The sequence below is a fragment of the Glycomyces sp. L485 genome (assembly GCF_022548875.1).
GTDB lineage: Bacteria > Actinomycetota > Actinomycetes > Mycobacteriales > Micromonosporaceae > Glycomyces.
In genome coordinates this window covers 470-56,754 of the sequence record NZ_JAKZEW010000019.1, presented here as the reverse complement: position 1 = coordinate 56,754, position 56,285 = coordinate 470, and the positions used below count along the sequence as shown (strand labels likewise).

Here is a 56,285-nt window from a genome sequence, read left to right as displayed (position 1 = left end):
GCCAGGCCGGCGGTGTCGGCCTCGCGGGCGCGCGTGGCGCGCTCCTTGCTCTGGGCGAGGCGGGCTACCTCGGCCTCGGCGCCGCGGGCCGCGGCGCCGAGTTCGGCGAGGCGGCGGTGGACGGCGTTGTGGGCGGCTTCGGCCTGGCGCCTGGCGGCGCGGACCTCGTCGGCGGCGGTCTCGGCCTCGCCGAGCGCGTCACGGGCTTCGTCGAGCTGTTCGCGCAGGTCCGAGGCGAGCGACTCGGCGGCGATCTTGCGGTCGCGGGCCTCGTCGACGGCGGCCTGGATCTCGATGTAGGACTGGGCCTTCGCCGAGCCGCCGTGGGCGGTGGAGGCGCCGAGGACGTCGCCGTCGCGGGTGACGGCGGTCAGCTCGGGGTGGGCGGCGACGATGGCGCGGGCGGCGTCGAGGTCGTCGGCGACGACCATGCCGGCGAGGACCGATCGGACGGTTCCGGCGAGGTCGGCGGGGGCCGAGACGGTGTCGGCGACGGCCTTGAAGCTCGGCGGGACCTGGACGTGCGAGGCGGCGCCGGCGATGAGGAATCCGGTCTGGCCCCCGTCCTCGTCGCGGAGGATCTGGAGGGCGGCGGCGGCGCTGGCGGCGTCGGTGACGGCGATGGCGTCGGCCAGGCGGCCGAGCGCGGCGGCGAGGACCGCCTCATAGCCGGGTTCTACGGTGAGCAGGGCGGCGACGGAACCGAGCAGACCGGGGAGGGTCTGGTCGCGGGAGAGGAGGGCGGCGGCGCCGTCCTTGCGGCGCAGGCCGACGGCGAGGGCCTCCTCGCGGGCGGTCCACTGGGAGGCCTCGCGGTCGGCGGTGCGCTCGGCCTCGGCGAGCCGGTCGACCTCGGCCTTGGCGGCGGCGACGCGGGTCTTCGCGGCGGCCGTCCGCTCGTCGAGGTCGGCGTCCGCCTCGACCGCTTCGCCTTCGGCCTCGGCCTCGGCGACCGCTTCGGCGGCGGCTTCGGCGCGTTCCCTGGCTTCGGCGAGGGCGACGGAGGCGCGTTCGAGCTCTTCGTCGGCGGCCGCGGTGCGGGTGTGCAGGGAGTCGACGCGGCCGCGGAGCTTGGCGAGGTTCTCGCGGCGTTCTGCGGCGGCCTTGACGGCGCCGACGATGCGCTGCTCGGCTTCGGCGAGCGACTCCTCGGTCTGCTCGCGGGCCTCGACGGCGCTCGCGAGGCGTTCGGAGTCCTCGGCGATGCCCTCGCGCAGCTCGATCTCCTGTTCGCGGATGCGCTGGGCCTCGGTCTCCAGGACGTCGGGGTCCCGTCCGGCGCGGTCGTCGCTCGAGTCCTCTGAGAGGTAGCGGCGGCGCTCGGCGGCGAGTTGGGCGGTGGATCGCAGGCGCTCGGCGACGGCCTGGAGGCGGTACCAGGTCTCCTGGAGGCGGGCGAGGCGCGGCTTGTCGGCGGCGTGGGCGGTCTCGAGCTCGCCGATCTGGGCCGCGAGGCGCTCGTGCTCTTCGCCGAGGACGGCCTTGCGCTCCTTGAGGGCCTCTTCGTCGGCGAGGTCCTTGGCGATGTTCGTGCGGAGACTGTGGAGGTCGTCGGCGAGCAGGCGCAGGCGGGCCTCGCGCAGGTCCATCTGGATGGTCTGTGCGCGGCGGGCGAGTTCGGCCTGGCGTCCGAGGGGTTTGAGCTGGCGGCGCAGCTCGGAGGTGAGGTCTCCCAGGCGGTCGAGGTTGCCCTGCATGCCTTCGAGTTTGCGCAGGGCCTTCTCTTTGCGCTTGCGGTGTTTGAGGACGCCGGCGGCCTCTTCGATGAAGGAGCGGCGGTCCTCGGGGCGGGCGTGGAGGTAGGAGTCGAGTTTTCCCTGGCCTACCAGGACGTGCATCTCGCGGCCGATGCCGGCGTCGGAGAGGAGGTCCTGGACGTCGAGGAGGCGGCAGCGGTCGCCGTTGATCTCGTATTCGCCCTCGCCGGAGCGGAACATGCGGCGGGTGATCGAGACTTCGGTGTAGTCGATGGGGATGGCGCCGTCGGAGTTGTCGATGGTGAGGGTGACCTCGGCGCGGCCGAGGGCGGGGCGGCCGGTGGTGCCGGCGAAGATGACGTCTTCCATCTTGCCGCCGCGCAGTGACTTCGCGCCCTGCTCGCCGAGGACCCAGGCGATGGCGTCGACGACATTGGACTTGCCGGAACCGTTGGGGCCGACGACGCAGGTGATGCCGGGTTCGAACCGCAGGGTCGTGGCCGAGGCGAAGGACTTGAAGCCCTTCAGCGTCAGGCTCTTGAGGTACAACGGTCAACTCCGAGGCGCGGGTCTGCGTGGCTGGGTCGGTCCTAGACTACAAGGCCGTCCCGACGGGAACGGGCATATCGAACCGCCCCGGACACGACAATGCGCGCCGGCTGTCGTGCAGCTGGCGCGCTGGTGTTTCCGTGGTGCGAGTGACGCTAAGTCAACGCGGGCTCTGACAGCCGCATCAACTCCTCGGCTTCGTCGTGTTGAACCTCGTTCTCGCGAGCGCGCAGCTCGGCGAGTTCGGTCTCGAGGTTGCGTACTCGCGCGCGTAGCTGGACCACTTCTTCCATCAGTCGCTTGCTCGGCGCCTGACCGATGTGGCCGTAGAGGGCTTTCGCCATAGTTTCTCCTTGCGATCGCGTCGTTTGGTGACGGTGGTGTACGCACCATAAATAACGTCGCATCTACCTGAGTGTATTTTTGGGACTTGAGCCGATTGCCCAAGCCTGACCATGAAGTACGGCTCATGAACGCTGGCCGTCACTGAACATCATCCGCCTCTTCGGCGGTTCTCGTCAAGCTTTACACAGGCTTTGCCCCTTGGATTGGACGGGGGTCACACCTCGGGGCCCGGCAGCGCCCTCGCGCCTGATAGGGTCCTGACAAAACGGAAGATACCTCATGTAACTCCCCGTAACGAGGCTGCTGCACCCCCATGAGTCGAGTCAGGGGCGGGCGTCATCGCAACCCCGCCGAGAACCGCCGCCGGATGTTCCTCGCGATCCTCCTGGCCTTCGGATTCAGCACGATCGCCACTTCACTGTGGGCGCTCGGGTCGCCACTCGAACAGACCGCCGCCCCCGACGGGGACTCCCAGACCGCCCGGACCGTCCAGGCACCCGCCGACACCCCTCGGCCCGACCTGCAGATAGGCGACACCTCGATCCAGCCCCAAGAGGCCGAGGAGCAGGAGACCCCCACGACCGAGGCCCCGTCGGAACAGGAGGCGGAGGAAGAGGAACCTCAGCCCGATCCGGAGCCGGACGACGGCCCCGACGAGCCTGAACCCGAGCCGGACCGCACCCGCGATCAGGCGCTGGTCGACGCCGTCAACGACGAGCGCTCAGCGGCCGGCTGCGGCGCGCTGGAGCGCAACTCGCTCCTCGACACCGCCTCGCGCCTCCACGCCGAGGACATGGCCGTCAACGACTACTTCGACCACATCTCCCTCGACGGGCGCAACCCTTCCGAACGCGCCGCCGAGCAGGGCTTCAACGGCGGAGTCGGCGAGAACATCGCCGCCGGCTACCCCGACGTCGCCTCCGTCATGGAGGGCTGGATGAACTCCGAGGGCCACCGCGCCAACATCCTCAACTGCGACTACGACGTCATCGGCATCGGCATCGCCGACCGCGACGGAACCCCGTACTGGGTGCAGAACTTCGGCTAGCGCGCCCCTTACCGCCAGTACCGGACCGGCCCCGCATTATCGCAGCTGGGAGACGCAGATACCCGCTTGTGTCGGCCATCTGACTCAAGCCTGGACTCGGCGATTACAACCGGTCATTCTGATATAGCCGCCTGAACGGGCGCGCGACTGGGGAGGCGACCAAAAACCTGAAGGACGAGGTGCCAACCGTGCGTGTAATGCTGTACGACCCCAATCAGGTGTTCTCAGCCAGCATCCGACCGCTGCTCCACCGCCGAGGCGACATCGTGATCGAGGCCAAGAGCGCCAAGGCGCTCACCGCGGAAGGGCAGGCCGACTGCTGCTTGGTCGCCTTGGAGGCGGTCTCCAGGAACAGGGTCCTCACCGACTGCGAACGGCCGGTGTTCCTCATCACCGACCGCGACGACGGTTCGGTCCTGCGCAAGGCCGTCTCGGTCTCGGCGGCGGGCATCGCGAGCACCCACATCCTGCCGAAGGACCTGCTCAACGCTATCGACCAGGGGCTCGCCAGTCCCCCGTACTACGATCCGCAGCTCCTGCGGGCCGCCCTCCAGCCCGCGCCGCTGCTCGGCGACCAGGACGCCCACGAGCTCGCCCACCACCTCACGCCGCGCGAGGACGACGTGCTGCGGCGCATCGTCCGCGGCGAGGCCACCAGCCACATGGCCGACGCCATGGGCGTGTCGGTCTCGACGGTCCGCTCACATGTCCAGAACGTGCTCGGCAAGCTCGGCGTGAACTCCCGGCTCGCCGCGATCGCCTTCGCGATCAACTACGGCCTGGATCCGGTGCGCGAGAAGCACCCGCAGATGAGCTAGTAACGCACGGCACCCATACTGGGGCGGTGCCGGAGCTTCCCGAAGTCGAGACGATCCGCCGCGGGGTCGACGCGGCCTTCCGAGGCGGGCGCATCAGCGCGGTCGCGGTCTACAACCCCAGGACGGTGCGGCGGCACCCGGCGGGCGCGGAGGACTTCGCCGCGAGCCTGGAAGGTCAGGTCATCACCGGCAGCGGCCGGCGCGGGAAGTTCATGTGGCTCACCCTCGATGACGGCCGGGCCCTGGTGTGCCACTTGGGCATGAGCGGCCAGTTCCTCGTCAGAGCACCTGGAGTCACGCCGCACAAGCACCTGCGGGCGCTGCTGCGTTTCGAGGACGAGCGCGAGCTGTGGTTCGTCGACCAGCGCACGTTCGGCTTCCTGGAGATCGCCGAGTTCGACGGGCATGTCCCGACGACGCTCAGCCACATCGCACCGGACGTGTTCGAGCCCGAGTTCGACGCGGCGCAGTGCGCGGCACGCCTGCGGTCGCGGCGCATCGAAGTGAAGAAGGCGCTGCTCGACCAGGGCTGGATCAGCGGTGTCGGGAACATCTACGCCGACGAGGCACTCTGGCGCGCGGGTATTCGCGGTCGGCGTCTCGGCGAGCGGATCTCCCAGCGCAAGGCCCTCGAACTGCTCGGCCACGTCCGAGTCGTGCTGGAGGACGCCCTCGATTCCGGCGGGACGTCGTTCGACGCGCTGTACGTGCGGGTCAACGGCGAGTCGGGATACTTCTCACGGAAACTGGCCGTCTACGGCAGGGCCGGGCAGCCGTGCCGACACTGCGGCACGGCGATCCGCCGCGAGGTCATCGGGGACCGCTCGGCGCACTACTGCCCGAACTGCCAGCGGTGAGGTCACCGCTCTCGGCGAAGCCCGCGAGCCGCAGATTAGCGCTGCTTGACGCCGAGGCGTTCGGAAAGCACCCGCCAGGCCAGTTCGGCGGCGATCTGCTCGGCGTCCTTCTTCGAGCCGCCGGTGCCCTCGCCGAACTCCTCGCCGGCCACGACGGCCCAGGCGGTGAACTCCTTGGCGTGGTCGGGGCCGGACTCGGTGATCCGGTACTCGGGGACGCCGAGTCCGGAGTCGGCGGTGAGCTCCTGGAGGCTGGTCTTCCAGTCCAGGGCGGCGCCCTGCCCGGCGGCGCGCTCCATGAGCGGGTCGAAGAACCGGTGGACGACGCCCTTGGCGATCTCGATGCCGTACTGAAGGTAGACCGCTCCGAGGAGCGCCTCGACGGCGTCGGCCAGAATCGAGTTCTTGTTCCGCCCGCCCGAGGACTCCTCGCCTTTGCCGAGGTACAGGTGCGGGCCGATCCCACCGTCGCCCATGCGGCGCGCGACCGTGGCCAGCGCCTTCATGTTCACGACCGACGCCCGCAGCCTCGCGAGCTGGCCTTCGGGCAGCTCGGGATGGGTCTGGTAGAGCGCGGTGGTCACCACCAGGCTGAGCACCGAGTCCCCGAGGAACTCGAGGCGCTCGTTGGTGGGAATGCCGCCGTGCTCGTAGGCGTAGGAACGGTGGGTCAGGGCGAGGCGAAGCAGTTCGGGGTCGATGTCATCAACCCCGAACACCGCTTCGAAATGTTGTACTGCCTTGTCGCCCATAGACAGGAGGTCTTAGGCCTCGAGGACCTGGCGGCCCTTGTACGTGCCGCAGACTTCGCAGACCTGGTGGCCGCGCTTCTGGGCGTGGCACTGCGGGCACTCGACCAGACGCACCGGCGCAGCCTTCCACTGCGACCGGCGGTGCCGGGTGTTGCTGCGCGACATACGACGCTTCGGGACAGCCACTTTAGATCTCCATACTGTTGCGCTGTGCTACTTCCGGCCGTCGTCGCCATCGGCGTCGACGATCCGCAACTTGTCCAAGGCCGCCCAACGCGGGTCCACCGTCTCGTGACGGTGGTCGTCGGGCAGCTCGTCCCAGGGGACGCCGCATTCGGCGCACAGCCCCGGGCAGTCGGGCCGGCACAGCGGGGTGACCGGCATTGCCAGCACCAGCGCGTCCCGAACCGCGGGCTCCAGATCGAGAAGATCCCCCTGGAGCCGCAAAATCTCGTCGGCGTCAGTGGTCTCTTCGGTGGCGGAGCCTTCATAAGCGTACAGCTCCTGCACCTGCACCCTGAGGGTGTCCTCGATCGGTGCGAGGCACCTCGCACACTCCCCCTCGGCCGAGGCCTCGACCTCGCCGTTAGCCAGGACGCCTTCACTGACGGCGGTGAGGGTGAGGTCGATGGACAGCGGGGACGACTCCGGGACCTTGAACACGTCGAGCCCGAGCGCCTCAGGGGCGCCGACCTCGCGCGCGACCTGCATGGTCGCGCCGGCACTGCGCCCGAGCTCCATGGTGTCGACCACCATGGGAGAAGCGGGATTCAGAGCGCTGCTGGTCATGGGTGAACGGCAGTCCTTCGGTAGGGAGGTGCGCCTCGATCGAGGCCGACCGACAATGCTACCTCAGCTCTGAAGACCGCTCCAACCAGGCCGTGCTAGAACTGCGGGAGCGGCTTCTCCTCTTCGACGTCCTCCTGCTGCTGTGGCGCGAACGAGCCGATCTCGCGCAGGGTGTGCATCTTGTCGCGGCCCCGTTCGACGCCGGACAGGGCGCGGTGCAGGAACTGCTCGAAGTTCGCGAGCGTCGTGTCGACGTACTCGTCGACCTCGTCGCGCAGCCGCTGCGCTTCCCCTCGGGCTTCGCCGATGATCCGGTTGCCCTCGTGCTCGGCCGAGACCGTCACCTCGTGCCGCGAGACGAGCCTGGCGTGCTCGGCCTCGCCCTCGGAGATGATCCGTTCGGCCTCGCGTTCGCCGGCCTCGATGATCTTGTCGCGTTCCTGGAGCATGGCCTCGGCGCGGCGCATGTCGGTCGGCAGATCCGCTTGGAGCTCTTCCAGCATCGCGATGAGCTCGGCGCGATCGATCTTGCAGCTTCGGGACATCGGGACGGCCTTGGCCGCCTCCACATAGGCGATGATCTCTTCGATCCTGTCGAGCGAACCCACCGATTTGCTCCCGTCAATATCCGTCATGGGGCTATTGTCCCGTATCAGAAGGTGGAATTGGGGTCAATCCTGACGCATGCGTTCCACCAGTCGCCTTTGGACGACTTCCGGAACATGAGGGGAGATGTCCCCGCCCCACTTCGCCGCGTCTTTGACCATGGAGGACGAAAGGAAAGAGTACAGCGGATTGGTGGGCATCATCACCGTCTCAACGCCCCCCAGTCCGTAGTTCATTTGGGCCATTTGAAGTTCGTAGTCGAAGTCCGACACGGCGCGAACTCCCTTGACGATGACGCCGACCCCGTGCTCGGAGCAGAAGTCGACGACGAGGCCCTTGAAGGACGCCACCCGGACGTTCGGCATGTCCGACGTGGTCTCGCGAAGAAGTTCCAGACGCTCCTCGACCGAGAACACCGCGTTCTTGGAGGCGTTGTGGAAGACCGCGACCCACACTTCATCGTACAGCTGTGAGGTGCGGCTGATGATATCGAGATGTCCGTAGGTCACCGGATCGAAGGACCCAGGGCAGACGGCGTGCCGAGCTTCAGGTTTCACAGGGCGTGACCGTAGCAAAGAGCGGTGGTCCCGTAGCGACGGACGCGGTCTTGTGCGATCTTCGCGGGCCAGGGCACGCTCGCGTCGCGCCCGCCCCGTTCGACCACGACGTCGGCGTCCTCGGCGAGCCATCGGTTGTCCACCAGCGCATTGAGGATCGCGGCGATCGCGGTGTCGGTGACGGCGTAAGGGGGATCGGCGAAGACGACGTCGTAGGGTTCGTCGGGCTCGTCGGCCAGTGCCTTCTCGACCGGGGCGCAGATCACGTGCGCGTCGGCGACGCCGAGCTCGGCGATGTTGCGGCGCAACACTTTCGCAGTGAGCGCATGGGACTCGACGAACAGGGCGTGCTCGGCGCCGCGCGAGACCGCCTCGATGCCGACCGCGCCGGACCCGGCGTAGAGGTCGGCGAAGCGGAGTCCTTCGAGGTCGCCTCCCGGAGCGAGCGAGTTGAACAGCGCCTCACGGACGCGGTCCGAGGTCGGCCTGGTTCGGTCCCCCGAAGGCGTTGCGAGGCGGCGGCCTTTGAGGGCGCCGGCGATGATCCTAGTCATGGGATGTCTACTCTAACGCAGAAGTGCCGCTCAGCCCTTCTCCAAATACTCGCCCCGGTCGGCGGCGAGGTCTTCCACGAGGGCTGCCAAGCCCGGCTCCGAGCGCATCCGCGGGTCGGCGGCGACCAGGTCGACCGCGTCGCGCCTGGCCGCCTCGATGATGTCGACGTCGCGCAGCAGCGACAGGAGTTTGACGTGCGACTTCGTACCGGACTGGACCGCACCGAGGACGTCGCCCTCACGGCGCTGCTCCAAGTCGAGCTCCGCCAGAGCGAAACCGTCGGTGGTGGAGGCGACCGCGTCGAGGCGATCACGGGAGCGCGTGCCCTCGGCGGCCTCGCTGACCAGCAGGCACAGGCCCGGGTGGTGGCCGCGGCCGACCCGGCCGCGCAGCTGGTGGAGCTGGGACATGCCGAAGCGCTCGGCGTCGAGGATGACCATGGCGGTGGCGTTCGGGACGTTGACGCCGACCTCGATGACGGTGGTGGCCACGAGGACGTCGATGTCGCCGGCGGCGTAGGCGCGCATGACGCGGTCCTTCTCGTCGGCGTCGAGGCGGCCGTGGAGGAGGCCGAGGCGCAGGCCGTAGAGCCGGCCGCCCCGGAGAGCCTCGATCATTTCGGTGACCGCGAGCGGGGGCCGCCGATCGTCGTCGCCCTTGTCGTCGGCCTCGTCGCCGCCGACCCTCGGGCACACGACATAGGCCTGGCGTCCGGACGCGACCTCTTCGCGGACGCGCGCCCAGGCGCGGGACATCCAGCGCTGGTCGGTGTAGGGGACGACGTGCGTGGCGATGGGGCTGCGCCCGGCGGGGAGCTCGGTGAGGCGGCTGGTCTCCAGATCGCCGTAGACGGTCATCGCGACGGTCCTGGGGATGGGCGTGGCCGTCATGACCAGAGTGTGGGGTGGGCGTTCGGCCTTGGCGCGCAAGACGTCGCGCTGCTCGACGCCGAAGCGGTGCTGCTCGTCGACGACGACCAGGCCGAGGTCGGCGAAGTCGACGCCCTCGTAGAGGAGCGCGTGGGTGCCGATGACGATCCCGGCTTCGCCGGAGCCGACGGCCTCGAGGGTGGCGCGCCGCTGCGCGGCGGTGGCCGAGCCGGTCAAGAGCACGACACGGGTGGCCTCCGGAGGCGAGCCCAGTTCGCCGCCGCGGGCGAGGTCGCCGAGCATCTCGACGATCGAGCGGTGGTGCTGCCCGGCGAGGACCTCGGTGGGGGCGAGCAGTGCGGCCTGGCCGCCGTGGGCGACGACCTGGAGCATGGCTCGCAGCGCCACGAGGGTCTTGCCGGAGCCGACGTCGCCTTGGAGGAGCCGGTGCATGGGGTGCTCCCCGGCGAGCTCGGCGGCGATCTCCTCCCCCACCAGGCGCTGACCTGCGGTGAGTTCGAACGGCAGCGCCGCGTCGAAGGCCTCCAGGACGGCCCCGCCCCTCGGGCGCGGCGTGGCTGGCTCGACGGCGGCCTCGACCTTGCGGCGTACCAGGGCGGCCTGCATGACCAGTGCCTCCTGCCATTTCAGGCGCTTCTTGGCCGCGCCGAGAGACTCGAACGACTCGGGCCGGTGGATCTGGTGGAGCGCGGCGGCGTAGGCCATGAGCTTCTGGCGTGAGCGGATCGCGGCCGGGAGCGGGTCGGGGGGATCGGCGACGACCTTCAGGGCGTTCTGCACGCATTTGCCGACCTTCCAGGTGGGCAGTTCGGCGGTCGCCGGGTAGACGGGCACCAGTGCGCCGGCGAACTCTTCGACGACGTCGGTGCTCTCGGGGTCCTCGCTTTCGAACAGCTGGTACTGCGGCGAGGTGAGCTGGAGTCGGCCGCGGAACTGCCCGACCTTCCCGGCGAACAGGCCCCAGCGGCCGGGGCTGAGGGTCTTGTCCTGCCAGGGCTGGTTGAAATAGGTCAGCGTGAGGGTGCGCCCGGACTCGTCTGCGACGACGACCTCGGTGAGCCGGCGCTTCGGCCCGAGCTTGCCGCCCTTCAGTCGCTTGCGCGGCAGCTCCCGGGTGGTGGAGGCGCGGACCTGGGCGACGACGGTGACCTCGTCTCCGATCTGGAGGGAGCCCAGGTCGGTCTGCTCGCCGCGCTGGGCGTACCGGAACGGGTAGTGGCCCAGGAGGTCTCCGACTGTCTCGAGTCCCAGTCCCTTGTCGAGCGCGGCGGCGGCGGCCTTGCCGACCACGTCCCGCAGGCGGGTTCCCAAATCGACGGTCATTCGGCCCCTATCAGCATCAGCGGTTGCTCTTGGCCGGCGGGCAGCTGCTGGAGCTCTACCAGTGGCCACGCCTGCCCCACATGATCGCCCAAGGCTGCGACAGTTTCCGGATCCGACTCGGCGCCGGGTATCAGCGTGATGAGTTCGGCGCCCGCCGAGCAGAGCCGGTCGACCAGGTCGACGGCCGCGAGGGCGGGGTCGGTTCCGGTGTGGACGACGTCGCCGTCGACCAGGCCGAAGACCTTGCCGCCGTCGAATCGGATCTCGCCGGTACGGCAGGAGGCGGCGGCCTCGGCCATGGCGATGACGTCGTCGTCGAAGCGCCGCTCGGGGTCGTGGACTGCGAACGCGGCCAGGCTCTGCATGATCGAGCCGGTTGGGATGACCGCTACGCGGTAGCCGTCGCCGCGGGCCTCGTGCGCGGCCTCGCGGACCGCGTCGATCGCGGCCGGATCGTCGGTGAGCACCACCGCGTTCGGGCCGCCGCCCGCGCGGACGGCCAGCAGCACATCGGCGACGGCGCCGGAGGCCGCCACCCGGCAGCCCTCCGTCTCCAGAAGGCTCCGCAGCTGCGGCAGCGCGGTGACGGCGACGACGGCGCGTTGGAGAGCGAAATAGTGTTCGCCCGAGTCCGCGTGGCGGGGGGCGACGGAACCGCCCGCGGGGTGGTGTCGTGAATAGGCGTCGTCGAAGCGGGTGACCGAGATCCGGTGGACCCGGCCGTGCTCGATCCCGGCCTCGATGGCCGCGCCGACGTCGTTGACGTGGACGTGGACGTTGAACGTGGTGACGGCCCTGGCCGCGCGCGAGCCGATGATGACGACCGAGTCGCCCAGCTCGGTGAGGCGCTGCCGCAGGCCGGCCGCGGCCTCGGCCTCGGATTCGAGCAGATACTGGACCTCGTAGTCGTAGGCCTCCGAACCGGTCTCGCGCGGCACCTCCTCGACCGGGCCGGCCGGACGGGTGCGGTGGCGCTCCAACAGGTCGACGGCACCGGTCGAGGTCGAGCCGGTGAGCGTCTCCACCAGGGCCTCCAGCAGAAGAGCCAGGCCGAGCCCGCCTGCGTCGACGACGCCCGCACGGGCGAGTGCGGGCAGTTGAGTCGGGGTCGCGGCGACCGCCTCGGCGGCGGCCTCGGCGGCGGCCCGGGCGGCCGAGACCAGTCCGAACGGGGCGGCCTTGGCGGCGGCCGAGGACGCGGCCTCGGCGACGGTCAGAATCGTGCCGGCGGTCGGGACGGCGACGGCGGCGGTCGCGGCGTCGGTCGCCGAGCGCAGCCCGGTGGCGAGGCCCTTCGCGTCGACCGATTCGACGGTCCACGCATCGGCCAGGCCACGCAGCATCTGAGCGAGGATCACCCCGGAGTTCCCCCGTGCCGACAGCAGCGCACGTCCGGCGGCCTCCTCGAGCAGCGCGGGCAGCGGCAGGTCCGGCGTGGCCCCCTGGAAGGCGGCCTGGAGTGTCGCGACCATGTTCGTCGCCGTGTCCGAGTCGGCGACCGGGAACACGTTGAGTTCGTCGACGGCGCGCCGGTGGCGCGTCAGCGTGTCGACGCCACGCGCCGCCCACTGTCGCATCGCGTCGGCGTCGAGGGACTGAGGGCCGTGCTCACGGATGTCTTCCACGGGCCATGAGGATACGCCCTCGCGGGAGCGACCGGTACCGCTCCTGTCGTGCCACCTAGAGCGCGGGCTCGCCGAACTGGAGCGTGCGGGCCAGTGCCTCGATCGTCTCGACCTGGTCGCCGGTGGCGAAGCCGGCGAATCCCGCATACCCCTCTTCGAGCTCGATGATCGCGGCGATCACGGTGGTCTCGCCGACGGTGAAGGTCCGGAACTTCGCCGGGTGGGCGTCGACCCAGTAGGTCTGGGCGTCGGCCTCGGAGGGCTCGCCGCCGAGGTGCCCCGCGAGCGCCGCGTCGAGCGCGGGCCCGAGGTCGTCCAGAGTCGACTCGCCTGTGGCGCCGAGTGCCGCGGGGTCGAGCGAACCGACGAACGCCGAGGCGCTGCCGTCATCGAGCGCGATCCCGGAGGCGCCGGTGAAGACGTTCGGGAACTGCGGTTCCTCGGCCCAGTTCCCGCCGTCGGTGACGAAGGTGAGCCCGGCGGTGGACTCGCCCACCGCCATCGGCTCGGCGGGCGCGTTGCTCTCGATCGTGGCGGTCGGCTCCTCGTCGGGGCCGCCCGGGTCGGGGTTGAACAGGATGAAGCCGCCGACCCCGAGCGCGGCGGCGATGACCACGATGCCCGCCAGCAGGATCCACAACGGCGTCTTGCCGCCGCTCTTCTTCTTGCGCTGGATCTGGCCCGGCTGGGCGCCGCCCCAGGCGGGGCCGGTGGCGCCGGAGACCGGAACGAGCTGGCCTCCCTGGGGGCCGAACTGCCCTTGACCGGGCGAGACCGGGATCCCCGAGGCCGGAGGCATGCCCGATACCGGGACGCCGGAGGCGGGCACGCTGGAGACCGGCGGCATGCCGCCGTGCGGGTGGGGCGGGGCGTCGAAGGGCGAGACGGGAACCCCGGGAGGCGGCCCGAACGGCGCCTGCGGCCGGCTGCCGGGCCCGCCGGCGTACTTCACGGTGCCGTCGACGTCCTCCACCGGCGTCTGCGGCCGAGGCGGGGACACGCGCTGACTCTCAGGCGACCACGGCGGCGGCTCCTCGGTGGGAGGCTGCTCGTTGGGCCGGTACACCGGAGGCTCCGGCGGGGACTGCGGCGGCTGCCAGCCGTCGGCCGGGGGCTGCGGGGTGTTGCTCATGATCGACTCACCAAAGAAAATATGGGCATCGGCACATCACTGTATGTGGGTAGCCTACGGGATCTGCACCAAGCCTAGAGTGACCGAAGACAGCGACCGGCGGCAGCCACCACAGTGCATCGTCTCGGTCGCACGGCCGGATTCGCGGCCCTCCGGGGCTGTGACGCGGGCCCTCGGCCCTGGATGGGGCGCCGGTTCGCAGGTCCGCTAGAATTACCGGGTTGCCCGCCGTGGGGGTGGGTTGCTGAAACGTCAACGCAGGAGTTTGGATTATGTCGAGCGTGTGTGAAGTCTGCGGCAAGCGCCCGGGCTTCGGCAACAACGTGCCGTGGTCCCACAAGAAGACCAAGCGTCGTTGGAACCCGAACCTGCAGACCGTTCGCATCGCGACTGGCTCCGGTGACAACAAGCGCCGCGCCAAGGTCTGCACCTCGTGCCTCAAGGCCAACAAGGTGACCCGCTAAGGCCACAGGCAATCAGGCTTCACGCCGCCGGGGAGTCCCCGGCGGCGTTTTGTCGTGCCCGATCACTGGGTCTCCCGAAAGTGGTCCCAGCCGATCGGGCCGCTCCAGCGGCGGCCGTCCACGGTGACGCCCGAGCCTTCGGCGACGGCGCCGATGCGACGCCAGCCCTCGGGCAGGATCACGTCGGGCGGGAACGCCGCGGCGAGTGCGTGATCCTCGCCTCCGGACAGCAGCCACGTGAGCGAGTCGGCGCCGAGCGCCTCGGCGGCGTTGGCCATCGTCTCGGGGACGTCGAGCGCGCCGGTGTCCACGTCGATCGACGCCCCGGACGCGGACGCCATGTGCCCGAGGTCCGCGAGGAGACCGTCGGAGATGTCGATCATGGCGTCGGCGCCCATGAGCGCCGCGTCGCGCCCGGCCGCGTACGGCGGCTGCGGCCTGCGGTAGGCGCCGACGAGCGCCCCGGGCGAACGGAAGCCACGCGAGAGGACCAGCAGCCCGGCGGCGGACCAGCCGACCTTCCCGGCCAGCGCGATCACGTCTCCCGGCCGTGCCCCGGCCCTGGTGACCGGCGCACGGCCTTCGAGGTCGCCGAGGGCGGTGACGGTGACGGTGAGCTGATCGCCGCGGGTGGTGTCGCCGCCGATGACTGCCGCGCCGACGCTCGCGGCCTCGGCGGCCAGGCCCGAGGCGAGGCCTTCGAGCCATTCGGCGGGGGTGTCCTGCGGGGCCGAGACGGCGGCGAGGAGCGCGGTCGGCTTGGCGCCCATGGCGGCGATGTCGGCGAAGTTGGCGGCGGCGGCGCGGTGGCCGACGTCGGCCGAGGAGCACCAGTCGCGGCGGAAGTGGCGGCCGTCGACGAGCATGTCGGTGCAGGCGACGACCCGGCCGTCGGGGGCGGTGACGACGGCGGCGTCGTCGCCGGGGCCGAGCTCGACCGCGTCGGTGGCGGTGAAGTGCCTGGTGAAGCGCTCGATCAGTCTGAACTCGCCGACCTCGGCGACGGTTTCGCTCACGGTTTCTTCCAGTCTCGGGCAGTTGACGGTGCACAGATCACTGCGTAATCTTCGCTCAACGGCGATCGGGAGCCGGTCAGGCCCGCCGGTGTCGCTTTCCGGCCGCCGGGCCGGGTGGCCCGTGAGCGTTGGGAGACCTGTCGATGGTGCAGGCGTACATTCTCGTCCAGACTGAGGTCGGGATGGCCCACGAGGTGTCCGGCGCCGTGTCGAAGATCGACGGCGTGGTGCGGGTGGACACCGTGACCGGCCCCTATGACGTGGTGATCCTCACCGAGGCCGCCACCGTGGATCTGCTGGGGGCGGCCGTGGTGAGTAGAGTCCAGCGGGTGTCGGGCATTACCCGCACGCTGACCTGTTCGATTCTGCACTTGTGAGGGATCCCGTGGGGAAGTCGAAGCTTCCGGCCCTGGTGGCCACGGCGGTGGCGGTTCCGGTCGCGGTCTTTGCGGGCATCGCGGTGTTCGACCTCATCGCGCCCTCGGCGGACGACTCGCGGTTCGACGAGGACCTGTCGCCGGTGAGCGTCGCGGTGCCGCAGTTGTCTGGCGATGACGCGGTGGTGTGCCTGGCGTTGACGGCGACGGCGCCCGAGAGCGCCGCCGGTCTCCCGGCGCGGCCGGTCGAGGGCGGCGAGCACGCCTCGGAGTTCGTGCTGGCGTACGGCGATCCGGCCGTGGTGGTGACGTGCGGGGTCGAGTCGGTGGAGGTCGCGCCGACCGCTCCGATCTATCTGATGAACGGCGTGTGCTGGTACACCGAGGAGGACGGGGACGGCACCGAGTGGGTGACCGTGGACCGCCGGGTGCCGGTGGGTGTGACCGTGCCGGCCGAGCACGAGCAGCCGGCGGACGTTCTCAACGGGCTGTCGCCGACGATCGCCGACAAGGTGCCGGCGACCGGTGAAGCCCCTGCCAACTGCTCATGACCGAGCGGTCGTTCTTCGCACGCGATCCGGTACTGGTGGCGCCGGAGCTGCTGGGCCGCCTGATCACCGCGAACGGGGTCACGCTGCGGCTGACCGAGGTCGAGGCATATCGGGAGGACGACCCGGCGTCGCATTCGTTCCGGGGGCGCACCGCCCGCACGGCGGTCATGTTCGGCCCGGCCGGGCACCTCTACGTCTACTTCACCTACGGGATGCACTTCTGCGCCAACCTGACCTGCGGCGCCGACGGCGCGGGGGCGGCGGTGCTGCTGCGTGCAGGGGAAGTCGTCGACGGCGTCGAGGCGGCGCGGGCGAGACGCGGGGCGCGGGTTCCGTTCCGGGATCTGGCGCGGGGTCCGGCGCGGCTGGCGCAGGCGATGGGTTGGGACCGCGGCGACGACGGCGCCGACATGGTCGGCGCGGTCGAGCCCGGTGAGCGGGAGTTCGCGGTGCAGGTGGGGCCGCGGACGGGGATCTCGAGGGCCGCTGAGGTGCCGTGGCGGTTCTGGATCGCCGGGGACGGCTTCGTCTCGCCGTACAGGCGCCATCCGAAGGCTCCCGCGGCCTTATTCGAGGGCGACGTCGAAGTGGTGTGAGGCCATGAGCTCGCGGTAGGCAGCATGGGCGTCGGCGTCGGTGCTGATCTCGGAGTCGCGGCCCTCGGCGTCCGGCGAGGAGAAGTAGACGATCGCCTTCAGCCGCGGGTAGTGCGCGAGCTGCTCGGCGGCGGCTTTGAACACGGTCTCCTGGTGGTGCGGGTAGGCCTGCTGGCGGAAGACGCCCCATTCGGCGAGCATCATCGGCTTGTCCGGGTGGTGCCGGCCCACCCAGTGGTAGAAGCCGGGCCAGGAGCCGTCATTGGTCTGGTCGACGATCTCGGTGAAGTCGGAGTGGCCGTCGTCCGAGAGGGACTGGCCGTAGCCGGACAGGCCGATCCAGTCGACGACGTCCTCGCCGGGATAGAGCTGGTCGTGCCAGGGCATGTCGACCCATTTGAGGTAGCCCATGTAGTTCATGACGGTGACGAGGTTGTCGACGCCCTGGTCGCGCAGGAAGGTCACGACGTAGCGGTACATGTCGGCGTAGTCGCCGGGCTCCATGCCCGAGCCGGGCCGGTCGATGACATCGTTCTCGGGCTCGTGGTGGACGGTGAAGAAGAACGGCTTGTCGAAGTTGGCCTTGATGTGGTCGGCCAGGCGGGTGAGGTAGGCGTCGACCTCGGGGTCGCCTGCGGCGATCGCGGCCCAGTCGGCCATGCGGGGCTTCCAGTTGATGAACAGGGTCCTGGGGTGGTCCGGGTCGTTCGCGAGCGCGATCTGCTCGCGGGTGGGGAAGAGTTTCCCGTCGGCGCGTTCGTAGGCGTGGTAGATGTGCTGGGTGCGCCCGGCGTCCTGCTCGAATTCGAGGAAGGCCTGCTCTTTGGGGCGGTTGGTGTGGGCGCCGGCCGCGGCGCCGACGAGCGCTCCGCAGGTGGGGATGAGCTTGTCGCCGGCGGAGCAGGTCCCGAGGGTGTCCTCGGCCTGCCCGGCCTCGGGGGTGAGGGGGCCGGGTTCGGCGCTGCTCGGGTCGTCGGCCGGGGTCGGCTCGCCGGTGTGGCTCGGCGGCGCCCCCGGTGCCGAGACGGTGCGCAGCTTCGGCCCTTCGCCGTCGATCCGGCCGCCTTCGAATTCGAGGTAGGCGTCGCGGTCGGGCGTGGTGACCGCGAAGCCGTAGCGCCCGGGGGCGTCGATCGCTCCGGTGACGTCGAAGACGACTTCAGTGGTGGCGGAGTCGACGACGGCGGTGTCCCATACGCGTCCGTAGGGCGGGGCGGAGGAGGCGGTGAGCCCGCACAGGCACGAGACGGGTTGGACCGAGGAGACCTCGATCATCATCGCCTCGCTGTCGGGCGGGAGGAGGACCGGCAGGCGCAGCTCGGCCGTGTGGTCGGGATTCACTGTGGACTCGTCGAGGGCGAACTGGAGGTGGGTGACGGCGATGCCGAGTCCGGTGCTGTTGCCGACGGGCAGCGCGGCCGGGTCGGCCGGGGCGGGACCGTCGACGTCGGTGGCGGTGAAGGAGGCGGCGACCGGCTCGTGGTCGGCGGCCCCGTGCTGCTCCTGTTCCCAGGCCGGCACGGTACGGGTGGTGCGCTCGTGGTCGACGCCGACTCCGTAGCCGATGATGAAGCCCGCCAGCACCAGCGGGACGCCGGCCAGGAGCGTGACGAGACCTCGCCCCGTCCTCAGCGGCAGCCCGGGCCGCGCGTTCCACTTGCTCATCTTCAGTCCTTTGTGATTCTTGCTCGAACTGCCGCGAATCCACATGATAACGAATGAGATGGTCATTACCGGCGCGTTGACACAACAATCCCCTCGTACCGGTGATACTTTCCGGACGGATGCCGCAGCCCGTCACCTTCCGGCGCGTTGACTCGTTACTTGAGCGAGAGCCCAAGAACGAGAAAGGCATTCGCGTTGAGGACCCCCGCCGCCCGCACGCTCGCCGACTACGGCACCATCGCCCGCCGCTCCTGGTGGCTCATCGTCGGCACGGTCGCCGCCGCGATCACCGCCGGAATCGGCTACACCGTCGCCACCGACAAGGTCTACGAGTCCACGGCCTCGGTCCTGGTGATGCCCACCGCCACCGACGCGGACGTCGCCGGAGCCAGGACGCCCGGGCAGGTCAACCTCGATACCGAAGCGCAACTCGTCCTGTCCACCGAGGTCGCCCAGGCGGCCGCGGAACGGCTGTCGGCCCCGGCCACCTCCGAACTGGCGAAGCAGGTCTCGGTCTCGGTGCCGCCCAACACTTCGGTGCTGGAGATCAGTTTCCGCGCCGACGACCCCGGCCGGGCCAAGGCCGGCACGATCGCCTTCAGCGACGCCTACCTCGACCACCGGCTCGGCGGCGCCACCGCCTCGATCGAGAACGCGATCACCGCAACGCAGACGGGACTCGACACCGTCAACTCCGAGATCGACCGCCTGGAGGGAGAACTGGCCTCACTCGGCCCGTATGAGGACGGCAATGCCATCGAGTCCAGTCTCGACACCCTGACCGGCCGGGCAGGCGAGATGGAGTCCGAGATCGCTGCACTCGAGGCCGAGCGGGGAACGATCACGCCCGGGCGCATCATCAACCAGCCCACCACCCCCGACTCCCCGGTCTCCCCGAACGCGATCCTCAACATCGCCGCCGCCCTCGGCGCGGGCCTGCCGCTCGGCCTCATGCTCGCCTGGGCGCGGCACCGCCTCGCCCGGCGCGTCTCCTACCCGGTCGACCTGGTCGAGCGGTGCGAACTCGACGTCCTCGGCTCGATGCCCGCCTCGGCGAAGATCCAACACCGCGAGGTCTTCGGCGCCTACAGCCCCGGCGGGCGGGTCTTCTCGCAGATGCGCAACGTCATCTCCTCCCAGCTCACCGGCGCCCAACGCATCGTGGTCGTGGCCGGCGTCGCGCCCGGCCCGGCCGCCAGCGTCGTCGCCGCCAACCTCGCGACCGCGATGGCCCGAGCCGGCGACCGCGTCACCGCCGTCGCCGCCAACCCGAGCACCACCGTGGGCCTGCCGGAGCTGTTCGGCACCGAATCGGTTCCCGGCCTGGCCGACGTGTGGTCGGGGCGGATCGACCTGCCCGAGACCATGCAGTCCGCGCCGAGACAGCCGACCCTGACGATCGTCGGCCCCGGTGCGGCCGCACGGGCCACCGGGCCCACCAGCGAGGCAGCCGCCGAGACGTTCACCAAGCTCGCCGAGGCCGGGCGCTTCGTCGTCGTCGACGCCCCGCCGCTGTCGTGCTCCGCCGACGCACAGTTGCTCGCCGCCCACGCCGACGCCGTCATCCTCGCCGTCCAGGCCCGCCGCGACACGATCGCGGAGACCGCGGCCGCCGCCACGGCGATGCGCCAGATCGACACCCCGCTGCTCGGCGCGGCCCTGCTGCCGAGCGTCCTGGGGCCCATGAACAACGTGCCGATGCCGGGCCCGCGCGGCGAGGCCCCCCCGCGAGCGCGGAAGCCCTCGGCCGACGAGACTCCCACCGAGACGCTGGACGCCGTTGCCGAATCGGCCGACCACTCGCAGCCGGCAGAGACGCGATGACCCTCACCGAAGCGGCGCGGGCCGCCCGCGCCTCCAGACGGTCCCCCGCCGAAACCGCGCCCGAGGGAGCGGCCCTGACATGGCTGCTCGCCGCCTATCCACTGTGGTGGGCCCTGGGCATGGGAATCCTGGCCATCCCGTTCGTAGCCTCCGTGGGCGCGGTGCGCCTGCTACGGCGCAGGTCGATCGCCGTGCCGCCCGCCTTCGGATGGTGGCTGCTGTTCCTGCTGACCGTCACGCTCAGCGTCGCCAACCTCGGGGTCGACCCGCCCGGCACCGTCGCGGGCTCCTGGTTCTCCAACCTGCCCGGTGCGACGTTCCGGCTCGGCTTCTACTGCTGCCTCACGCTCATCGCGCTGTGGGCCTACAACCTCGTCGCCGAGGGCCGCTATCCGCGGGAGCGGCTCATCCGGCTGCTGGCGTGGCTGTTCACCGTCACGGTGGCCGGGGGTCTGCTCGGCACCTTCGCCGGCGGCTTCGAATACACCTCGCCGGTCGAGGCGCTGCTTCCGAAGTCGGTGGCCGCCGACGGCTTCGTCCAGTCGCTGGTCCACCCCGCGGCCGCGCAGACCATGGACTTCCTCGGGTACGAGACGCCGCGCCCGGCCGCGCCCTGGGGCTACACCAACACCTGGGGCAACAACTTCGCCATCACCTTGGTGTGGCTCGCCGTCGCCGCGTTCTGCCTGCCGCTGCGCAAGCGCTGGCGCGTCGCGGCCACGGTGCTGCTCGCCGTCTCGCTGGTCCCGGCCGTGTACTCGATGAACCGGGGCCTGTGGCTGGGCCTGGCCGCCATCGCGGTCTTCGCGGCACTGCGGCTGCTCATATCGGGGCGACCGGCGGGGATGGCCTCGCTCGCCGGAGCCGGCTGCGCCGCGCTCCTGCTCGTGGCGCTCACACCGCTGGGTACGGTCGCACAGACGCGGCTCGACAACGGCCACTCCGACGACGGCCGCGCCTTCTCCTCCGAGCGGGCCGCCGAGCTCGTCCTCAGCCACTCGCCGGTCCTCGGCTTCGGCTCGACCCGCAAGACCCTCGGCTCGGGGGAGTCCATCGCCGTGGGCCCCACGCCCGAATGCCCGCGCTGCGGGGGCCGCACCCTCGGCGGCAACGGCCAACTGTGGCAGGTCCTGTTCGCCCACGGCGTCGCCGGGACCATCGCCTACCTCGGCTTCACCCTGGCCGTGCTGTGGCGTTTCCGGTCGGACCACTCGGCGGTCGGGATCGCCGGGTCGGCGGTCATAGGCCTGTCGATGCTCTCGATGTTCTACTACAACGCCCTGGTCACCCCCCTGCTGTTCACGCTCCTCAGTTACGTGCTCCTCGCCGCCAACCGAATACCAGTGCCCTTGCGAACGAGTACGGAGTAGCCATGAGCAGAGCCCTGCAGACCGCCGACGACCTGCGTCGGCGCGCCACCTACCTGGCCGAGGTGGTCGGCCAGCTCTACCCGGAGTCCGGAGAGGAGACGCGCCCGTACATCGTGGTGCCCAACCGGCGCAAGCCCCGCGTGCTCATCCCGGCCGCCACCAGGAAGGTCGCCGCCGGGGCCCTCGCCAGGTACTCCCGGCCCGCCGCCAGGGCCGCCCGCGCCAAGCGCGACGCCGCGGTGTGGGCGCTGCGCCTGGGCCTCGACCGGCTCCTGCTGCCCCACCGCATCGAGGTCTCGGCCGCCGAGGGCATCGACGACCATCTCAGCGCGGTCCTCGGCCACGATGTGCATATCAGCATCCACATCGGACCTGCGAGGGCGAACCGCAAACCGGTGCTCCAGATCCTCGACGGCGACGCCCGCACCGTCGCGTTCGCCAAGCTCGGCGTCAACCAGCTCACCAGGGAGCTCGTGGAGGCCGAGACGGCCGCGACCCGCCGGCTCAGCGAGTACTGGGACCTGCGGCGCCTGCGCGTCCCTCGCCTACTGCACTCGGGCACCTGGCGCGGCCACAACCTCATGGTCACCTCGGCGCTCCCCGCCTGGACCCAGCCGATCGAGTGCGGCGAGACGCGCCGCATCGAGGCCATGAGCGAACTGGCCGCGGTGGCAGGCACCGTGCGCTCACCGCTCGGCGAGTCGGACTACGCGCACCGACTGCGCACCCGCCTCAAGCTGCTCGCGCAGCGCGGCGACACCGAGGCCGACACGCTCGTGGCCGCCGGAACGACGCTGCTCGACCGGTACGCGACGATCGAGCTGACCTTCGGAGCCTGGCACGGCGACTGGTCGCCGTGGAACACCTGCGAGGCGGCCGACGTGATCTACCTGTGGGACCTGGAGCGGTTCGAGACCGGCGTGCCGTTCGGCTTCGACGCCGTCCACTACCGGCTCCAGGACGACATCGTCACCCACCAGGTCGACCCGACCACGGCGGTGCTGCTGCTCGCCGCGAACTCCTCGGCCGTGCTGTCCCCCATGGGCGTCACTCCCTCTGAGTCGGAGCCGACGACACTGCTGTACCTGGTCGACCTCGCGGTCCGCTACATGGGCGACCAGGCCGAGCAGGCCGGAGCCTCGCTCGGGGCGCTGGGCCGGTGGCTGCTGCCGACACTACTGCGACACATAGCACGGCAGCGCGATGTCTGACTACTGCGGACTGTTAGGAGCAACGATTGAGCGAGCGATCGCTGCGGGAGCGCGTGCCGACTCCCGTCAAGGCCGTCGTCGGCCACTCCACCAGGACCTTCGGGCTCCTGACGTCGTCGTCGCGGATCCTGCCGGGCCTGCTGGTCTGCGGCGGCCAGCGCTGCGGCACCACCTCGCTGTACCGCGCGCTCGCGCAGCACCCGGCGATCCTCAAGCCCGTGTGCCACAAGGGCGTCCACTACTTCGACACCGCGTATGAGCGGGGCCTGGCCTGGTACCGGGCGCATTTCCCCACCAAGGCCGTCGCGCGCAGGATCGCCGACCACACCGGCCTCGCGCCCGTCGGGTTCGAGTCGAGCCCGTACTACCTGTACCACCCTCTGGCGGCACGGCGCTTCGCCCGCGACCTGCCCGGTGTCAAGGTCATCGTGCTCGTCCGCGACCCGGTCGAGCGGGCCTGGTCGCACCACGCGCACGAGGTGGCGCGCGACTTCGACGACATCGCCGACTTCGAGGCGGCCGTCGAGGCCGAGCCCGGGCGGCTGCTCGGCGCCGAGCAGCGTCTGCGGATCGACCCGGCCCACTACAGCTTCGACCACCAGCACCACGCCTATGTCGCGCGCGGGCGCTACACGGACTACCTGGAGCCGCTCGCGCAAGCGGTGGGCCGCGACCGGGTCCTCGTGCTCGACTCCGGGGAGTTCTTCACCAGGCCCGAGGACGTCTTCGAGCGTGTCCTGCGCTTCCTGGGACTGCCGTGGCTCGGCGAGTTCGCGTTCGCCCGGCACAACGCCCGCGGACGGCCCTCGCCGATGTCGCCGGCGCTGCGTCGGCGCCTGACCGACCACTATGAGCCTTACGACGCGCGGCTCGCCGAGTGGCTGGGCAGGACGCCGAGTTGGCGGCGCTGACAACGGCGAAGACCCAGCCGGACGGATCCGAGCTGCGCGGCACCGCGCGCGGCGGACTGGTGAACCTCGTCGGCGCGGCCGTCGCCGGAGGCGGCGGTCTCGCGGTCACCTGGCTGGTGGCCGTGGCGCTCTCGCCGGCCGAGGCCGGTGCGTTCTTCGCGGTGACCTCAGTGTTCCTCCTCGTCGTCGCTCTGGCGCGCTTGGGGACGCCGACGGGGCTGGTGTACTGGGTGGCCCGGCTGCGCAGGGCCGGCCGGGAAGCGGCGATCGGATCGGTGCTGCGGACGAGCCTGTGGCCTGCGGCGATCGCCTCGGCTGCCGCGGCCGCCGGGCTGTTCGCCGCGGCGCCGATGTTCGCGCGCCCGGAGCTGGTGCGGCTCGTAGCATGCTTCATTCCCGCATCGGTGGCCCTGGAGGCGCTGCTGGCGGCCACGCGCGGGTACCGGCGCATGGGTCCGACGGTCCTCATCGACAAGCTCGGCCGCACGCTGGCGCAGCTCGCGGCGCTCGGGGTGATCGCGGCGACCGGTTCGGCCTCGGTCCTGGCGGTGACGGCCGCGTGGGCGCTGCCGTACCTGCCGGCCGCGGTGGCCGCCGGGTGGTACCTGTGGCGGCACCACTCCTCCGGCGACCCGGGGTTCCCGGACCGGGTGGACGCGCGCGCGTTCTGGGGCTTCACAGCGCCGAGGGCCGTCGCGGGGGTCGCCCAGATCGGGCTCCAGCGGCTCGACATCATCCTGGTCGCCGCGCTCGCCGGGCTCGGCCCGGCGGCGGTGTACACCGTGGCGACCAGGTTCGTCATCGTCGGGCAGCTGGCCTCCGGGGCGGTCGGGCAGGCGGTGCAGCCGCGTGCCGCCGCCGCCATGGCGGCCGGGGAGGCGCTGTCGGCCCGGCGGCTCTACCAGGAGTCGACGGCGTGGATCGTGGCGCTCACCTGGCCGGTGTACCTCGCGGTGGGGCTCGGCGCCGAGTGGTATCTGCGGCTGTTCGGCGGCGAGTACGCCACCGAGGATGCGCGTACGGTCGTGTGGATCCTGGTGCCCGCCATGATGGTCAGCGCGGCGTGCGGGGTGGTCGACTCGATGCTGGCGATGGCCGGCAGGACCGCCTGGCAATTGGCCGACGTGACGATCTCTCTGGCGTTCAACGTGGCGTTGAACCTGGTGCTGATTCCTTCCCTCGGCGTCGTCGGCGCGGCGATCGCGTGGTCGGCGGCCGTTCTGGTGAATAATCTGATTCCACTCACGCAGCTGTGGCGGACCTACGGACTCCATCCGTTCGGCGCGTTGACAAGGCGGGCGCTGGCGGCGACCGGGCTCGGTTTCGGGGCGCTGCCGCTCGCGTTCAGCGGGCTCGGCGGGGCGTGGGCGCTGGTAGCGCTCGCGGCGGCGGGCGTCGCGTGGGCGGTGGCGCTGATGCGCCACCGGCACAGGATCTAACACCTTCCGATTTGGGGGATATTCGTGGCTGCCAACTACACCGAGGTCTTCCAGGACCCGAACGCGGTCGAGAAGTACGCCGAGGACACTTATGCGCCCGGGACGTTCTCGTCGATCGTGAGTTCACGCCAGACGGGCTGGCTCCGCGGCTTCGTGCCGACCGCGTTCGGGGTGCCGCCGGTGCACCACGACTTCGCCTGCGGCACCGGGCGGGTGGCGCGGATGCTGTCGGGCCTGGTGGAGGTCTCGCACGGCTATGACACGTCGGAGGCGATGCTGGCGAAGGGCCGCGAGCTGGGCACGCCGGGGTACGCGCACCTGGTCGGACCGGGCGGCGCGGCACCCGCCGCGTCGCCGGGCCGCCCGGCGCTGGTGACCGCGTTCCGCTTCGTGCTCAATGTGGACGAGGCCCTGCGGGACCAACTGATGGAGTTCGCCTCGGCGGCTCTGCCCGATGCCGACGCGGGGCTGCTGCTGGTCGAGAACCACGGCAATGCCGCTTCGCTGCGCCACCTGCGCAAGACGTTCGGCCGGCTGGACGCCTCGACGTGGTTCCAGGAGCTGTCGCACGCCGAGATGCGGGCACTGTTCGACCGGCACCGGTACGAGCTGGTCGGCGTGCAGGGCTTCACGCTGTTCACGCGAGGCTGCTATCGCGCGCCGGTCGCGTGGTTCGCGAAGGCGACCGACGGCCTTCTGGCCTCGCCGATGTCGAAGCGGTGCACGGACGTCGTCTACGTCGCCCGCCGGCGCTGAATCAGTGATGCCGCCGTCGCGCCGCGACGGCGGACGCGAGGAGCCTGAGCGCCTCGGGGACGTCGTCGAGGAGGTAGCGCCGGGCGAGCCTGCGCGGTTCGGAGGCGAGCCGGAACAGCCATTCGGTGCCGGTTCGCCGCATCCACTCGGGGGCGCGGCGCCGGAATCCGGCGATGAAGTCGATGCTCGCCCCGCAGCCGAGGAACCAGGCTCGCGGGGCGACCGTCCGCAGGCGCGCTATGACGTGCTCCTGCTTGGGGAAGCCGAGGCCGACATAGACCAGGTCCGGTGCGGCGGCTTCGAAGCGGTCGACCAGGGCCCGCCAGTGCGTCTCGTCGCGGTCGAAGCCCATCGGCGGGCACCACGCCCCGACGACCTTGAGGCCCGGGTATCGGGTTTCGAGGATCTCGGCGGCGCGCTCGGTGGGCCGGGCGGTCCCGTCGGGGGTGCCGCCGAGCAGCGCGATCCGCAGACCGCGCGTCGCGGCCGCCTCCGAGAGGCTCCACACCAGGTCCGAGCCGGCGACGCGCTCGGGCAGCGGCGTTGCGGCCACTCTGGAGGCCCACACGAGCGGGGCTCCGTCGGCGACGACGAGGTCGGAGTCCTCGATGATGGTCCGCAGCTCGCGGCTGCGCCTGGCGGCGGCCAGGATGTCCACGTTCGGAGTCACGACCTGCCCGCCGCATCCGATTTCGATCGCCGCGAGCACCCGCTCGACCGCCTGCCGTTCACTCACCGGGTCGATGCCGATGCCGCCCAGCCGGATCCGAGTCACGACCGCATTGTCGGACTCACCGCGCCGCGAAGGGTCAAACCGCTCCATGCCATCAGACGGTAAGCGCCCCGGCGGCTTTTTCCGGGTTTTTTCACTTCAGGGCGTGTCCTCGACCCCACCCAGAGTCGTTATACCGACACACAGGGAATCGCGATCGAGCAGAAGTGGGAGTGGCATCAGTGAGCGTCAAGATCGCCGATACGGCCGAGCAGTCCGATAACCCCGTCAAGGTGGTGTTCATCGGAGGCCTGGGCCGCAGCGGCACGACGCTCCTAGAGCGGCTGCTGGGGCAGCTGCCCGGCGTGATGCCGCTAGGCGAGATCACTCACCTGTGGGAGCGGGACCTGCTCGGCAACGAGATGTGCGCCTGCGGGGCCACGTTCTCCTACTGCGAGTTCTGGCAGCGGATCGGCGCGGCCGCCTTCGGGTCCTGGGATTCGGTGGACGTGGAGCGCCTCGGCGCCTTGAAGGCCACCATAGACAGAACCCGGCACATTCCGGCGCTCGCGGCGAAGAGGATCGCACCCGCCCAGCACCAGCTGGTGCGCGAGTACGTCTCCTACTTCGAGAAGGTCTACCAGGCCGCCGCGGCGGACACGAACGCCCGCGTGGTGGTGGACTCGTCCAAGCACGCCTCGCTGGCCTACTGCCTGCGCTGGTCGCCGAACATCGACCTGCGGGTCCTGCACGTCGTGCGCGACTCGCGGGGCGTGGCCTACTCCTGGACGAAGCAGGTGCGGCGCCCCGAGTCGCCCACCGGCGACCAGATGACCCGCTACTCCCCCGCCAAGGCCGCGATGCTGTGGAACGCGCAGAACGCCGCGTTCAGCCTGCTCGCCCGGCGCGGCGTGCCGGTGCGGCGAGTCCGTTACGAGCGGATCATCCAGCGCCCCCGCAAGGTCATCGCGTCACTGGCGCGGTTCTGCGACCTCGACCTGGTCGAATCCGACCTCAACTTCATCGGCGACGGCTGGGCCGATCTCGGCCCGAGCCACTCGGCTGCCGGGAACCCGATGCGGTTCACCGTGGGGCGCATACCGATTCGGCCCGACGAGGCGTGGACTGACGATATGCCCGACGGCACCCGCCGCATGGTGTCGACGCTGACGCGCCCGCTGCTGGGCCGATACGGCTACCTGAACGAAGAGACACTGGTCCCCGAGCCGAAAGAGGTGACCGCCGGTGAGTGAGTGGCCTTCGATCGGGGTCGTCATCCCGACACACGATCGGCCCAGGCAGGTGCGCGAGGCGCTCCGCTCGGTGCTCACCCAGTTCTACCCCGGTCACGTCGAGGTCGTCGTCGTCTTCGACCGCGCCAAGCCCGACGAGTCGATCGCCGCCGAGGGGGCCCGTGACTCCGCAAGCTCCGTCGCGACTGGCAAGCGCCCGGTGCGCGTGGTCAAGAACGAGCGCACGCCCGGCCTCGCAGGGGCCCGCAACACCGGGATCACCGCGCTCGGGACCGACCTCGTCGCGTTCCTCGACGACGACGACGAATGGCTCCCCGGCAAGCTGCCCGCGCAGGTCGCGGCCCTCGGCACCGAAGCCGAGATGTGCACTACCGCGATCGAGGTCGACTACCGGGGGCGGCGCAACGCCCGATTCGCCGGACAGTCCACGGTCCGGCACGTCGACCTGCTGCGTTCGCGGATGATGATGCTGCACTCCTCGACGTTCGTATTCCGCCGCTCGGCCCTCCTGGGCGGGCTCGGCCTGGTCGCCGAGGACGCCCCAGGCAGCCAGAACGAGGACTGGGACATGCTGCTGCGGGCGGCCAGACGCCGCCCGATCGCGCACGTCGACACCCCGTTCGCGCTCATCAACTGGGCCGGTTCGCACTTCGAGGCGCGCTGGGACACCAAGATCTCCTCGCTGCGGTGGATCCTCGAACGCCACCCGGAGATCCACGGCAGCCCCGAGGGCGCCGCCCGCGTCTACGGCCAGATCGCCTGCTGGCACGCCGCCATCGGCGACCGCAAGGAGGCTCTGCGCTGGGCGCTCAAGGCGACCAAGTCGAACCCGAGCGAGCCCAGAGCGGCCGTCGCCGCCGCGGCGGCGGCCGGCGTCGTCGGCGTCCCGACCGTGATGGCCGCCCTGCACCGGCGCGGGCGCGGCATCTGATCAACCCGGTCGACGTCGACTTAGTCGATGTCGGGCAGCTCCGCGTCGAGGACCGGTGCGAGGAACTCGCCGTAGGTGACGTTGAAGTGGTGCGAGTCGCGGTGGGTGATCATGTTGCCCACCACGACGGGGCAGAACCCGTCGGCGCAGAACCAGTCGGTGACGTCGATCGTGTGGACGCCCAGCCGCTCCGCCTCCTCCAGGACCTGCTGCTCGCGTTCGCGATGGCGGACTACCAGGTCGGTCGGGCCGCCGCAGACGGTGAGGTCGGCGAGGTTGGCCGAGACGCAGTCGGGGACGCTCTGGGTGAACTTCGGCGGGTTGGACGGCAGCACGACCTCGGCGCCGCTCCCGTTCAACCGCTCCAGGGTCTGCTTCCAGCCTTCGATCCAGGTCTCGTCGGCGCTGAGCCCGTCGGTGATCGGATTGTTGTTCTCGCTGGAGCCGACCACGATCATCTCCGGGCGCTCCTCGACGATCCGTTCGATCGTCCGCTCGCGCCACTCCTCGCACTGGAAGTAGCGCCCGCCGATGTCGGCGGCGTTCTTGGCGATCATCGGCGCCGGGCAGCCGCTCTTGGTGTAGGAGGTGAGCTTCCAGCCGTGCTCGTCGGCGAGGATCTCCAGAGTCGGGAACCACGAGGCGGCGTGGGAGTCCCCGAAGAGGACGATCTCGGTGCCGCTCCCCTCCTCGCCGAAGACGCACGGCTCGAACTCGACGACTTCGAGGACGGCGTGGCAGCCGCTCCCGTAGATCTTCGACGTGTCGCCCTTGGCGTCCAAGGGCGTCGGGGTCAGGTTCGAGGGCGCCTCGGTGATGGTGGCCGACTCGCGGACGAGCTCGCCCAGCTCGGCGACGGTGTCGATCTCGGGGGTCTGGACCGCTTCGCCGGTGCCCTCGGCTCGCGGCGCGAACAGAGAGGTCGCTGCGAGCGCGGCAGAGGCCGAGACGGCCGTGAGCGCGACTCCGAGTCCCACGCCGCGCCAGGCGCGGCGCTTGAGCCAGGACGAGAATCGCACGGGGTTCTCGACGACCTCGTGGGTGACGGCGGTGATGCCGAGTGCGGCGGCGACGAGCACGAGGTTGAGGCGGACGGTCGGTTCCGCGCCCAGTGCCTCGGGGCCGATCATGAGGATCGGCCAGTGCCACAGGTACAAGCCGTAGGAGAGCCGCCCGAGGACCTGAAAGCCGGGCAGCGCGAGCATCCCGCCCGCCCCGGCCTTGGGGGCGACGCAGCCGCCGGCGATGACGGCGGCGGTGCCGAGCACCGGCACGGCCGCGGCGGTGCCGGGGAAGACGGTGCCCGCGTCGAAGGTGAAGGCCGACCACACGATCGCGGCCAGGCCACCCCACATGAGCGCGGCGGCGAGCGCGTGCGGTATGCGCGCGCAGGCCGCGCCCCCGAGGGCGACCAGCGCGCCGATCGCGAGCTCCCAGCCTCGGGTGTGGAGGCCGAAGTAGGACCAGACCGGTTCGTGGTCGGAGAGTACGGCACTGGCGGCAAACGTGGTGCCGAGAATGAACAGCAGTGCGACGGTCAGTCCGTCGCGGATGAGCTCGGGGCTCCTGCGCAGCATGAGGCCGACGGAGAGGAGCAGCAGCGGCCAGACGAGGTAGAACTGCTCCTCGACCGCGAGCGACCAGTAGTGCTGGAACGGGGACGGCGCCTCGTCGGCGTTGAGGTATTCGGTGCCTTCGGCGGCGAGTCGGTAGTTCACGAAGTACAGGGCGCCGGCCGCAGCGTCGCCCGCGATGGAGGCGAACCTGGTGGGGGCGAGCCACAGCCAGGAGGCGACGAGGGTGGCGACGGTGACGGTGGCGGCCATCGGCAGCAATCGCGTGGCGCGGCGGGCGTAGAAGCCGGCCACGGATATGCGGCCGGTGCCGGCGAGCTCGCGCAGCAGCAGGGAGGTGATGAGGAAGCCGGAGATCACGAAGAAGACATCGACACCGACGTAGCCGCCGTCGAGCCCCGGGAAGCCCGCGTGGCCGAGGACGACGAGGCCGACGGCGATGGCGCGCAGGCCCTCGATGTCGGGCCGGAACGCGGACCTGGCCTTCGAGCGGGGCGTGGGCGTCGAGGCGCGCTGGGCCGGTGGCCCGGCGACCTGTGCGGTGGATGCGCTGGTCATCGGTACCTCACCGGTTGCGGTTGCGAGCCAAGCGTCCCCGCGCGCGTTGCGAGACGGTCCGGAGGATCGACTGGGAACGGGCACGCTCGACTTCGGCCGCGGCGGCCGCCGCGGCTTCGCCGTCGCGCAAGACGACCGACATGCAGCTGAGGATGGCCTGGGCGGTCACGGACGGGTCGAGGCGGTGCTCGCCGGCTTCGGCGGACTCGACGTGCTTGCCGGCGAGGAGGTCGAGGTCGCCGATGACGCGGACGCCGGTTTCGGTGATCCGCTCGGCCATGGACGAGCCGATCTCGGCGGCCCGGGCGACGGCCCAGGCGGGCGTGGCGATCCGGGCCTCCTCGGGCGGCGGGGTTCGGCCGGTCTTGAGGCGGGGCACCACGCCGTAGCGGACGTACTTGCGGAAGTCCGACAGATGCCATCCGCGCTTCTCGCTGGCCTCGGCGCAATGGCGCACGATCTCGATCTCGGCGGCGGTCAAGGACCGGTTCCCCGCACCCTTCGCGGGCCGGAGCGTTCCCTCGGGCAGGCCGAGAAGGGCTGCGAAGTCGAGCAGGAGCCGGTCGCGTTCTCGATCGTCGACGACGAGAACGGTGACGCGATCCTCTCCAGCGGCCTCGGCCCAGCGCTCGACGAAGCGGTCGTGGCGGTGGCGGTGCCAGAACGCCAAGGCCGCGCGGTCGGTCGGATCCGGTTCGAACAGCGCCTCGAGCCATGGCTCGTAGTGGGTGGACATGCCGCTCTGGACGTGCTGCTGCCACTGGGAGGGCAGGATCTTCGCGAGCGGCCTCAAGGTGACGACTATGTGCACGTCCGGGCCGCCGAGGTCGTCGACGACCCGGCGGCAGCCTTCCGCTTCAGCGTCGGCGAAGAACTCGCTGCTGATCACCCCGATCCGCTCGCCGGTCTGCGCCACGGCCTCGACGAGTCGGCGCCACCGGCCCCGATCCGGGTCGTCCGGCCGGGGCCGCACGCCCTCCTTGATCTCCTCGACCGGGTTGCGAGACGGGCTCGGCAGCCACACCCCGTGCTCGGCGAGGCGGCCGCGGGCCGCGTGGAGAGCCCCCTGGAGCGCCGTCGTACCGGTCTTATGCGGACCGACATGCACGACTCTCGTTGCAGGGGGAAAGGATCGGATATAGCGTTCGGAATGGGACGGTTCAGGTTTTTCGCCCATCGACCGAGGCTAGCAACCGGAGGGCCCCGCAGAGGTGCGACACGCCCTCGAATACGCCGCAGCGCGTTTCAGCAGCGAGCTGCCGTGCTCGCCTCAGTGCCGCCGACACATGCGCTCTGAGGTAATGCTGCAAGGAGACCCGTTTCGCGACCAGGTCGTCCACAACCGCGCTCACTCCGCGTTCGGCGTGTGCGGATACGCCGCGGCCCCCGGCCTCATACGAGGTCGGGGGCCACGGTCGGAACGTCGCAGGAAGGGCTAGCCCTTCTTGCGGAGCTCCTCTTCGTTCTTGTGGAGGTCTTCGAGACCACCGCACATGAAGAACGCCTGCTCGGGGAAGTGGTCGTACTCGCCCTCTGCGATCTTCTTGAACGCCTCCACGGTCTCCTTCACCGGGACGAACGAACCGTCGACGCCGGTGAACTGCTTGGCCGCGTAGGTGTTCTGCGACAGGAACCGCTCGATGCGGCGGGCCCGGCCCACGACCAGCTTGTCCTCCTCGGACAGCTCGTCCATACCGAGGATCGCGATGATGTCCTGCAGCTCGTTGTACTTCTGCAGGATCTGCTTCACCTGGCTGGCGACCTGGTAGTGCTCGGACCCGACGACCTCGGGCTCAAGGATGCGGGAGTTCGACGCCAGCGGGTCGACCGCCGGGTAGATGCCCTTGTCGGAGATCTTCCGCTCCAGGTTCGTCGTCGCGTCCAGGTGGGTGAACGCGGTGAACGGCGCCGGGTCGGTGTAGTCGTCCGCAGGGACGTACACGGCCTGCATCGAGGTGATCGCCTTGCCGCGCAGCGAGGTGATGCGCTCCTGGAGCTCACCCATCTCGTCGGCCAGCGTCGGCTGGTAGCCCACCGCCGAAGGCATGCGGCCCAGCAGGGCCGAGACCTCGGAGCCGGCCTGGGTGAACCGGAAGATGTTGTCGATGAAGAGCAGCACCTCCTGGTTCTTGACGTCGCGGAAGTACTCCGCCATCGTCAGGGCCGACAGCGCCACGCGAAGACGCACGCCCGGCGGCTCGTCCATCTGGCCGTACACCAGCGAGGTCTTCTCCAACACGCCCGCTTCGCCCATCTCGGCGATGAGGTCGTTGCCCTCACGGGTGCGCTCGCCGACGCCGGCGAACACCGAGGAACCGCCGAAGTTCTGGGCGACGCGGATGATCATCTCCTGGATGAGCACCGTCTTGCCCACACCGGCGCCGCCGAACAGGCCGATCTTGCCGCCCTTGACGTACGGGGCGAGCAGGTCGATGACCTTGATGCCGGTCTCCAGCATCTCGGTCTTCGGCTCCAGGTCCGCGAACGCCGGAGCGTGGCGGTGGATGTTCCAACGGTCGTCGTACTGCAGCTCCTCGCCCTCTTCGAGGTTGAGGCACTCGCCGATGGCGTTGAAGACCTTGCCCTTGATGCCGTCGCCGACCGGCACGGTGATCTGGGAACCGGTGTCGCGCACCTCGGTGCCCCGGACCAGGCCGTCGGTCGGCGCCATGCAGATCGCGCGGACCCGGTTGTCGCCCAGGTGCTGGGCCACCTCCATGGTCAGCGTGTTCTTCTCGCCGGTGTAGGTGATGTCAACGTGCAGCGCGTTGAAGATCTCCGGCATGGCGTTGCGCGGGAACTCGACGTCGACGACCGGCCCGATGACCCGTACGACGCGCCCCACTCCATCAGTGTCAGTCATCGTCACTCTCTTCCTGCGGCGGAAAGGGCACTGGCCCCACCCACGATTTCGCTGATCTCCTGCGTGATCGCCGCCTGCCGCGCTGCGTTGGCGCTCCGCCGCAGGGTCTTGATCATCTCTTCGGCATTGTCGGTCGCGGCCTTCATGGCTCGACGCCTGGACGCGGACTCGCTCGCGGCGGCGTCGATCAACGCCGCGTAGATCCGAGTCGTCAAGTACTTCGGCAGCAGCGCGTCGAGCAGCGCCTCCGGGTTCGGCTCGAATTCGTAGTCGGGAAGCAGCACGCTCTCTTCGAGCTCGTGCTCCTCCACCTCCTCGACTTCGAGGGGAGCCAGTTGCCGCGGTTCGGGGGTCTGCGTCAGCAGCGAGACGAACCTGGTGTGAACAATGTGCAATTCGTCCACTCCGAGGATACCGTCCGAACCGGGATCGTCACCTTCGTCGTCGGCCCCGGCCATGAACGCCGTCAGCAGCGTCCTGGTGATCTCCTGGGCGTCGGCGACCTTCGGCTGCTCGGAGAACCCCGTCCACGACGCCTCGATCGCGCGGTCGCGGAACTGGTAGTAGCCCACTCCCTTGCGACCGGCGACGTACAGCACCGGGATCTTGCCGTCCTCGGACAGGCGCGTGATCAGCTGCTCCGCGGTCCTGAGCAGGTTCGCGTTGTACGCCCCGCACATGCCCTTGTCGGAGGTCACGATCAGCACGCCGGCCCGGCGTACCCGATCCCGCGGCTGGAGCAGCGGGTGGTTGATCGAGGCGTTGGTCGCCAGCGAGGTCATGACGTTCGTCATGGCGCGGGCATACGGCATCGAGGCCGCCACCCGGTCCTGCGCCTTGGCGATGCGGCTCGTGGCCACCAGTTCCATCGCCTTGGTGATCTTCTTGATGGACTGGGTCGACTTGAGCCGCTGCCGCAGCACTCGAAGCTGCGCTGACATGGCTAACCCTTCTTGACGCGCTTGACGGTCTCGACGTCGACTTCGCCTTCGAGCGCGTCCTCGGGCTCCTCGTTCACGACGATGCCGTCGGCCGCGGCCTTGAACATCTTCTTGAACTTGGCGATGGCGCTCTTCAGGCTCTGCTCGATGTCGCCGGTGACCTTGGTCTTGCCCTCGCCGAGGGTGGCGATGACGTCGGCGTGGTTGGCCCTCATGTAGGACAGGAACTCGACCTCGAAGCGGCGGACCTCGCCCACCGGGATGTCGTCGAGCTCACCGGCGGTGCCGGCCCAGATGGAGATGGTCTCCTCCCCCATCGGGAACGGCTCGGCCACGCCCTGCTTGAGCAGCTCCACCATGCGCAGACCGCGTTCGAGCTGCGCCTTGGAGGCCGCGTCGAGGTCGGAGGCGAAGGCCGCGAAGGCCTCCAGCTCGCGGTACTGGGCAAGGTCGAGTCGCAGCGAACCCGCGACCGATCGCATGCCCTTGGTCTGCGCGGCGCCACCGACACGGGAGACCGAGGTACCGACGTTGATGGCCGGACGCACACCCGAGTTGAACAGGCCCTCTTCGAGGTACACCTGGCCGTCGGTGATGGAGATGACGTTGGTCGGGATGAACTGCGAGATGTCGCCGGCCTTGGTCTCGATGATCGGCAGGCCCGTGAGAGACCCGCCGCCGAGGTCGTCGGAGAGCTTCGCGCAGCGCTCCAGCAAGCGGGAGTGCAGGTAGAACACGTCGCCCGGGAAGGCCTCGCGGCCCGGCGGGCGGCGCAGCAGCAGCGACACGGTGCGGTATGCCTCGGCCTGCTTCGACAGGTCGTCGAAGACGATGAGGACGTGCTTGCCGCCGTACATCCAGTGCTGGCCGATGGCCGAACCGGTGTAGGGCGCCAGGTACTTCAGGCCGGCGGGCTCGTCGGCGTTCGCCGTGACGATGGTGGTGTACTCCATCGCGCCGTGGGCTTCGAGCATCGCCTTGATGCCGGCGACGGTCGAGCCCTTCTGGCCGACGGCCACGTAGATGCAGCGAAGCTGCTTCTTCGGGTCACCGGACTCCCAGTTGGCGCGCTGGTTGATGATCGTGTCGATGCAGACCTGGGTCTTTCCGGTCTTGCGGTCGCCGATGATCAGCTGGCGCTGGCCGCGGCCGATGGGGGTCATCGAGTCGATGGCCTTGATGCCGGTCTCGACCGGCTCGGACACCGACTGGCGGTTGATGACGTTGGGGGCCTGGAGTTCGAGCTCGCGCTCACCCTCGGCCTCGATCTCGCCCAGGTCGTCGATCGGGTTGCCCAGCGCGTCGACGACGCGGCCGAGGAACTTGTCGCCGACCGGCACGGACAGGACCTTGCCGGTTCGCTTGACGGACTGGCCCTCGGCGACCTTGACCGGGTCGCCCAACAGGACGGCGCCGATCTCGCGGACGTCGAGGTTCAGGGCCAGGCCCATCACGCCGCCCTCGAACTCGAGCAGCTCGTTGGCCATGGCCGAGGGCAGGCCCTCGACGATGGCGATGCCGTCGCCTGCGCTGGTGACGGTACCGACCTCTTCACGCGAGATCTCCGGCCGGTACGACGAGACGTAGTCGTCGAGCGCACTACGAATCTCGTCGGAGGAGATGGTCAATTCAGCCATCTGAACGTTTACCTTCCTTCTTTCAGCATTACCGGCTGGATCTCAGCGTCCGGCCAAGGCGTGGCGGGCTTCGTCGAGTCGGCGTGAGACGGTTCCGTCCCACAGGTCCGAGCCGACTTGCACCCGGATGCCTCCGACGATCGCCGGGTCGACGGTGATCTTGACACCGACGGGGCGACCGTAGACGAGGCTGAGCTTGGCGGCGAGCTTGCGCTCACCGGACTCGTCGAGCGGCTTGGCCACGGTCACGTAGGCCACGGCCTCGTCGCGCGCCGCGGCTGCGGACTCGACGAGATGGGCCAGCGACGCGTGGAAGCCGCGTCCGCCGATGCCGTAGCACGCGGCGGCGGCAAGCTTGACCGTCACCGGTTCGGCCTTCCCGTCGAGCAGGCGCTCGACCAGGATGGCCCGACCCTTGGGGTCGGATCCGGTCGAGTCCAATACTGACGACAGATCGGCGTCACCGTCAACCAGGCGCCCGAATCGGAACAGCTGGTCTTCGATGTCGGCGAGGGTGCCCTCCTTCGCTCCGGCCGCGAGCAGCGCCTTGACGGCGAGGGCCTCGCATCCGTCTACGAGCTCGGAGGTGGAGCCCCAGCGGCCCTTCACCAGCTCGGCCACTATGTCGGTCGCGGCCGCGTCGACCTGGCCGGCGAGCAGTCGCCGCACCAGGCCCTCCCGGTCGTCCGCCTCACGGGACGGGTCGGACAGGGCGCGACGCAGCCGAGGCTGGTCGACGAGGAACCGCGTCACGTCAAGCAGCTGATCGCCGCACTCGGTGAGCTGCTCGGCCGTGGCCCCCGAGGCGAACGCCTCCAGGATCTCGCGGCCGGCCTCGATGCTTTCGCGTCCAGTCGTCGACATCAGCGTGCTCCGCTCGCTTCAGCAGTGTCGTCGGTCAGTTGCGCGAGGAACTGGTCGACGGTCTGCTCGGTCGAGGCGTCGCCTGCCAGTCGCTGGCCGATGATCTTCCCGGCCAGGTCGACCGCCAGGTTGCCGACGTCGCTGCGCAGCTCGCGGACGAGCTGCTGGCGCGAGGCCTCGACCTGGGCATGACCGGCCGCGATGATGCGGTTGGCCTCTTCTCGGGCGGAGACGAGGATCTCCTCCTTGGCCGCGATGGCGTCGGCACGGGCCTCGTCACGGATGGCCGCGGCCTCTTCCTGGGCGCCTGCCAACTTGCGGCGGTACTCCTCGAGCGTCTGGTTGGCCTCTTCTTGGGCCCGCTCAGCTCGCTCGATGCCACCTTCGATCGCGTCGACTCGTGCTTCGAAGGTCTTCTCCATGCGGGGGAAGACGAACTTCATGAGCACGAAGCACAGCAGACCGAAGGCGATCGCACCTACGACGATCTCTTGCCAGATCGGGAAGAGAATTCCCGACCCTCCTTCGGCGGCTTGAATCATGATCGCTCCGTTTGTGGGTTAAAGGGCGAAGGCGAGGACCAGGCCGAACAGGGCCAGAACCTCGACCAGCGCGAAGCCCATGAACAGCATCGGGCGGGTGATACCGGCCGACTCGGGCTGACGGGCAGTGGCGGTGATCCACGCGGCGAAGATCAGGGCGACACCGATACCGGGGCCGATCGCAGCGAGGCCGTATCCGACGACGTTGAGAGTGCCTTCCATGGCGTTTTTCTCCTAGGTGTCAGCGTGGCGTGTCCGTCACGCGCACGATGTTGTTCAATTCGAAAACTGGTAATTCGGGGGCGAAGAGCGACGGTCTCCTAGTGCTCGTCCGCGAGGGATCCCTGGATGTACATGCCGGTCAGCAGGGTGAAGACGTAGGCCTGCAGCAGGATGACGATGAGCTCGAACAGCGTCATGGCGATGCCCATGGCGAACGAGAAGACAGACAGGCCCTGGATGAAGATGTTCTCGGAGTTCAGCAGTTCGAAACCGCCGAGGATGAACACCAGCAGGATGAGGTGGCCGGCGAACATGTTCGCGAACAGTCGCAGGGCCAGGGTGACCGGGCGCAGGATGATGTTCTGGAGGAACTCGATCGGGATCAGCAGCGGGTAGATGAACCACGGCGCTCCAGGCGGCACGCAGGTCATCTTCATGTAGCCGACGAAACCGTGCTTCTTGATGCCTACGTAGTTGTAGATCAACCAGGAGATGACGCCCAGAGTCGCGGGGAAGGCGATGTGCGCGTTCGGGGAGATCTGGACGCCGGGCACGATGGCCCAGAAGTTCATGATCAGGATGAAGAAGAACAGCGTCGCGAGATAGGGCGCGAAACGCACCCCGGTCTGCTTGCCGAGCAGGTCGATGGCGACCGTGTTGCGGATGAAGCCGTAAGCGGATTCGGCGAGCCACTGCCGCTTGGTGGGCACGATCCGAGGCTTTCGGTAGGCCCACAGGAAGAACACGATGAGCACGGCGACGGTGAGCCAGACGGCGAAAGTGATCGTCGTGAACACGTTGGCGAGAGCGGTCTCGCTCAGACCCGTGAACCAGTCTCGAAAGTCGAAACTGCCGATCCCGGGGGGAAAGTGGCTCTCTTCTGCGGCCAGCACCATGGCTGAGTCGGTCACCGAGTCACGCCTCTCAGTCAGTGTCGGTCAATAACTTCGACATCTGCTTGATCAGCAGGTACATACCTGCTGCAGCACCGACAAGCATCCCTACCAGGAGCCCGACTTTGGGCAGTCCGAGCCACAGGTCGACCAGATAGCCGAGACCACCCCAGAAGATGATCCCGGACAAGAGATAACCCAGAGCACGCCAACCCATTTCTGAACCGTCGGGCTGAGGTTTGTCATCGGGGGATTTCTTGTCGGCCATGTCGGGGTGAACTCTAACAGGACCTGCGCGGGAAGCGAGCGCCGGGCCGGACGAGGCAAGCAGCGTTCGTGCGCGTTTGTCAACCTCAACGAAACAAGCGGCACAAGCGCTTCAGGTGCGATCGCTGAGTTCGATATAGGGGATTTTCGCCCTGTATAGCCAGATTCCCTGTGTCGTGAGCCATACAATTGCACCGCCGATGATGCCGACGGCCATCGGCCACACCACATCCCAGCCCGTGGATTTGACCGCCCACAGTGCAATGGCGAACACCGTCAGTTTGACCGTGTACGTGACCAAAGCCACGGGCAAAGTGAGACGGAAGTCAATCTTTTCGGCCCCTGCGACGGCCCACACCGATGCGGCGAAGCCGAGTGAGGCGAGGGCGACTCCGGCGGCCGCTCCCCCGGCGGCCGCCGGGCCGTCGACGAGGAGGCCTATGAAGGCGGCGAGCACCACCGCGATCCCCGCTGCGGCGAAGCACGGTTTCAGGAATCCGCGGGCCGTCTTCACGATGCGTCCAGGGCGTCGGCGACGGGTTCGAGGGCGTCCTCGAGCTGGTCGGCGATCTGGGAGTAGACCGCGCGGCCCAGGCCCCAGGGGTCGGACAGGTCGGTCTCGGAGTAGTCTCCGCGTCGCTTGGCGGCGGTGGCGACCAGGGCCTTGCCCCTGGTGACCGCGTCGCCGTCGGGCAGCTCGGCTGCCGTGGCGGCGGCGATGGCCCCGAACTGGCGGACCAGGAAGGTCTTGTCGACCGATTCGGGGAAGCGGTCGGCGATGTAGTCCAGGTGCCCGACCGTGGCGACGAGGATCAGGTCCGAGGACTCCACGTGCTCGCGCTCGATGTGGCGGGCGCGGTGGCCGTCGGATTCGAAGCCGCGCTCGTCGAGTTCGCGGGCGGAGTTCGCCTGCATCGGATCGCCGTCGTGGAAGCTGGAGATCCCGGCACCGTGATTGAACACGTCATCGCCGGTGAGCCCGTCGAGGATGCGCTCGGACATCGGCGACCGGCAGATGTTGCCGGTGCAGACGTGCAGGACCGAGAAGGGCGCGCTCATGCCTGCGCTTCCTCGGGTTCCTCGGCGGACTCGTCCTCGGTCTCCTGGTCTTCGGGGCGCTCGCCGGGGCCGTAGCCGTCGGCGTCGAGCACGTCGGGCACGATCTTGCGGATCTGCTCGACGGTCAGGGCCCCCTCGCGCAGGACCTGCGGCGGGTCGGCGACGCAGTCGACGATGGTCGACGGCCGGTTGTCATCGGAGGGGCCGGCCTCCAGGTAGACGGTGACGTCCGAACCGAGCTGGGTCTTGGCGTCGGCCGCGGTCTCGGCGGGAGGCAGCCCGGTCTTGTTGGCCGAGGAGACGGCCATCGGGCCGGTCTCCTTGAGCAGTTCGAGCGCGAGCGGGTGCAGCGGCATGCGCACCGCCACGGTCCCGTCGGTGTCGCCGAGGTCCCAGGTCAGGGTCGGCGTGTAGGGGACGACGACGGTGAGCGGTCCGGGCCAGAACGCCTCGATGATCTCCTTGGCCGAATCGGAGATGTTCGAGGCGATCCCGTCGAGGGCTCGCTTGGACCCGATGAGCACCGGCGGGGCCATGTCGCGCCCTCGGCCCTTCGCGGCGAGCAGCGCCCGCACAGCGGTATGGGAGAAGGCGTCGCATCCGATTCCGTAGACGGTGTCGGTCGGGAGCACGACGAGTTTGCCGCCGTTGACGGCACGCGTGGCGGACTTGAGCCCGGTGGCGCGGTCTTTGATCTTCCTGCAGTTGAACAGCCTCACGGCGACAACTCTATCCGTCCTGTGGCGAAGCGCGCGCGCCCCGCCAGGTCCTCGTGGTCGGCGACGTCGGTGAAGCCCGACACCCGCAGGATCTCTGGGGCGGCCCGGCCATGAGTGTCGTCGTGCTCGAAGCCGTACCAGCCGCCGGGCCTGAGCCAGCGCGCCGCGCGCAGCGCGAGCGGTTGGATGACCGCGAGGCCCGCGGCGTCGGCGTAGACCGCTCCGGAGGGGTCGAACTCGACTTCAGGGGCGACCTCGATGTCCATCGGGACGTACGGCGGGTTGGCCACGACGAGGTCGACCAGCCCGTCGAGTTCGGCGAGGGTGCCTCTTGCGACGGCGTCGGCGAGGACGGGGTTCGCGCCGGTGCCGGCGAGGTTCGACTCCATCCATTCGAAGGCGTCGGGGTCGGCCTCCACGGCCCACACCTTGGAGTCGGGGCGCTCGGTGGCGATGGACCGGGCGATCGCGCCCGACCCGGAGCAGGCGTCGATGACGGTGGCGCCTTCGGGAAGGTGGTCCAGGGCCCAGTCCACGAGCAGCTCGGTCTCGGGCCTGGGCACGAACACACCGGGGCCGACGGCCAGCTCGGCGTAGCGGAACGCGGCCGAGCCGGTCAGGTGCTGGAGCGGCTCGCGGGTGCAGCGCCTGGCGACGAGTGAGTCGAACGCGGTCAGTTCCGTCTCTGCCGGGGCGCCGGCGGTGAGCAGCTGCCCGCGGCGCAGCCCGGAGACGTGGGCGGCGAGCAGTTCGGCGTCGACGCGCGGCGAGGGGACGCCGGCGGCGGCGAGCCTCCCGGCGGCTTCGGCGACGGCCGTGGACCAGTTAGTGCTTGTCATCTCCGCCGGCCATGCGCTCGGCCCGGTCTGCGGTGGCGAGGGCGTCGAGGACCTCGTCGAGCTCGCCTTCCATCACGTGGTCGAGGTTGTAGGCGGTGAAGCCGATCCGGTGGTCGGTGAGCCGGTTCTGCGGGAAGTTGTAGGTGCGGATCCGCTCGGAACGGTCGGCGGTGCGCACCTGCGAACGGCGGGCCTCGCCCGCGGCGGCGTCGGCCTCCTCCTGCTGCTTGGCGAGCAGGCGGGCGCGCAGGACTCGGAGCGCGGCCTCCTTGTTCTGGAGCTGGCTCTTCTCGTTCTGCGAGGTGACGACGATGCCGGTGGGCTCGTGGGTGAGGCGGACGGCCGAGTCGGTGGTGTTGACCGACTGCCCGCCGGGACCGGAGGAGCGGTAGACGTCGACGCGGACGTCGTTCATGTTGAGCTCGACGTCGACCTCTTCGGCCTCGGGCATGACGACGACGGCCGCGGCCGAGGTGTGGACGCGCCCCTGGGACTCGGTGACCGGGACGCGCTGGACGCGGTGGACGCCGCCCTCGAACTTCATGCGGGACCACACCCCGTTGCCGCCTTCGGGGGCTCCCTTGGTGCGCACCGCGATCGAGGAGTCCTTGATGCCGCCGAGGTCGGTCGGCACCATCTCCAGGGTCTCGACGGCCCAGCCACGGCGTTCGAAGTAGCGCAGGTACATGCGCATGAGGTCGCCCGCGAACAGGCCCGACTCCTCGCCGCCTGCACCGGCCTTGATCTCGATGATGACGTCTTTGGAGTCGTCGGGGTCGCGCGGGATCATCAGCTCGGCGAGCTTGGACTCCAGCTCGGGAATCGTCTTGCGGAGGCGCTCGGCCTCTTCGGCGAACTCGGCGTCCTCGCCGGCGAGCTCGGCGGCGGTCTCCAGGTCGTCCTTGGCGCTCGCGATCTCGACGGCGGTCTTGGCGACCGGGGTGAGCTCGGCGTAGCGGCGGCCGACGCGCTTGGCCTGGGCCGGGTCGGCGTGCAGGGCGGGGTCGCCCATCTGCGCCTCGAGGTCGTGGTACTCGGCGAGGAGCGAGGCCAGGCGGTTGTCAGCGGCGGTAGACATGTGGTCCCTTCGAAGAGCAGGCCGGTGGTTCAGCGGACAAAAAGCGCGCAGCGCCCGTGCCTCGGGCACGGGCGCTGCGCGCTGAAGCTACTTGCCGGCCTGGGTCTTCTCCTGCGCCTTGGCGTAGCGGGCCTTGAACTTGGCCACGCGACCGCCGGTGTCGAGGATGCGCTGCTTGCCCGTGTAGAACGGGTGGCACTTGTTGCACGTCGCAGCCTGGATCTTGCCGCTGGTCGCCGTCGAGCGGGTGGTGAAGCTGTTCCCGCAGGAGCAGGTCACCTCCGTGACGGCGTATTCAGGGTGGATGCCCTGCTTCATTGCTTCCCTTTCTCTCGGTCGCCGGGTCGGTCCGAGCGAGCTCGGACCGTGAACCGGTACCGCATCAGGCCTCGACACTCGAGGCACTTGGCAACAGGCGCGCCCGGCGGCGCACCGACACACAATTTTAGGCCGTGAGGCCGCTCTCAACCAGAGCGGCCTCACGGAACGGCCGCGCTAGTCCCCGGGCGTCGTCTTGACGATCGACATCAGGAACTCGGCGTTCGTCTGCGTCTTCTTGAGCCGGTCGATGAGCAGGTCGATGGCCTGCTGGGGCTCCAGCGAGGACAGGACCCGGCGGAGCTTCAGCATGACGGCCTGCTCCTCGGGGCTCATCATGAGCTCGTCCTTGCGGGTGCTCGACTGGTGGACGTCGATGGCCGGCCAGGTGCGCTTCTCGGCGATCTTGCGGTCGAGCTTGAGCTCGGCGTTGCCGGTGCCCTTGAACTCCTCGAAGATGACCGTGTCGCCCATGGAGCCGGTCTCGACCAGCGCGGTGCCGAGGATCGTCAACGAGCCGCCGTGCTCGATGTTCCGGGCCGCACCCAGGAACCGTTTCGGCGGGTAGAGCGCGGTGGAGTCGATGCCTCCCGACAGGATCCGGCCCGAGGCCGGGGAGGCGTTGTTGTACGCCCGGCCCAGTCGGGTGATCGAGTCGAGAAGGACGACCACGTCGTGGCCGAGTTCGACCAGGCGCTTGGCGCGCTCGATCGCGAGTTCGGCGACGGTGGTGTGGTCCGACGGCGGGCGGTCGAAGGTCGAGGCGATGACCTCGCCCTTGACCGAGCGCTGCATGTCGGTGACCTCTTCGGGCCGCTCGTCGGCCAGGACCACCATCAGGTGGCACTCCGGGTTGTTCGTGGTGATCGCGTTCGCGATCGCCTGGAGCACCATCGTCTTGCCGGCCTTGGGCGGGGAGACGATGAGGGCCCGCTGGCCCTTGCCGATCGGTGCCACCAGGTCGATGACCCGGCAGGTGATCGCGTTCGGCTCGGTCTCCAGGCGCAGGCGCTCCTGCGGGTACAGCGGCGTGAGCTTGTAGAAGTCGTCGCGGTTCTTGGCGTCGTCGGGGCTCATGCCGTTGACGGTGTCGAGGCGGACGAGCGGGTTGTACTTCTCGCGGCGCTGCTTGCCGCCGCCCTGCCCGTTGCCCTCGTCGTTGCCTCCGCGGCTGGGTTTGACCGCACCGGTGATGGCGTCGCCGCGGCGGAGCCTGTGCTTGCGGACCTGCGACATCGACACGTAGACGTCGTCCGGGCCGGCCAGGTAGCCGGTGGTGCGGATGAACGCGTAGTTGTCGAGGATGTCGAGGATGCCGCCGACGGGCACGAGCTGCTCGTCGTTCTGGCCGCCTCCGCGCTCGAAGTCCTCGTTCCCGCGGTTGTTGCCGCTGGAGCGGCGACGGTCGGAGCGGTCGCGGCGCTTGCGGCGGCGGTTGCCGTCGCCGGAGTCGTCGCGCTGGTCGCCTCGCTGGTCGCCGCGGCGCTCGGCGCGGTCTTCGCGCTCGATCGTCTCGGTCTCCTCGGAGCGGCGCTCGGCGCGGGGCTCGGACTGCTCGCTTCGCTCGCCTCCGCGGACCCGGCGGCGCCGGACCGGGCGGTCCTCCTCGGACTCTTCGGCGGCGGGCGCGGTGGTCTTCTTGGCTTCTGCGGGAGCGGCGTCGCGTTCGCCGTCGGCGATTTCGCGGGCCACGCCCTGGCCCTGTCGGCGCCGCGGCTGCGGCGGCCCTGCGGGGCGAGTGGCGCGGCGGACGGAGCCGCCGCTCTTGGCGTCGGCGCCTTCGGCGGCGCCCTCGTCGGAGTCGCTGGTCGCGCTCTCGGTCGGGGCGGCGTCGACGGCGGTCGACGTGACCTCTGTGGTCGGTGTTCGTTCGGAGTCAGGCACTGGCGGGGCCTCCTGTTCTGCGCTGGCACCGCCGGACTCCGAGCCGTCAGCCTGCTTCGTCTGGATGGCCGCGATCAGTTCGCTCTTGCGCATCCGGCCAACGCCGGTGATGCCGAGCGATTGCGCCATCTGCTGGAGCTCGGGCATCAGCATAGAGGCCAAACCGGTTCCTGCCCGGCGACGCTTCTTGGTCTCCGGGAGTGTGCCCGGAGCCGACGCCGCACTGCTATTCCGGTCCGACGTCGTGCCGGTGGTGTCGCTCAATGGATTCCTTCCCTGGCGGAGAACTTCGAATCGAATTCGAGGAGTTTCCGCGTCTTTCAAATAGCCGCAATGCCGATGTTCTGGTTTGCGTCCCGCCATCGCTTCGCCCACCGCGCGCTCTCAGATGGGCGCGGTGGTTGTAATGCAACAGCTGGTCCTGGGTACACCCTGGGACAGTCGGCTGAGCAGACGTTCCCTGCTCCGATGGAGCATCTGGGCCTGCGACTCGACAGCCCGCGATTGATGATCGACGCGCACGGTGCGAAACGTGATTGCGATACTCGCCGGAGCCGAGGCCCCAACGCCACACGCGGAACTTCACGGATGCGAAGTCTGAACTGTGCCATGTCACGCTAGAGCTATGCAAAGTCACAAATCCATGATTGAGGGTGATGACCCAAACAAGAGATCAGGCGTGCGCTGGATGCGCCGCAGCTGTTGTGACTACAAGCATAATCAAGGCTTCGAGCAGTCACGACACCGGGTGGTCGTCTACGGGGAATAGTAGCGCACGCGGACCGATATCACCAACGGACCCGAAGATCACTTGCCCTTAGACCCCGGCGACGCCTGCGAGGCAGAGTTTGCGCTGGTGGGAACTATGGCCGCACCGTCGGCGACGCTGAGCTTCATGGCCGTGAACCCCGCGGCCTCGTGCGGTACGGGACCGCCCTCGACGCTCAGGGCGATGACGGTCGGCCCCGCCCCCGACACCGCGGCCGCTATCCCGGCGGAGCGCAGCTCCCTCAACAAGTGCATGCTCTCCGGCATCCCGCTCGCCCGGTAGGACTGGTGGAGCCGGTCGTCGGTGGCGTCGAACAGCCGCGAGGGCGTGCGCGTGACCGCGTCGACCAGGAGCGCGGCACGGGAAAGGTTGAAGACCGCGTCGGCGTACGTGACCTGTTCCGGCAGGGCCGCCCGCGCGGCGGCGGTCAGCCCCTTCTGCGACGGGACGAACGCCCACGGGCGGAGCCGCGGCGAAGGATCGAGACCGACCGCCTGCGCGCCGTCCTCAGTGGTGTAAGCGATGGTGAAGCCGCCCAGCAGGCACGGCGCCACATTGTCGGGGTGGCCCTCGATCTCGCTGGCCAGCGCGAGCTTGTCGGCCGTGGGCATGCCGGTCCCGGCGAGTTCGTCCGCGAGCATGATCCCGGCGACGATCGCCGCTGAGGAGGAGCCGAGGCCGCGCGCATGCGGGATGCGGTTGCGGCACTTCAGGTGCAGGCCCGGCGCCTTGACACCGAGCGTCTCGAAGGTGCGCAGCATGGCGGCGGCGACCAGGTGGCGCTCGTCGGAGGCGACGGTCCCTTCGCCTTCACCCTCCACTTCGACTGCGACGCCGGACGCCGTCGTCGCGGCGGTCACCTCGTCGAACAGTTCGAGGGCGAGGCCGAGCGAGTCGAAGCCGGGCCCGAGGTTGGCGGAGGTCGCCGGAACCCGCACGGACGCTGCCCGTCTCATGGTCCCACCCGTCTCCCGCCCCCGAGCGACATTGCGGTCGTTCTGCTCCACCACTACAGTCCCAATGCGGTCGCGGTCTGGACGACGTCCACCGGGACGGTCAGCGGCTGCGGCGCGGTGGACACGGCCCAGTCGGGGTCCTTGAGTCCGTTGCCGGTCACGGTGCAGACCACCGTCTGGCCTTTGTCGAGCCATCCGGCCTCGGCCTGCTTGAGCAGGCCGGCGACGCTGGCGGCGCTGGCGAGCTCGACGAAGACGCCTTCGCTGCGGGCCAGGAGCATGTAGGCGGCGTGGATCTCGCGGTCGGTGGCGGCGATGATCCTGCCGCCCGACTCCTTCTCGGCGTCGAGTGCCCTGGTCCACGACGCGGGGTTGCCGATGCGGATGGCGGTGGCGATGGTCTGCGGGTGCTCGACGACGTGGCCGTTCACGATGGGGGCGGCGCCGGCGGCCTGGACGCCGAGCATCCGGGGCAGCTTGGTGACGTTCCCGGCCTCGCGGTCTTCGTTGTAGCCCAGCCAGTAGGCGGTGATGTTCCCGGCGTTGCCGACCGGGAGGCAGTGGATGTCGGGGGCGTCGCCGAGGACGGCGGCGACCTCGAACGCGGCGGTCTTCTGCCCCTGGATCCGGTTCGGGTTGATGTGGTTGACCAGCGTGACCGGGTAGTCCTGGGAGAGCTTGTCCGCGATGGTCAGGCAGTCGTCGAAATTGCCTTCGAGCTGGAGCAGTTTCGCGCCGTGGACCAGGGCCTGCGCGAGCTTGCCGAGGGCGATCTTCCCGGCTGGGACGAGCACGGCGCAGGTGATCCCCGCGCGGGCCGCGTAGGCGGCGGCCGAGGCCGACGTGTTGCCGGTCGAGGCGCAGATGACGGCCTTGGAGCCCTCCTCGACGGCTTTGGAGACGGCCATGGTCATGCCGCGGTCCTTGAAGGAGCCGGTCGGGTTGAGGCCCTCGATCTTGAGGTAGACGTCGCAGCCGGTCTTCTCGGAGATGACCGGGGCGGGCAGCAACGGCGTCCCTCCCTCTTGGAGCGTCACTACGGGGGTGGCGTCGGTGACCGGGAGCCGATCCCGGAATTCCTCGATGAGGCCGCGCCACCCCGGGCGCATTGCAGACGGGGACATGTCGTCCTATTCTCCTTCGACGCGCATGACGCTGGTGACCTGGTGGACCGACGTCAACTGCGACAGTTCCTCTACGGTGTCCGACAGCTGCCCGTCGGCGGCGATGTGGGTGACGACCACGAGCTGGGCTTCGTCGCCCCTGCCCGACTGGTGGACGGTCGCGAGGCTGACCCCGTGGTGGGCGAAGGTCGCCGCCACGCGGGCGAGCACGCCCGGCTCGTCGACGACGTCGAGACTGACGTGGTAGCGGGTGCGGGCCTCACCGATGTGTTTCACCGGCAGGTCCGAATAAGCGGCCTCCGGAGGAAACGCCGTGATCCCGCCGCGCTTGTTGCGCGCCACGGCCACGATATCGCCGAGCACGGCCGAGGCCGTCTCGGTCCCTCCGGCTCCCGCACCGTAGAACATGAGCCGCCCGGCCGACTCGGCCTCGACGAACACGGCGTTGTAGGCGCCGTTGACGTTGGCGAGCGGGTGGGTCGCGGGGATCATCGCGGGGTGGACGCGCACGGAGACGCCGTCCTCCTCGCGGGTCGCGATGCACAGCGGCTTGACGACGCGGCCCTCGGCGGCGGCCGAGGCGATGTCGGCGGGGCTGACGGCGGTGATGCCCTCGCGGTAGACCTCGGAGAGGTCGACGTGCGTGTGGAAGGCGAGCGAGGCGATGAGCGCGGCCTTGGCGGCGGCGTCGTAGCCGTCGACGTCGGCGGTCGGATCGGCCTCGGCGTATCCGAGCTCGGTCGCCTCGGCGAGCGCCTCGGTGAAGCTCGCGCCGGTCTGCGACATCTGCGTGCAGATGTAGTTCGTGGTGCCGTTGACGATGCCGAGGACGCGGATGATCTTGTCGCCGTGCAGCGACTCGCGCAGCGGGCGCATGAGCGGGATCGCCGCCGCGGCGGCGGCCTCGTAGTACAGGTCGGCGCCGCCGGCCTTCGCGGAGGCGGCCAGCGCCGGCATGTCCTCGGCGAGCAGCGCCTTGTTGGCGGTGACGACGGACTTGCCTTCGCCGAGTGCGGTGGTGATCCAGCCGCGGGCCGGTTCGATGCCGCCGGCGACTTCGACGACGATGTCGACGTCGTCGCGCTTGATCAGGCCGAGCGCGTCGGTGGTGAACAGCGACTGGTCGACCGGCAGGTGCGAGCGGTCGCGGTCGGCGCGGCGGACGGCGATGCCGGCGATCTCGACCTTCTCGCCGACCCTGGCCGCCAGCTCCTCCCCGCGCGTTCGCATGAGGCGCACGACTTCACTGCCGACGGTGCCGCATCCGAGTAGCGCGAGTTTCATTCGCTGTTTACCTTTCCGGTTGGTTCTAGCCGACGTCGAGGCGCAAGAGGTCGTCGACCGTTTCACGGGCGAGGATCACTCTGGCCTGGCCTCCGCGGACGGCGACGACGGGCGGGCGGGGCACGTGGTTGTAATTCGAGCCCATGGACCGGCAGTAGGCGCCGGTGCCCGGTACGGCGAGCAGGTCGCCCGGGGCGACGTCGGCGGGTAGGAACTCATCTTTAACAACAATGTCGCCGGCTTCGCAATGCTTTCCCACTACTCGGGCGAGGGCCGGGGCTGCCGAAGAGGACCGCGAGGCGAGCGTGGCCGAGTAGGAGGCGTCGTACAGCGCCGGGCGGATGTTGTCGCTCATTCCGCCGTCGACCGACACGTACAGGCGCGAGGCGCCCTGCGAGAGCATGACGGGCTTGACGGTGCCGACCTCGTAGAGGGTGAACACGGCCGGGCCGATGAGGGTGCGGCCGGGCTCGATCGACAGGCGCGGGGCGCCGATGCCGGCGGCATCGCATTCGGCCTGGACGATCTTGCCGAGCGATGCGGCGATGTCCGACGGCGGCTGCGGGTCGTCCTGGCTGGTGTAGGCCATGCCGAAACCACCGCCGAGGTCGAGGTCGCCCATCGGCTCGTCGATCTCGGCCTGGAGCTTCGCGAACAGGCGGACCAGCCGCGCGGCCGAGACCTCGAACGCCGAGGTGTCGAAGATCTGGGAGCCGATGTGGGAGTGCAGGCCGGCCAGGTACAAGTCCGGCGACGCGGCGACGCGCCGCGCGGCCTCGTAGGCGTCACCGTCGGCAAGTGAGAACCCGAACTTCTGGTCCTCGTGGGCGGTGGCGATGTACTCGTGGGTGTGGGCCTCGACGCCGACGTTGACGCGGATCATCACGTGCGGCCTGGTGCCGAGCTCGGCCGCGATCGCGCCGATGCGCTCGATCTCGGTGTAGGAGTCGGCGACGATGCGGCCGACGCCAAGCTCGACGGCCCGGCGCAGCTCGCTCTGCGACTTGTTGTTGCCGTGGTAGCCCAGGCGGTTCGGCTCGACCCCGGCGGCGAGGGCCACGGCCAGTTCGCCGGCGGTGCAGACGTCGACCATCAGGCCCTCCTCCGCGGCGGCCCGCAAGACCGCCTTGGAGCAGAAGGCCTTCGAGGCGTAGTACACGTCGGCGTCGGGAAAGGCCTCGGCCCAGGCGCGGCAGCGCGCCCGGAAGTCGTCCTCGTCGAGGACGTAGGCGGGCGTGCCGAACTCGGTGGCGAGCTCATCGACGCTGAGGCCGCCGATGTGCAGGACGCCCTCGTCGGAGCGTTCGACGCCGGAGGCCCACAGCTGCGGGAGCAGGGCGTTGACGTCGTCGGGCACACCCAGCCAGGCAGGGCTCAGGGCGGAGAAGTCGCCGTGCATCGCGCCGGCTTCGTGGATGCGCATCACATGCGCTCCGGGGCCGTGACGCCGAGCAGGCCGAGGGCGTTGGCGAGGACGACGCGGGTGGCGTCGACCAGCCACAGTCGGGCCCGTCCGGTCTCGGAGAACTCCTCGCCGGCGCGCGGCAGCACCCGGCAGTCGGTGTAGAAGCGGTGGTAGGCCCCGGCGAGGTCCTCGGCGTAGCGGGCGATCCGGTGCGGCTCGCGCAGCTCGGCCGCGGACGCGACCACCGACGGGAACTCGGCGAGGGCCTTGAGCAGGTCGTTCTCGCGCGGGTGCGAGAGCAGCGAGGCGTCGTAGGCGTCGCCCTTGTCGATCTCGAGCTCGGCGGCGTTGCGCAGCACCCCGGCGATGCGGGCGTGCGCGTACTGCACGTAGTAGACCGGGTTGTCGTTCCCGTGCTTGGTCCACAGCTCGATATCGAGGTCGATCGAGGAGTCCGCGGAGAAGCGGGTGAGCGCGTACCGCGTGGCGTCGATGCCGATGGCGTCGACGATGTCGTTGAGCGTCACCACGGTACCGGCCCGCTTCGACATGCGCACCGGCTTGCCGTCCCGCAGCAGGTTCACCATCTGCCCGATGAGGATCTCCAGCGTGCCCGGCTCGTCGCCGAACGCCCGGCTCATGGCCTGCATCCGGCCGATGTAGCCGTGGTGGTCCGCCCCCAGCATGAGCACGAGCTTGTCGAAACCGCGCTCGCGCTTGTCCAGGTAGTAGGCGCAGTCCGCGGCGAAATACGTCCAGGAGCCGTCGGAGCGCTTGATCACCCGGTCCTTGTCGTCGCCGAACTCGGTGGTGCGAAGCCAGGTCGCCCCGTCGGCCTCGAACACGTGGCCCTGGCCGGCCAGCCGCTCCACAGCGACGTCGAGCTCGCCCTTGTCGTGGAGGTCCTTCTCGTTGAAGTACACGTCGAAGTGGGTGCCGAAGTCCGTGAGAGTCGCCTTGATCTCGGCGAACATCAGATCGACGCCCTCGACCCGGAAGACCTCCCGCGGGTCGTCGGACTCCAGCGCGCCGGGCTGCCGTTCGAGCACTTTCTGGGCGATCTCGTCGATGTAGGCGCCGCCGTAGCCGTCATCGGGCGCCGGCTCGCCCTTGGCGCTGGCGAGCAGCGAGGCGGCGAAGCGGTCGATCTGGGCGCCGGCGTCGTTGAAGTAGTACTCGGAGATCACTTTGGCGCCAGAGGCGCGCATGATCCTGGCCAGCGCGTCGCCGACGGCGGCCCAGCGGGTGCCGCCGGCGTGGACCGGGCCGGTCGGGTTCGCCGAGACGAACTCCAGGTTGACGTGCCGGCCCTCCATGGAGTCGTTGTAGCCGTAGGCGGTGCCGGCGGCAGCGATCTGCCGGGCGATCTCGCCGGCGGAGGCCGCGTCGAGGGTGATGTTCATGAAGCCGGGACCGGCGATGTCGACCGCGGCGACACCGTCTACGTCGGCGAGGCGGCCGGCGATCTCCTGAGCCAGCGTTCGCGGGTTGGCGCCGACCTTCTTGGCCACCTGGAGCGCGATCGTGGAGGCGTAGTCCCCGTGCTCGGGGTTCCGGGGTCGCTCCACGGCGGTCACGGCGGGCAGGGCGGCGGCGTCGAGCCCTAGGGCCTCGAACGCGGCGCGCGTGGCGGACAGCACTTTCTCTGCGAGCGTCTCAGGAGTCACCACGCAATCGTAGACGCCCTCGTTCCGGCCCTGCGAGTGATAAACGCCCTTGTGGCCTCGCGCGGTAAGCTCCGGGCTGTCCCGGCACCGTACGGAAGGCCTCCAGGTATGACCACCGCCCGCACCCGCTTCGCCGCCCTCGCCGGCACCGCCCTCATCGCTGCCGGATGCAGCACCGACGGGTCCGGCTCGGAGGATCCGGAGCTCGCGACCACTCAGTCCGAGGTCGAGGGCGTGGAGAACTTCTACGGTGAATTCGGCGACTACGCGACCGTGACCGCGGCGATCCGGGACGGCGAGGTCGCCGAGGAGGACCTCGAACACCCGTGGGTGGTGCAGCAGGACCACGTCGACGCTTCCGCCGGCTGGGACGGCGAGCCCCCGGTGTACGAGATGACCCCGCCCGCCGGGGGCGACCACCTGAGCGCGTGGCAGACCTGCGACGGCGCGGTCTACGACGGGCCGATCGTCGACGGCAACGCCGTCCACTCCCTCGAACACGGCGCCGTGTGGCTCACCTACGACCCCGAACTGGTCGACGCGCCGCAGGTGGCCGCGCTGTCGGAGAAGATCTCAGGGCGCGACTACAGCCTCATGAGCCCCTACCCGGGCCAGGGCGTCGCCGTCTCGCTCCAGTCGTGGGGCAACCGGTACCAGACCGACGACGCCGAAGACCCGAAGATCGACGACTACCTCGACGTGTACATCCTCAATGAGGCGTTCAACCCCGAGACGATGGCGACCTGCTCGGGCGGACTCGCCACGCTCGCCGAGTGAGACCCCGCCGGAGTGTCGTAAGCCTCTCTCCGACACGGTGCAAAAGGTCGACCGGGTATGGTGGCGTACGCGAGCATGCATCACTGGGTCTGTTCCCGGCGCTGCGGCCACAATCATCCAGAAGTCGACGAATAAGGCTCTCCGCGCGATATGGCACCTAAGAAGCAGAACTCCTCGAAGTCCGGCAAGGGCTCGGGCTCGAAGTCCGCGAAGAACGCGGGCCGCAAGGGCCCCGCCGTCCAAGTGCGGCAACCGAAGCCGTGGGGGCTCATCCTCACCTTCTCCGGCGTCGGCGTGGTCGCGATCGGTCTGATCGTGGCTGCCGCGTTCGTCGTCTGGGACCGCAGCCAGGCGCCCGAGGGCGTGACCAACTTCTACGGCGAGTACGAGAACTACTCGACCGTGTCCGAGGCGCTCGACGACGGCGAGGTCACCGAGGAGGACCTCGAACACCCGTGGGTGGTGCAGCAGACGCACGTCGACAGCGACCCGGCGTGGGACGGCACCAACCCCACGTACGAGTTGACCCCGCCCGCCGGCGGCAACCACCTCGGCAACTGGCAGAACTGCGAGGGCACGGTCTACAACGCCCCGATCGTCGACGGCAACGCCGTCCACTCCCTCGAACACGGCGCCGTGTGGCTCACCTACGACCCCGAACTCGTCGACGAGGACCAGGCCGCCACGCTGTCCGGGAAGATCTCCGGCCGCAACTACAGCTTCATGAGCCCCTACCCGAGCCAGGGCGTCGCCGTCTCGCTCCAGTCGTGGGGCAACCAGTACCAGACCGACGACGTGGACGACCCGAAGATCGACGAGTACCTCAACCACTACATCCAGAACGGCGACAACCTCGCCGAGATGAACGCGACTTGCGGGAACGGCGTGTCGACCACGACCGCCGACGCCGCCGGGGGCGAGACTGAGATGAGCGAAGAGGAGATGACGGCGCTGCTCGAGGAGATGGAGACCGCCGACTCCGAAGGAGAGGGCTAGATCCGGATGAGTCGCCTGTGGCAGAGGCCCGCTGTCCTGGTCGCGGTCACGGCGGCGCTGATGCTCGCCGCCGGGTTCGCAGTCGGCTGGGTGTCGGCCACGTCGACGCCCGCCAACGACTCCCCGGAGGCCGGCTTCGCCCGCGACATGCAGACCCACCACCAGCAGGCCGTCGACATGGCGATGCACGAGTGGAAGGCCGGCGAGGACGAGACGATGCGCGCGATCGCCTACGACATCGTCACCGCGCAGAGCGCCGAGATCGGAATGATGCGGTCGTGGCTGCGCGATTGGGGCGTCCAGCTCAGCAGCAGTGAGCCGATGGCGTGGGCCGGTGACGAGCACGTCCACGACCTCGAGGAGACCGGCGGTCTGATGCCGGGCGTGGCCACGGCCGAGCAGATGGCCGAGTTCAGAACCCTCACCGGTGCCGAGGCCGACATCATGTTCGCCGAGTTGATGATCCGCCACCACATCGGCGGGATCGACATGGCCGAGACCGTGCTCGACCTGACCGACCACGAGGACGTCGCCGAGGCGGCGCAGCGGATGGTCATCGTGCAGCAAGGCGAGATCGGCAACATGGAAGGCCACCTGGACCGCATCATGAGCGACAGGGGCGAGGAGTAGGGACCGGCATGAGCCACGGGTGGGGCCCGAGCTACGGGGACCCGTCGCATCCGACGACGGGTGAACTGCCGGAGGTCGGCGACGGCGTCCGCGGCACCGGTGAGTTCCGGACGGTGCAGATCGACATCGCCACGGACTCGAGCCTGCGGCGCATGGGTGGCGACGCCGGCGGCTCCACCCGCCTCGGCGACAGCCAACGCGGCGAGGTGAGCGGCCTGACCGTCCAGATCGATCACATCAAAGACCCTGGGGCGAAGCGCCCGAAGGGCGACACGCAGCTCCTCCCCCGCATCACGCCGAAGCCGGGGCCCGAGCGGGTCCCAGCGGCCGAGAGTCAGCCCGGCCCGTCGAGTTCTCGGAGCATGCCCGTCCAGCGCCGCCAGCTCGGCCCGGACTGGACCCAGATGCCCCTGCGCCTCCTGGCCGCGGCGGTGGTGACCCTGGCGGTCCTCGGAGTCTCGGCAGCGAGCCTGATCACCATCGCAGAGTGGATCAATCCCTAGCGTGGCGTCCGGTCGCGACACCGCTCTCGGATTAGGCTCGGGCGATGTCGATCTCCGATGCCAAGGCCCAACTGCAGCAAGCCGTCGAGCACGGCGAAGAGGCCTCCCGCGTCGCGCGCGAACTCATGTCCAAGGCCGAAGAGGCGGCGGGGACGACGGCGAGCGCCGCCCAGGACAGCTCCCACGACAAGCCCGGCGAGGCCATCGGGCTGTACCAGCAGGCGCGAGAGAAGGCCGAGGAGGCCATGCAGTCGCTGACGGCCGCGAACGCCGCCGTCCAGGAGTACATCGGCACGATCTGAGCTCGGTTGTCACAGGCCCGCGGGACCATGGAGGCGAAGAAGGGAGCTTCCAGATGCCGACATGGGACGACGTCGTGGCGATCGCACAGCGGTTTCCGGAGGTCGAGGAGACCACGAGCTGGCAGACACCATCGTTGAAAGTCAAGGGCAAGTTCTTCGCGCGGCTGCGCACCGAGGCCGAGGGCGGACTGGCGATCGTGTGCGATCCGGGCGAGAAGGCCGCGCTGTTGGCCTCGGGCGACAAGGCGTTCTACACGACGCCACACTACGACGGGTACGGAATGATCCTGGTCGACCTCGAACTGGTCGATCGTCAGCAGTTGGAGGATCTGGTGGAGGACGCCTGGCTCCTCAAGGCCCCCGTCCGGGTCCGCAGGGCCTACGAGGCTTCGAGCAATTGACGGTCGCGCACCCGCCCCGGCCGGGCGGCAGACCGTGACCGCATAGGAGCTGCTGATTCAGCGGTCTGGTCTCTTCAACTCACTGGTGCTCCTCAGCCCGGCTTCAGACGTGTCAGCGACGAAGGAGCTGAGTAGAGGTCGGGGGCGAGTTGTCGGCCACGGAGGTCGTGGGCGGGGAGCAGCAGAGGATGTGTCGGCGGTGGTTGGAGGGCTGCGCCTGAGGAGTCCGGCAATGGCCGCGCGTGCGCGGGCGAGAGCAGTGGACTGGATGGTTCTCCTGCGCCAAGAGCGGCAGCGATGACGAGGTAGCGGGATGGGAGGGCCGAGGTCGTCGGCTCGCTCGTGCTTTTTGGTCGGACTTCAGGCGTATCGGCGATGAGGAGCTGTGGGGCCGGGGGTGCATTGTCGGCCACGGAGGTTGGTCGTGGGGAGCAGGAGCGGGACTCTCGCGCGGCCCGGTTAGGCGGATGTGGCGGGGCTGTGGCGGTCGCGGTATCGGTGGCTGTGGCTGTGTCTGCGGGTTCGGGGGCTGTGAGGGGATGCCGGTTCGGTGCGGCCGATGTGGAGGCTTGGGCCGCTCGGGCGTGGTGTTCA

The 56,285-nt window shown here is 69.7% G+C and carries 57 protein-coding genes (1 of these 57 cut by a window edge); 21 read left to right on the top strand and 36 right to left on the bottom strand.

Translation table 11 applies throughout. The features are described 5' to 3' along the window. On the bottom strand, positions 1-2,246 hold the 5' portion of the coding sequence (gene smc, locus L0U85_RS11470) for a chromosome segregation protein SMC (RefSeq protein ID WP_241377897.1). 1,300 nt of this gene lie to the left of the window's left edge; 2,246 of the gene's 3,546 nt are visible here — the first part of the coding sequence; its start codon is at positions 2,244-2,246; the stop codon falls past the left edge of the window. 155 nt (positions 2,247-2,401) lie between these two features. Continuing rightward, positions 2,402-2,590, bottom strand: a complete 189-nt coding sequence (locus L0U85_RS11465; protein ID WP_241377896.1) for a hypothetical protein — start codon at positions 2,588-2,590, stop codon at positions 2,402-2,404. A gap of 314 nt (positions 2,591-2,904) precedes the next feature. Between L0U85_RS11465 and L0U85_RS11460 the strand changes: the two genes are divergently transcribed. The 3 genes from L0U85_RS11460 (at position 2,905) to mutM (ending at position 5,314) form a co-directional block, all read left to right on the top strand. Then, entirely contained in the window at positions 2,905-3,639 is a 735-nt protein-coding gene (locus L0U85_RS11460) for a CAP domain-containing protein (protein WP_241377895.1), read from the top strand. Between the two features lie 197 nt (positions 3,640-3,836). Then, entirely contained in the window at positions 3,837-4,457 is a 621-nt protein-coding gene (locus tag L0U85_RS11455) for a response regulator transcription factor (RefSeq protein WP_241377894.1), read from the top strand. Between the two features lie 26 nt (positions 4,458-4,483). Next, the gene (mutM, locus tag L0U85_RS11450; protein ID WP_241377893.1) at positions 4,484-5,314 is read left to right on the top strand and encodes a bifunctional DNA-formamidopyrimidine glycosylase/DNA-(apurinic or apyrimidinic site) lyase; all 831 of its coding nucleotides are present in this window, start codon (positions 4,484-4,486) and stop codon (positions 5,312-5,314) included. A 35-nt stretch (positions 5,315-5,349) separates the two neighbouring features. Here the strand turns inward: mutM and rnc are convergent, their stop codons facing one another. The 9 genes from rnc to L0U85_RS11405 all read right to left on the bottom strand — a co-directional run bounded on the left by rnc (position 5,350) and on the right by L0U85_RS11405 (position 13,543). Then, on the bottom strand, positions 5,350-6,066 hold the full coding sequence (gene rnc / locus L0U85_RS11445; protein WP_277605680.1) for a ribonuclease III: 717 nt from the start codon (positions 6,064-6,066) through the stop codon (positions 5,350-5,352). A 12-nt stretch (positions 6,067-6,078) separates the two neighbouring features. Next, positions 6,079-6,252, bottom strand: coding sequence for a 50S ribosomal protein L32 (gene rpmF / locus L0U85_RS11440; protein WP_136533252.1), 174 nt, complete (start codon positions 6,250-6,252; stop codon positions 6,079-6,081). A 27-nt stretch (positions 6,253-6,279) separates the two neighbouring features. Beyond that, a complete protein-coding gene (locus L0U85_RS11435) occupies positions 6,280-6,855 on the bottom strand; it encodes a YceD family protein (protein WP_241377891.1) in 576 nt (191 codons plus the stop codon). Positions 6,856-6,950: 95 nt separating this feature from the next. Continuing rightward, complete coding sequence (locus tag L0U85_RS11430; RefSeq protein WP_347177424.1) at positions 6,951-7,463, bottom strand: hypothetical protein; 513 nt, start codon at positions 7,461-7,463, stop codon at positions 6,951-6,953. Between the two features lie 63 nt (positions 7,464-7,526). Beyond that, positions 7,527-8,018 (bottom strand): pantetheine-phosphate adenylyltransferase, encoded by a 492-nt coding sequence (coaD, locus tag L0U85_RS11425; RefSeq protein WP_241377889.1) that lies wholly within the window; start codon positions 8,016-8,018, stop codon positions 7,527-7,529. Continuing rightward, positions 8,015-8,572: a 16S rRNA (guanine(966)-N(2))-methyltransferase RsmD gene (rsmD, locus tag L0U85_RS11420; RefSeq protein ID WP_241377888.1), complete on the bottom strand. Its 558-nt coding sequence runs from the start codon at positions 8,570-8,572 to the stop codon at positions 8,015-8,017. The genes coaD and rsmD overlap by 4 nt, the downstream gene beginning before the upstream one ends. Before the next feature lie 30 nt (positions 8,573-8,602). Beyond that, complete coding sequence (recG, locus tag L0U85_RS11415) at positions 8,603-10,786, bottom strand: ATP-dependent DNA helicase RecG (protein WP_241377887.1); 2,184 nt, start codon at positions 10,784-10,786, stop codon at positions 8,603-8,605. Then, complete coding sequence (locus L0U85_RS11410) at positions 10,783-12,411, bottom strand: DAK2 domain-containing protein (RefSeq protein WP_241377886.1); 1,629 nt, start codon at positions 12,409-12,411, stop codon at positions 10,783-10,785. Before L0U85_RS11410 ends, recG begins: the two co-directional genes overlap by 4 nt. A gap of 55 nt (positions 12,412-12,466) precedes the next feature. Beyond that, entirely contained in the window at positions 12,467-13,543 is a 1,077-nt protein-coding gene (locus tag L0U85_RS11405) for a hypothetical protein (RefSeq protein WP_241377885.1), read from the bottom strand. Positions 13,544-13,815: 272 nt separating this feature from the next. On the opposite strand from L0U85_RS11405, the gene rpmB reads away from it, so the two are divergent. Further along, positions 13,816-14,007 (top strand): 50S ribosomal protein L28, encoded by a 192-nt coding sequence (gene rpmB / locus L0U85_RS11400; RefSeq protein ID WP_241377884.1) that lies wholly within the window; start codon positions 13,816-13,818, stop codon positions 14,005-14,007. 62 nt (positions 14,008-14,069) lie between these two features. Here rpmB and L0U85_RS11395 read toward each other — a convergent pair whose 3' ends face one another. Beyond that, complete coding sequence (locus L0U85_RS11395; RefSeq protein ID WP_241377883.1) at positions 14,070-15,023, bottom strand: thiamine-phosphate kinase; 954 nt, start codon at positions 15,021-15,023, stop codon at positions 14,070-14,072. A 143-nt stretch (positions 15,024-15,166) separates the two neighbouring features. On the opposite strand from L0U85_RS11395, the gene L0U85_RS11390 reads away from it, so the two are divergent. Genes L0U85_RS11390 through L0U85_RS11380 form a run of 3 tightly spaced genes read left to right on the top strand, consistent with a single transcriptional unit; the run spans position 15,167 to position 16,547 of the window. After that, positions 15,167-15,400: an Lrp/AsnC ligand binding domain-containing protein gene (locus tag L0U85_RS11390; RefSeq protein ID WP_241377882.1), complete on the top strand. Its 234-nt coding sequence runs from the start codon at positions 15,167-15,169 to the stop codon at positions 15,398-15,400. Positions 15,401-15,408: 8 nt separating this feature from the next. Continuing rightward, positions 15,409-15,951, top strand: coding sequence for a DUF3515 family protein (locus L0U85_RS11385; protein ID WP_241377881.1), 543 nt, complete (start codon positions 15,409-15,411; stop codon positions 15,949-15,951). Next, entirely contained in the window at positions 15,948-16,547 is a 600-nt protein-coding gene (locus tag L0U85_RS11380) for a DNA-3-methyladenine glycosylase (protein WP_241377880.1), read from the top strand. Before L0U85_RS11385 ends, L0U85_RS11380 begins: the two co-directional genes overlap by 4 nt. On the opposite strand, the gene L0U85_RS11375 is transcribed toward L0U85_RS11380, so the two are convergent. After that, entirely contained in the window at positions 16,518-18,212 is a 1,695-nt protein-coding gene (locus L0U85_RS11375; protein WP_241377879.1) for a glycosyl hydrolase, read from the bottom strand. The genes L0U85_RS11380 and L0U85_RS11375 overlap by 30 nt on opposite strands. Before the next feature lie 195 nt (positions 18,213-18,407). Between L0U85_RS11375 and L0U85_RS11370 the strand changes: the two genes are divergently transcribed. From L0U85_RS11370 to L0U85_RS11345, 6 genes are read left to right on the top strand one after another with little or no spacing between them, the layout of a single operon-like run. Continuing rightward, positions 18,408-20,036 (top strand): Wzz/FepE/Etk N-terminal domain-containing protein, encoded by a 1,629-nt coding sequence (locus tag L0U85_RS11370; RefSeq protein ID WP_241377878.1) that lies wholly within the window; start codon positions 18,408-18,410, stop codon positions 20,034-20,036. Further along, positions 20,033-21,406, top strand: a complete 1,374-nt coding sequence (locus L0U85_RS11365; protein WP_241377877.1) for a hypothetical protein — start codon at positions 20,033-20,035, stop codon at positions 21,404-21,406. Before L0U85_RS11370 ends, L0U85_RS11365 begins: the two co-directional genes overlap by 4 nt. Positions 21,407-21,408: 2 nt before the next feature. Beyond that, the gene (locus L0U85_RS11360) at positions 21,409-22,617 is read left to right on the top strand and encodes a hypothetical protein (protein WP_241377876.1); all 1,209 of its coding nucleotides are present in this window, start codon (positions 21,409-21,411) and stop codon (positions 22,615-22,617) included. Between the two features lie 26 nt (positions 22,618-22,643). Then, positions 22,644-23,528, top strand: coding sequence for a sulfotransferase (locus L0U85_RS11355; RefSeq protein WP_241377875.1), 885 nt, complete (start codon positions 22,644-22,646; stop codon positions 23,526-23,528). After that, positions 23,495-24,967, top strand: a complete 1,473-nt coding sequence (locus tag L0U85_RS11350) for a polysaccharide biosynthesis C-terminal domain-containing protein (RefSeq protein WP_241377874.1) — start codon at positions 23,495-23,497, stop codon at positions 24,965-24,967. The genes L0U85_RS11355 and L0U85_RS11350 overlap by 34 nt, the downstream gene beginning before the upstream one ends. Before the next feature lie 24 nt (positions 24,968-24,991). Continuing rightward, positions 24,992-25,723 (top strand): hypothetical protein, encoded by a 732-nt coding sequence (locus tag L0U85_RS11345; RefSeq protein ID WP_241377873.1) that lies wholly within the window; start codon positions 24,992-24,994, stop codon positions 25,721-25,723. Position 25,724: 1 nt separating this feature from the next. Here L0U85_RS11345 and L0U85_RS11340 read toward each other — a convergent pair whose 3' ends face one another. Next, positions 25,725-26,498: a WecB/TagA/CpsF family glycosyltransferase gene (locus L0U85_RS11340; RefSeq protein ID WP_241377872.1), complete on the bottom strand. Its 774-nt coding sequence runs from the start codon at positions 26,496-26,498 to the stop codon at positions 25,725-25,727. A gap of 179 nt (positions 26,499-26,677) precedes the next feature. Between L0U85_RS11340 and L0U85_RS11335 the strand changes: the two genes are divergently transcribed. Together L0U85_RS11335 and L0U85_RS11330 are read left to right on the top strand one after the other, a co-directional pair. Continuing rightward, entirely contained in the window at positions 26,678-27,688 is a 1,011-nt protein-coding gene (locus tag L0U85_RS11335) for a sulfotransferase (protein WP_241377871.1), read from the top strand. Further along, positions 27,681-28,619 carry a glycosyltransferase family 2 protein gene (locus tag L0U85_RS11330; protein WP_241377870.1) on the top strand — a complete coding sequence of 313 codons (939 nt, stop codon included), beginning with the start codon at positions 27,681-27,683 and terminating at the stop codon, positions 28,617-28,619. Before L0U85_RS11335 ends, L0U85_RS11330 begins: the two co-directional genes overlap by 8 nt. Before the next feature lie 20 nt (positions 28,620-28,639). Here the strand turns inward: L0U85_RS11330 and L0U85_RS11325 are convergent, their stop codons facing one another. The 22 genes from L0U85_RS11325 to argS all read right to left on the bottom strand — a co-directional run bounded on the left by L0U85_RS11325 (position 28,640) and on the right by argS (position 52,082). Next, positions 28,640-30,751 carry an acyltransferase family protein gene (locus L0U85_RS11325; RefSeq protein WP_241377869.1) on the bottom strand — a complete coding sequence of 704 codons (2,112 nt, stop codon included), beginning with the start codon at positions 30,749-30,751 and terminating at the stop codon, positions 28,640-28,642. A 7-nt stretch (positions 30,752-30,758) separates the two neighbouring features. Further along, positions 30,759-31,859: a hypothetical protein gene (locus tag L0U85_RS11320; RefSeq protein WP_241377868.1), complete on the bottom strand. Its 1,101-nt coding sequence runs from the start codon at positions 31,857-31,859 to the stop codon at positions 30,759-30,761. 327 nt (positions 31,860-32,186) lie between these two features. Beyond that, positions 32,187-33,614: a F0F1 ATP synthase subunit beta gene (gene atpD, locus L0U85_RS11315; RefSeq protein ID WP_241377867.1), complete on the bottom strand. Its 1,428-nt coding sequence runs from the start codon at positions 33,612-33,614 to the stop codon at positions 32,187-32,189. 2 nt (positions 33,615-33,616) lie between these two features. Further along, positions 33,617-34,555, bottom strand: coding sequence for a F0F1 ATP synthase subunit gamma (locus tag L0U85_RS11310; RefSeq protein WP_241377866.1), 939 nt, complete (start codon positions 34,553-34,555; stop codon positions 33,617-33,619). A 2-nt stretch (positions 34,556-34,557) separates the two neighbouring features. Further along, positions 34,558-36,192, bottom strand: coding sequence for a F0F1 ATP synthase subunit alpha (gene atpA, locus L0U85_RS11305; RefSeq protein WP_241377865.1), 1,635 nt, complete (start codon positions 36,190-36,192; stop codon positions 34,558-34,560). 42 nt (positions 36,193-36,234) lie between these two features. Further along, positions 36,235-37,056: a F0F1 ATP synthase subunit delta gene (locus L0U85_RS11300; protein WP_241377864.1), complete on the bottom strand. Its 822-nt coding sequence runs from the start codon at positions 37,054-37,056 to the stop codon at positions 36,235-36,237. Then, on the bottom strand, positions 37,056-37,598 hold the full coding sequence (locus L0U85_RS11295) for a F0F1 ATP synthase subunit B (RefSeq protein WP_241377863.1): 543 nt from the start codon (positions 37,596-37,598) through the stop codon (positions 37,056-37,058). Before L0U85_RS11295 ends, L0U85_RS11300 begins: the two co-directional genes overlap by 1 nt. An 18-nt stretch (positions 37,599-37,616) precedes the next feature. After that, positions 37,617-37,820 (bottom strand): F0F1 ATP synthase subunit C, encoded by a 204-nt coding sequence (locus tag L0U85_RS11290; RefSeq protein ID WP_241377862.1) that lies wholly within the window; start codon positions 37,818-37,820, stop codon positions 37,617-37,619. Positions 37,821-37,918: 98 nt separating this feature from the next. After that, the gene (gene atpB, locus L0U85_RS11285; protein WP_241377861.1) at positions 37,919-38,731 is read right to left on the bottom strand and encodes a F0F1 ATP synthase subunit A; all 813 of its coding nucleotides are present in this window, start codon (positions 38,729-38,731) and stop codon (positions 37,919-37,921) included. A 13-nt stretch (positions 38,732-38,744) separates the two neighbouring features. Next, on the bottom strand, positions 38,745-38,981 hold the full coding sequence (locus tag L0U85_RS11280) for an AtpZ/AtpI family protein (RefSeq protein ID WP_241377860.1): 237 nt from the start codon (positions 38,979-38,981) through the stop codon (positions 38,745-38,747). Between the two features lie 111 nt (positions 38,982-39,092). After that, positions 39,093-39,494 carry a hypothetical protein gene (locus tag L0U85_RS11275; protein ID WP_241377859.1) on the bottom strand — a complete coding sequence of 134 codons (402 nt, stop codon included), beginning with the start codon at positions 39,492-39,494 and terminating at the stop codon, positions 39,093-39,095. Continuing rightward, on the bottom strand, positions 39,491-40,039 hold the full coding sequence (locus tag L0U85_RS11270; protein WP_241377858.1) for a phosphotyrosine protein phosphatase: 549 nt from the start codon (positions 40,037-40,039) through the stop codon (positions 39,491-39,493). The genes L0U85_RS11275 and L0U85_RS11270 overlap by 4 nt, the downstream gene beginning before the upstream one ends. Then, entirely contained in the window at positions 40,036-40,758 is a 723-nt protein-coding gene (locus tag L0U85_RS11265) for an L-threonylcarbamoyladenylate synthase (protein WP_241377857.1), read from the bottom strand. Before L0U85_RS11265 ends, L0U85_RS11270 begins: the two co-directional genes overlap by 4 nt. Next, the gene (gene prmC / locus L0U85_RS11260; RefSeq protein WP_241377856.1) at positions 40,755-41,597 is read right to left on the bottom strand and encodes a peptide chain release factor N(5)-glutamine methyltransferase; all 843 of its coding nucleotides are present in this window, start codon (positions 41,595-41,597) and stop codon (positions 40,755-40,757) included. Before prmC ends, L0U85_RS11265 begins: the two co-directional genes overlap by 4 nt. Further along, a complete protein-coding gene (gene prfA / locus L0U85_RS11255) occupies positions 41,584-42,675 on the bottom strand; it encodes a peptide chain release factor 1 (protein ID WP_241377855.1) in 1,092 nt (363 codons plus the stop codon). The genes prmC and prfA overlap by 14 nt, the downstream gene beginning before the upstream one ends. Before the next feature lie 87 nt (positions 42,676-42,762). Continuing rightward, entirely contained in the window at positions 42,763-42,993 is a 231-nt protein-coding gene (gene rpmE / locus L0U85_RS11250) for a 50S ribosomal protein L31 (protein WP_241377854.1), read from the bottom strand. A 177-nt stretch (positions 42,994-43,170) separates the two neighbouring features. Next, positions 43,171-45,141, bottom strand: a complete 1,971-nt coding sequence (gene rho / locus L0U85_RS11245; protein ID WP_347177422.1) for a transcription termination factor Rho — start codon at positions 45,139-45,141, stop codon at positions 43,171-43,173. 543 nt (positions 45,142-45,684) lie between these two features. Continuing rightward, complete coding sequence (gene thrB, locus L0U85_RS11240; protein ID WP_241377853.1) at positions 45,685-46,602, bottom strand: homoserine kinase; 918 nt, start codon at positions 46,600-46,602, stop codon at positions 45,685-45,687. Positions 46,603-46,655: 53 nt separating this feature from the next. Beyond that, entirely contained in the window at positions 46,656-47,726 is a 1,071-nt protein-coding gene (thrC, locus tag L0U85_RS11235; RefSeq protein ID WP_241377852.1) for a threonine synthase, read from the bottom strand. A gap of 6 nt (positions 47,727-47,732) precedes the next feature. After that, positions 47,733-49,010, bottom strand: coding sequence for a homoserine dehydrogenase (locus tag L0U85_RS11230; RefSeq protein ID WP_241377851.1), 1,278 nt, complete (start codon positions 49,008-49,010; stop codon positions 47,733-47,735). A gap of 25 nt (positions 49,011-49,035) precedes the next feature. Further along, on the bottom strand, positions 49,036-50,433 hold the full coding sequence (gene lysA / locus L0U85_RS11225) for a diaminopimelate decarboxylase (RefSeq protein WP_241377850.1): 1,398 nt from the start codon (positions 50,431-50,433) through the stop codon (positions 49,036-49,038). Continuing rightward, positions 50,433-52,082, bottom strand: coding sequence for an arginine--tRNA ligase (argS, locus tag L0U85_RS11220; protein ID WP_241377849.1), 1,650 nt, complete (start codon positions 52,080-52,082; stop codon positions 50,433-50,435). Before argS ends, lysA begins: the two co-directional genes overlap by 1 nt. 108 nt (positions 52,083-52,190) lie before the next feature. On the opposite strand from argS, the gene L0U85_RS11215 reads away from it, so the two are divergent. The 6 genes from L0U85_RS11215 to L0U85_RS11190 all read left to right on the top strand — a co-directional run bounded on the left by L0U85_RS11215 (position 52,191) and on the right by L0U85_RS11190 (position 55,691). After that, a complete protein-coding gene (locus L0U85_RS11215; protein WP_241377848.1) occupies positions 52,191-52,859 on the top strand; it encodes a DUF3105 domain-containing protein in 669 nt (222 codons plus the stop codon). Between the two features lie 150 nt (positions 52,860-53,009). After that, positions 53,010-53,855, top strand: a complete 846-nt coding sequence (locus L0U85_RS11210; RefSeq protein ID WP_241377847.1) for a DUF3105 domain-containing protein — start codon at positions 53,010-53,012, stop codon at positions 53,853-53,855. Positions 53,856-53,861: 6 nt separating this feature from the next. Then, positions 53,862-54,485 (top strand): DUF305 domain-containing protein, encoded by a 624-nt coding sequence (locus L0U85_RS11205; protein ID WP_241377846.1) that lies wholly within the window; start codon positions 53,862-53,864, stop codon positions 54,483-54,485. Between the two features lie 8 nt (positions 54,486-54,493). Then, positions 54,494-54,988, top strand: a complete 495-nt coding sequence (locus L0U85_RS11200; protein WP_241377845.1) for a hypothetical protein — start codon at positions 54,494-54,496, stop codon at positions 54,986-54,988. A gap of 44 nt (positions 54,989-55,032) precedes the next feature. Then, positions 55,033-55,290 (top strand): hypothetical protein, encoded by a 258-nt coding sequence (locus L0U85_RS11195; protein WP_241377844.1) that lies wholly within the window; start codon positions 55,033-55,035, stop codon positions 55,288-55,290. A gap of 53 nt (positions 55,291-55,343) precedes the next feature. Continuing rightward, positions 55,344-55,691, top strand: a complete 348-nt coding sequence (locus L0U85_RS11190; RefSeq protein WP_241377843.1) for an MmcQ/YjbR family DNA-binding protein — start codon at positions 55,344-55,346, stop codon at positions 55,689-55,691. Positions 55,692-56,285: the final 594 nt, after the last annotated feature.

Excerpts from the sequence above, each read along its gene's own strand:
- rpmE (WP_241377854.1), bottom strand. The coding sequence starts at position 42,993 with ATGAAGCAGGGCATCCACCCTGAATACGCCGTCACGGAGGTGACCTGC.
- L0U85_RS11465 (WP_241377896.1), bottom strand. The coding sequence starts at position 2,590 with ATGGCGAAAGCCCTCTACGGCCACATCGGTCAGGCGCCGAGCAAGCGA.
- thrB (WP_241377853.1), bottom strand. The coding sequence starts at position 46,602 with ATGAGACGGGCAGCGTCCGTGCGGGTTCCGGCGACCTCCGCCAACCTC.
- L0U85_RS11455 (WP_241377894.1), top strand. The coding sequence starts at position 3,837 with ATGCTGTACGACCCCAATCAGGTGTTCTCAGCCAGCATCCGACCGCTG.
- L0U85_RS11195 (WP_241377844.1), top strand. The coding sequence starts at position 55,033 with ATGTCGATCTCCGATGCCAAGGCCCAACTGCAGCAAGCCGTCGAGCAC.
- L0U85_RS11190 (WP_241377843.1), top strand. The coding sequence starts at position 55,344 with ATGCCGACATGGGACGACGTCGTGGCGATCGCACAGCGGTTTCCGGAG.
- L0U85_RS11215 (WP_241377848.1), top strand. The coding sequence starts at position 52,191 with ATGACCACCGCCCGCACCCGCTTCGCCGCCCTCGCCGGCACCGCCCTC.
- L0U85_RS11280 (WP_241377860.1), bottom strand. The coding sequence starts at position 38,981 with ATGGCCGACAAGAAATCCCCCGATGACAAACCTCAGCCCGACGGTTCA.
- L0U85_RS11200 (WP_241377845.1), top strand. The coding sequence starts at position 54,494 with ATGAGCCACGGGTGGGGCCCGAGCTACGGGGACCCGTCGCATCCGACG.
- L0U85_RS11325 (WP_241377869.1), bottom strand. The coding sequence starts at position 30,751 with ATGACCAGCGCATCCACCGCACAGGTCGCCGGGCCACCGGCCCAGCGC.
- L0U85_RS11365 (WP_241377877.1), top strand. The coding sequence starts at position 20,033 with ATGACCCTCACCGAAGCGGCGCGGGCCGCCCGCGCCTCCAGACGGTCC.
- L0U85_RS11460 (WP_241377895.1), top strand. The coding sequence starts at position 2,905 with ATGAGTCGAGTCAGGGGCGGGCGTCATCGCAACCCCGCCGAGAACCGC.
- L0U85_RS11295 (WP_241377863.1), bottom strand. The coding sequence starts at position 37,598 with ATGATTCAAGCCGCCGAAGGAGGGTCGGGAATTCTCTTCCCGATCTGG.
- recG (WP_241377887.1), bottom strand. The coding sequence starts at position 10,786 with ATGACCGTCGATTTGGGAACCCGCCTGCGGGACGTGGTCGGCAAGGCC.
- L0U85_RS11230 (WP_241377851.1), bottom strand. The coding sequence starts at position 49,010 with ATGAAACTCGCGCTACTCGGATGCGGCACCGTCGGCAGTGAAGTCGTG.
- L0U85_RS11290 (WP_241377862.1), bottom strand. The coding sequence starts at position 37,820 with ATGGAAGGCACTCTCAACGTCGTCGGATACGGCCTCGCTGCGATCGGC.
- atpA (WP_241377865.1), bottom strand. The coding sequence starts at position 36,192 with ATGGCTGAATTGACCATCTCCTCCGACGAGATTCGTAGTGCGCTCGAC.
- L0U85_RS11300 (WP_241377864.1), bottom strand. The coding sequence starts at position 37,056 with ATGTCGACGACTGGACGCGAAAGCATCGAGGCCGGCCGCGAGATCCTG.
- L0U85_RS11390 (WP_241377882.1), top strand. The coding sequence starts at position 15,167 with ATGGTGCAGGCGTACATTCTCGTCCAGACTGAGGTCGGGATGGCCCAC.
- L0U85_RS11380 (WP_241377880.1), top strand. The coding sequence starts at position 15,948 with ATGACCGAGCGGTCGTTCTTCGCACGCGATCCGGTACTGGTGGCGCCG.
- atpD (WP_241377867.1), bottom strand. The coding sequence starts at position 33,614 with ATGACTGACACTGATGGAGTGGGGCGCGTCGTACGGGTCATCGGGCCG.
- rpmB (WP_241377884.1), top strand. The coding sequence starts at position 13,816 with ATGTCGAGCGTGTGTGAAGTCTGCGGCAAGCGCCCGGGCTTCGGCAAC.
- prmC (WP_241377856.1), bottom strand. The coding sequence starts at position 41,597 with ATGACAAGCACTAACTGGTCCACGGCCGTCGCCGAAGCCGCCGGGAGG.
- L0U85_RS11205 (WP_241377846.1), top strand. The coding sequence starts at position 53,862 with ATGAGTCGCCTGTGGCAGAGGCCCGCTGTCCTGGTCGCGGTCACGGCG.
- L0U85_RS11435 (WP_241377891.1), bottom strand. The coding sequence starts at position 6,855 with ATGACCAGCAGCGCTCTGAATCCCGCTTCTCCCATGGTGGTCGACACC.
- L0U85_RS11360 (WP_241377876.1), top strand. The coding sequence starts at position 21,409 with ATGAGCAGAGCCCTGCAGACCGCCGACGACCTGCGTCGGCGCGCCACC.
- thrC (WP_241377852.1), bottom strand. The coding sequence starts at position 47,726 with ATGTCCCCGTCTGCAATGCGCCCGGGGTGGCGCGGCCTCATCGAGGAA.
- lysA (WP_241377850.1), bottom strand. The coding sequence starts at position 50,433 with ATGCGCATCCACGAAGCCGGCGCGATGCACGGCGACTTCTCCGCCCTG.
- L0U85_RS11270 (WP_241377858.1), bottom strand. The coding sequence starts at position 40,039 with ATGAGCGCGCCCTTCTCGGTCCTGCACGTCTGCACCGGCAACATCTGC.
- L0U85_RS11405 (WP_241377885.1), bottom strand. The coding sequence starts at position 13,543 with ATGAGCAACACCCCGCAGCCCCCGGCCGACGGCTGGCAGCCGCCGCAG.
- L0U85_RS11210 (WP_241377847.1), top strand. The coding sequence starts at position 53,010 with ATGGCACCTAAGAAGCAGAACTCCTCGAAGTCCGGCAAGGGCTCGGGC.
- rsmD (WP_241377888.1), bottom strand. The coding sequence starts at position 8,572 with ATGACTAGGATCATCGCCGGCGCCCTCAAAGGCCGCCGCCTCGCAACG.
- prfA (WP_241377855.1), bottom strand. The coding sequence starts at position 42,675 with ATGTCTACCGCCGCTGACAACCGCCTGGCCTCGCTCCTCGCCGAGTAC.
- L0U85_RS11310 (WP_241377866.1), bottom strand. The coding sequence starts at position 34,555 with ATGTCAGCGCAGCTTCGAGTGCTGCGGCAGCGGCTCAAGTCGACCCAG.
- L0U85_RS11375 (WP_241377879.1), bottom strand. The coding sequence starts at position 18,212 with ATGAGCAAGTGGAACGCGCGGCCCGGGCTGCCGCTGAGGACGGGGCGA.
- rnc (WP_277605680.1), bottom strand. The coding sequence starts at position 6,066 with ATGGGCGACAAGGCAGTACAACATTTCGAAGCGGTGTTCGGGGTTGAT.